The organism is Blautia sp. St.27G3 (genome assembly GCF_059728505.1).
Genome location: NZ_BAAGFO010000002.1, coordinates 288,358 through 346,028, shown reverse-complemented (window position 1 = coordinate 346,028; position 57,671 = coordinate 288,358). Strand labels below are relative to the sequence as shown.

At 48.2% G+C, this 57,671-nt stretch carries 59 protein-coding genes and 1 pseudogene (2 of these 60 only partly in view); 58 read left to right on the top strand and 2 right to left on the bottom strand.

Going from position 1 to position 57,671, the window contains the following annotated elements; translation table 11 throughout:
* From AC6I2O_RS11250 to AC6I2O_RS11235, 4 genes and pseudogenes are all read left to right on the top strand, one after another.
* Positions 1-876 carry the 3' portion of a PFL family protein gene (locus AC6I2O_RS11250; RefSeq protein ID WP_497742672.1) on the top strand. It extends 489 nt beyond the left edge of the window, so the window shows 876 of its 1,365 coding nt (coding positions 490-1,365); the start codon falls outside the window, past its left edge; its stop codon occupies positions 874-876.
* A 138-nt stretch (positions 877-1,014) separates the two neighbouring features.
* Complete coding sequence (locus AC6I2O_RS11245) at positions 1,015-2,730, top strand: ABC transporter ATP-binding protein (RefSeq protein WP_120392178.1); 1,716 nt, start codon at positions 1,015-1,017, stop codon at positions 2,728-2,730.
* Entirely contained in the window at positions 2,723-4,537 is a 1,815-nt protein-coding gene (locus AC6I2O_RS11240; protein WP_497742671.1) for an ABC transporter ATP-binding protein, read from the top strand. The genes AC6I2O_RS11245 and AC6I2O_RS11240 overlap by 8 nt, the downstream gene beginning before the upstream one ends.
* A gap of 197 nt (positions 4,538-4,734) precedes the next feature.
* Positions 4,735-5,109: pseudogene (locus AC6I2O_RS11235) on the top strand (SH3 domain-containing protein); the annotation flags it as partial.
* A gap of 251 nt (positions 5,110-5,360) precedes the next feature.
* Here AC6I2O_RS11235 and AC6I2O_RS11230 read toward each other — a convergent pair.
* Positions 5,361-5,864 (bottom strand): hypothetical protein, encoded by a 504-nt coding sequence (locus tag AC6I2O_RS11230; protein WP_497742975.1) that lies wholly within the window; start codon positions 5,862-5,864, stop codon positions 5,361-5,363.
* 13 nt (positions 5,865-5,877) lie between these two features.
* Between AC6I2O_RS11230 and AC6I2O_RS11225 the strand changes: the two genes are divergently transcribed.
* The 3 genes from AC6I2O_RS11225 to AC6I2O_RS11215 all read left to right on the top strand — a co-directional run bounded on the left by AC6I2O_RS11225 (position 5,878) and on the right by AC6I2O_RS11215 (position 8,466).
* Positions 5,878-6,204 carry a C40 family peptidase gene (locus tag AC6I2O_RS11225; RefSeq protein WP_497742974.1) on the top strand — a complete coding sequence of 109 codons (327 nt, stop codon included), beginning with the start codon at positions 5,878-5,880 and terminating at the stop codon, positions 6,202-6,204.
* Complete coding sequence (locus AC6I2O_RS11220; protein WP_147412281.1) at positions 6,185-6,451, top strand: hypothetical protein; 267 nt, start codon at positions 6,185-6,187, stop codon at positions 6,449-6,451. Before AC6I2O_RS11225 ends, AC6I2O_RS11220 begins: the two co-directional genes overlap by 20 nt.
* A 173-nt stretch (positions 6,452-6,624) precedes the next feature.
* Positions 6,625-8,466 carry a C69 family dipeptidase gene (locus AC6I2O_RS11215; RefSeq protein WP_120392176.1) on the top strand — a complete coding sequence of 614 codons (1,842 nt, stop codon included), beginning with the start codon at positions 6,625-6,627 and terminating at the stop codon, positions 8,464-8,466.
* A 36-nt stretch (positions 8,467-8,502) separates the two neighbouring features.
* On the opposite strand, the gene AC6I2O_RS11210 is transcribed toward AC6I2O_RS11215, so the two are convergent.
* Positions 8,503-9,762, bottom strand: a complete 1,260-nt coding sequence (locus AC6I2O_RS11210; protein ID WP_120392175.1) for a tRNA(Met) cytidine acetate ligase — start codon at positions 9,760-9,762, stop codon at positions 8,503-8,505.
* A gap of 204 nt (positions 9,763-9,966) precedes the next feature.
* On the opposite strand from AC6I2O_RS11210, the gene pta reads away from it, so the two are divergent.
* The 51 genes from pta to AC6I2O_RS10955 all read left to right on the top strand — a co-directional run.
* Positions 9,967-10,968, top strand: coding sequence for a phosphate acetyltransferase (gene pta / locus AC6I2O_RS11205; protein WP_120392174.1), 1,002 nt, complete (start codon positions 9,967-9,969; stop codon positions 10,966-10,968).
* Between the two features lie 47 nt (positions 10,969-11,015).
* Entirely contained in the window at positions 11,016-12,203 is a 1,188-nt protein-coding gene (locus AC6I2O_RS11200) for an acetate kinase (protein WP_497742670.1), read from the top strand.
* Between the two features lie 144 nt (positions 12,204-12,347).
* Positions 12,348-13,538 (top strand): peptidoglycan-binding protein, encoded by a 1,191-nt coding sequence (locus AC6I2O_RS11195; RefSeq protein WP_497742669.1) that lies wholly within the window; start codon positions 12,348-12,350, stop codon positions 13,536-13,538.
* Between the two features lie 440 nt (positions 13,539-13,978).
* On the top strand, positions 13,979-15,313 hold the full coding sequence (locus tag AC6I2O_RS11190) for an IS110 family RNA-guided transposase (protein WP_120393879.1): 1,335 nt from the start codon (positions 13,979-13,981) through the stop codon (positions 15,311-15,313).
* A gap of 426 nt (positions 15,314-15,739) precedes the next feature.
* Positions 15,740-15,886, top strand: coding sequence for a hypothetical protein (locus AC6I2O_RS11185; protein WP_497742668.1), 147 nt, complete (start codon positions 15,740-15,742; stop codon positions 15,884-15,886).
* A gap of 70 nt (positions 15,887-15,956) precedes the next feature.
* Positions 15,957-16,904 (top strand): L-lactate dehydrogenase, encoded by a 948-nt coding sequence (locus AC6I2O_RS11180; protein WP_120392171.1) that lies wholly within the window; start codon positions 15,957-15,959, stop codon positions 16,902-16,904.
* Positions 16,905-16,928: 24 nt separating this feature from the next.
* Positions 16,929-17,726, top strand: a complete 798-nt coding sequence (locus AC6I2O_RS11175) for a CoB--CoM heterodisulfide reductase iron-sulfur subunit B family protein (protein WP_120392170.1) — start codon at positions 16,929-16,931, stop codon at positions 17,724-17,726.
* The gene (locus AC6I2O_RS11170) at positions 17,723-18,112 is read left to right on the top strand and encodes a 4Fe-4S dicluster domain-containing protein (RefSeq protein WP_120392169.1); all 390 of its coding nucleotides are present in this window, start codon (positions 17,723-17,725) and stop codon (positions 18,110-18,112) included. The genes AC6I2O_RS11175 and AC6I2O_RS11170 overlap by 4 nt, the downstream gene beginning before the upstream one ends.
* Before the next feature lie 3 nt (positions 18,113-18,115).
* On the top strand, positions 18,116-20,104 hold the full coding sequence (locus AC6I2O_RS11165) for a CoB--CoM heterodisulfide reductase iron-sulfur subunit A family protein (protein ID WP_120392168.1): 1,989 nt from the start codon (positions 18,116-18,118) through the stop codon (positions 20,102-20,104).
* Complete coding sequence (locus AC6I2O_RS11160; RefSeq protein WP_120392167.1) at positions 20,095-20,538, top strand: hydrogenase iron-sulfur subunit; 444 nt, start codon at positions 20,095-20,097, stop codon at positions 20,536-20,538. The genes AC6I2O_RS11165 and AC6I2O_RS11160 overlap by 10 nt, the downstream gene beginning before the upstream one ends.
* A complete protein-coding gene (locus AC6I2O_RS11155; RefSeq protein ID WP_120392166.1) occupies positions 20,526-21,500 on the top strand; it encodes a 4Fe-4S dicluster domain-containing protein in 975 nt (324 codons plus the stop codon). The genes AC6I2O_RS11160 and AC6I2O_RS11155 overlap by 13 nt, the downstream gene beginning before the upstream one ends.
* 3 nt (positions 21,501-21,503) lie before the next feature.
* On the top strand, positions 21,504-22,547 hold the full coding sequence (locus AC6I2O_RS11150) for a 4Fe-4S dicluster domain-containing protein (RefSeq protein WP_497742667.1): 1,044 nt from the start codon (positions 21,504-21,506) through the stop codon (positions 22,545-22,547).
* Positions 22,544-23,398, top strand: coding sequence for an FAD/NAD(P)-binding protein (locus AC6I2O_RS11145; protein ID WP_120392164.1), 855 nt, complete (start codon positions 22,544-22,546; stop codon positions 23,396-23,398). Before AC6I2O_RS11150 ends, AC6I2O_RS11145 begins: the two co-directional genes overlap by 4 nt.
* 174 nt (positions 23,399-23,572) lie before the next feature.
* Positions 23,573-24,247 carry a 2Fe-2S iron-sulfur cluster-binding protein gene (locus AC6I2O_RS11140; RefSeq protein ID WP_120392163.1) on the top strand — a complete coding sequence of 225 codons (675 nt, stop codon included), beginning with the start codon at positions 23,573-23,575 and terminating at the stop codon, positions 24,245-24,247.
* A 12-nt stretch (positions 24,248-24,259) separates the two neighbouring features.
* Entirely contained in the window at positions 24,260-25,861 is a 1,602-nt protein-coding gene (locus AC6I2O_RS11135; protein ID WP_120392162.1) for an FAD-dependent oxidoreductase, read from the top strand.
* A gap of 81 nt (positions 25,862-25,942) precedes the next feature.
* Complete coding sequence (locus AC6I2O_RS11130) at positions 25,943-27,106, top strand: aspartate-alanine antiporter-like transporter (protein ID WP_497742666.1); 1,164 nt, start codon at positions 25,943-25,945, stop codon at positions 27,104-27,106.
* An 81-nt stretch (positions 27,107-27,187) separates the two neighbouring features.
* A complete protein-coding gene (locus AC6I2O_RS11125; RefSeq protein ID WP_120392161.1) occupies positions 27,188-28,030 on the top strand; it encodes a fumarate hydratase in 843 nt (280 codons plus the stop codon).
* A 1-nt stretch (position 28,031) separates the two neighbouring features.
* Entirely contained in the window at positions 28,032-28,592 is a 561-nt protein-coding gene (locus AC6I2O_RS11120) for a Fe-S-containing hydro-lyase (protein WP_497742665.1), read from the top strand.
* Between the two features lie 6 nt (positions 28,593-28,598).
* Positions 28,599-29,303: a YoaK family protein gene (locus AC6I2O_RS11115; protein ID WP_120392159.1), complete on the top strand. Its 705-nt coding sequence runs from the start codon at positions 28,599-28,601 to the stop codon at positions 29,301-29,303.
* 78 nt (positions 29,304-29,381) lie between these two features.
* Positions 29,382-30,890 carry a 4Fe-4S dicluster domain-containing protein gene (locus tag AC6I2O_RS11110; RefSeq protein ID WP_120392158.1) on the top strand — a complete coding sequence of 503 codons (1,509 nt, stop codon included), beginning with the start codon at positions 29,382-29,384 and terminating at the stop codon, positions 30,888-30,890.
* A 33-nt stretch (positions 30,891-30,923) separates the two neighbouring features.
* Positions 30,924-31,562 (top strand): ATP-binding cassette domain-containing protein, encoded by a 639-nt coding sequence (locus AC6I2O_RS11105; RefSeq protein WP_120392157.1) that lies wholly within the window; start codon positions 30,924-30,926, stop codon positions 31,560-31,562.
* 90 nt (positions 31,563-31,652) lie between these two features.
* Positions 31,653-32,144 carry a YceD family protein gene (locus AC6I2O_RS11100; protein WP_120392156.1) on the top strand — a complete coding sequence of 164 codons (492 nt, stop codon included), beginning with the start codon at positions 31,653-31,655 and terminating at the stop codon, positions 32,142-32,144.
* 3 nt (positions 32,145-32,147) lie between these two features.
* Positions 32,148-32,333, top strand: a complete 186-nt coding sequence (gene rpmF, locus AC6I2O_RS11095; RefSeq protein WP_120392155.1) for a 50S ribosomal protein L32 — start codon at positions 32,148-32,150, stop codon at positions 32,331-32,333.
* Positions 32,334-32,399: 66 nt separating this feature from the next.
* Positions 32,400-32,933 carry a methylated-DNA--[protein]-cysteine S-methyltransferase gene (locus tag AC6I2O_RS11090; RefSeq protein WP_120392154.1) on the top strand — a complete coding sequence of 178 codons (534 nt, stop codon included), beginning with the start codon at positions 32,400-32,402 and terminating at the stop codon, positions 32,931-32,933.
* Positions 32,934-33,048: 115 nt separating this feature from the next.
* Positions 33,049-33,741, top strand: coding sequence for a flavodoxin family protein (locus AC6I2O_RS11085; RefSeq protein WP_120392153.1), 693 nt, complete (start codon positions 33,049-33,051; stop codon positions 33,739-33,741).
* Between the two features lie 24 nt (positions 33,742-33,765).
* A complete protein-coding gene (locus AC6I2O_RS11080) occupies positions 33,766-34,278 on the top strand; it encodes a P-loop NTPase family protein (protein ID WP_497742664.1) in 513 nt (170 codons plus the stop codon).
* 360 nt (positions 34,279-34,638) lie between these two features.
* A complete protein-coding gene (gene plsX / locus AC6I2O_RS11075; RefSeq protein ID WP_120392151.1) occupies positions 34,639-35,667 on the top strand; it encodes a phosphate acyltransferase PlsX in 1,029 nt (342 codons plus the stop codon).
* 4 nt (positions 35,668-35,671) lie between these two features.
* Positions 35,672-35,902 carry an acyl carrier protein gene (acpP, locus tag AC6I2O_RS11070; protein WP_120392150.1) on the top strand — a complete coding sequence of 77 codons (231 nt, stop codon included), beginning with the start codon at positions 35,672-35,674 and terminating at the stop codon, positions 35,900-35,902.
* 50 nt (positions 35,903-35,952) lie between these two features.
* Positions 35,953-36,666, top strand: a complete 714-nt coding sequence (gene rnc / locus AC6I2O_RS11065; protein WP_120392149.1) for a ribonuclease III — start codon at positions 35,953-35,955, stop codon at positions 36,664-36,666.
* Positions 36,647-40,207: a chromosome segregation protein SMC gene (smc, locus tag AC6I2O_RS11060; RefSeq protein ID WP_497742663.1), complete on the top strand. Its 3,561-nt coding sequence runs from the start codon at positions 36,647-36,649 to the stop codon at positions 40,205-40,207. Before rnc ends, smc begins: the two co-directional genes overlap by 20 nt.
* Positions 40,208-40,227: 20 nt before the next feature.
* Entirely contained in the window at positions 40,228-41,157 is a 930-nt protein-coding gene (ftsY, locus tag AC6I2O_RS11055) for a signal recognition particle-docking protein FtsY (RefSeq protein WP_120392147.1), read from the top strand.
* A gap of 46 nt (positions 41,158-41,203) precedes the next feature.
* Positions 41,204-42,421 (top strand): threonine ammonia-lyase, encoded by a 1,218-nt coding sequence (gene ilvA / locus AC6I2O_RS11050; protein ID WP_120392146.1) that lies wholly within the window; start codon positions 41,204-41,206, stop codon positions 42,419-42,421.
* A gap of 265 nt (positions 42,422-42,686) precedes the next feature.
* Positions 42,687-43,031 carry a YlxM family DNA-binding protein gene (gene ylxM, locus AC6I2O_RS11045; protein ID WP_120392145.1) on the top strand — a complete coding sequence of 115 codons (345 nt, stop codon included), beginning with the start codon at positions 42,687-42,689 and terminating at the stop codon, positions 43,029-43,031.
* Positions 43,032-43,034: 3 nt separating this feature from the next.
* The gene (gene ffh / locus AC6I2O_RS11040) at positions 43,035-44,384 is read left to right on the top strand and encodes a signal recognition particle protein (RefSeq protein WP_497742661.1); all 1,350 of its coding nucleotides are present in this window, start codon (positions 43,035-43,037) and stop codon (positions 44,382-44,384) included.
* A 44-nt stretch (positions 44,385-44,428) separates the two neighbouring features.
* Positions 44,429-44,674, top strand: a complete 246-nt coding sequence (gene rpsP / locus AC6I2O_RS11035) for a 30S ribosomal protein S16 (RefSeq protein ID WP_120392143.1) — start codon at positions 44,429-44,431, stop codon at positions 44,672-44,674.
* A gap of 15 nt (positions 44,675-44,689) precedes the next feature.
* The gene (locus tag AC6I2O_RS11030) at positions 44,690-44,920 is read left to right on the top strand and encodes a KH domain-containing protein (protein ID WP_120392142.1); all 231 of its coding nucleotides are present in this window, start codon (positions 44,690-44,692) and stop codon (positions 44,918-44,920) included.
* A 112-nt stretch (positions 44,921-45,032) separates the two neighbouring features.
* Complete coding sequence (gene rimM, locus AC6I2O_RS11025) at positions 45,033-45,542, top strand: ribosome maturation factor RimM (protein WP_497742660.1); 510 nt, start codon at positions 45,033-45,035, stop codon at positions 45,540-45,542.
* Positions 45,539-46,330 (top strand): tRNA (guanosine(37)-N1)-methyltransferase TrmD, encoded by a 792-nt coding sequence (gene trmD, locus AC6I2O_RS11020; RefSeq protein ID WP_120392140.1) that lies wholly within the window; start codon positions 45,539-45,541, stop codon positions 46,328-46,330. Before rimM ends, trmD begins: the two co-directional genes overlap by 4 nt.
* A gap of 149 nt (positions 46,331-46,479) precedes the next feature.
* The gene (gene rplS / locus AC6I2O_RS11015; protein ID WP_120392139.1) at positions 46,480-46,827 is read left to right on the top strand and encodes a 50S ribosomal protein L19; all 348 of its coding nucleotides are present in this window, start codon (positions 46,480-46,482) and stop codon (positions 46,825-46,827) included.
* A gap of 78 nt (positions 46,828-46,905) precedes the next feature.
* A complete protein-coding gene (lepB, locus tag AC6I2O_RS11010) occupies positions 46,906-47,481 on the top strand; it encodes a signal peptidase I (RefSeq protein ID WP_120392138.1) in 576 nt (191 codons plus the stop codon).
* A gap of 10 nt (positions 47,482-47,491) precedes the next feature.
* Positions 47,492-48,370, top strand: coding sequence for a ribosome biogenesis GTPase YlqF (ylqF, locus tag AC6I2O_RS11005; protein ID WP_120392137.1), 879 nt, complete (start codon positions 47,492-47,494; stop codon positions 48,368-48,370).
* Positions 48,371-48,372: 2 nt separating this feature from the next.
* Positions 48,373-48,969, top strand: coding sequence for a signal peptidase I (gene lepB, locus AC6I2O_RS11000; protein WP_120392317.1), 597 nt, complete (start codon positions 48,373-48,375; stop codon positions 48,967-48,969).
* Positions 48,970-48,985: 16 nt separating this feature from the next.
* A complete protein-coding gene (gene lepB, locus AC6I2O_RS10995; RefSeq protein WP_120392136.1) occupies positions 48,986-49,537 on the top strand; it encodes a signal peptidase I in 552 nt (183 codons plus the stop codon).
* 28 nt (positions 49,538-49,565) lie between these two features.
* Positions 49,566-50,321, top strand: a complete 756-nt coding sequence (rnhB, locus tag AC6I2O_RS10990) for a ribonuclease HII (protein WP_497742659.1) — start codon at positions 49,566-49,568, stop codon at positions 50,319-50,321.
* A 51-nt stretch (positions 50,322-50,372) separates the two neighbouring features.
* Complete coding sequence (locus AC6I2O_RS10985) at positions 50,373-50,720, top strand: YraN family protein (RefSeq protein ID WP_120392134.1); 348 nt, start codon at positions 50,373-50,375, stop codon at positions 50,718-50,720.
* Positions 50,721-50,761: 41 nt separating this feature from the next.
* A complete protein-coding gene (pgeF, locus tag AC6I2O_RS10980) occupies positions 50,762-51,622 on the top strand; it encodes a peptidoglycan editing factor PgeF (RefSeq protein WP_497742657.1) in 861 nt (286 codons plus the stop codon).
* A 98-nt stretch (positions 51,623-51,720) separates the two neighbouring features.
* Entirely contained in the window at positions 51,721-52,560 is an 840-nt protein-coding gene (locus AC6I2O_RS10975) for a Cof-type HAD-IIB family hydrolase (RefSeq protein ID WP_497742656.1), read from the top strand.
* Positions 52,499-53,554, top strand: a complete 1,056-nt coding sequence (locus AC6I2O_RS10970) for a sugar ABC transporter substrate-binding protein (RefSeq protein WP_120392131.1) — start codon at positions 52,499-52,501, stop codon at positions 53,552-53,554. The genes AC6I2O_RS10975 and AC6I2O_RS10970 overlap by 62 nt, the downstream gene beginning before the upstream one ends.
* Complete coding sequence (locus tag AC6I2O_RS10965; RefSeq protein ID WP_497742655.1) at positions 53,551-55,110, top strand: sensor histidine kinase; 1,560 nt, start codon at positions 53,551-53,553, stop codon at positions 55,108-55,110. The genes AC6I2O_RS10970 and AC6I2O_RS10965 overlap by 4 nt, the downstream gene beginning before the upstream one ends.
* Complete coding sequence (locus AC6I2O_RS10960) at positions 55,085-56,650, top strand: response regulator transcription factor (RefSeq protein ID WP_497742654.1); 1,566 nt, start codon at positions 55,085-55,087, stop codon at positions 56,648-56,650. Before AC6I2O_RS10965 ends, AC6I2O_RS10960 begins: the two co-directional genes overlap by 26 nt.
* A 16-nt stretch (positions 56,651-56,666) precedes the next feature.
* On the top strand, positions 56,667-57,671 hold the start of the coding sequence (locus AC6I2O_RS10955) for a glycoside hydrolase family 3 protein (RefSeq protein ID WP_497742653.1). The gene runs 2,004 nt beyond the window's last position; 1,005 of the gene's 3,009 nt are visible here — the first part of the coding sequence; its start codon is at positions 56,667-56,669; the stop codon falls past the right edge of the window.

Genomic DNA, 57,671 nt, shown 5'->3' with positions numbered 1-57,671 from the left:
GTGCGGCTTCTTGGCGAGATGATTCTGGAAACAGCGCAGCTTACAAAGGAGCAGGATTCTCTGGGCTGTGCGAAGTTTGTTGTATTTTGCAATGCGCCGGATGATAATCCATTTATGGCAGGCGCGTTTCACGGGGTGACAGAGGCAGACACGATTATCAATGTAGGCGTCAGCGGGCCGGGCGTGGTAAAGCACGCGCTGTCGCATGTGCGGGGCGCAGATTTTGAGACGCTCTGCGAGACAATCAAGAAGACGGCTTTCAAGGTAACGCGTGTCGGGCAGCTTGTGGCACAGGAAGCGTCCAGAAGGCTTGGCATTCCGTTTGGCATTATTGATCTTTCTCTGGCGCCTACCCCGGCAATCGGAGACAGTGTGGCGGATATTCTCTGTGAGATTGGTCTTGAGTATGCCGGAGCGCCGGGTACGACGGCAGCGCTAGCTCTTTTGAATGATCAGGTGAAAAAAGGCGGCGTGATGGCGTCCTCGTATGTGGGAGGCTTAAGCGGTGCGTTTATTCCGGTCAGCGAGGACCAGGGGATGATTGACGCAGTGCAGGCAGGCGCGCTTTCGCTTGAAAAGTTGGAAGCCATGACGTGTGTCTGCTCCGTTGGACTGGATATGATCGCGATTCCGGGTGATACGAAGGCTTCCACGATTTCGGGAATCATTGCAGACGAAATGGCGATTGGTATGGTGAACCAGAAAACGACGGCGGTCCGTGTGATTCCGGTGATTGGAAAGGGTGTTGGAGAGATGGTAGAGTTTGGCGGTCTGCTCGGTTATGCACCGATCATGCCGGTAAATTCCTATTCCTGCGAAGCATTTGTGAACCGCCGGGGAAGGATTCCTGCGCCGATTCACAGTTTTAAGAATTAAGTTTGAACATACAGTGTGCAGTTTTTGACGTAAATTTGGCGGTCAGATGCTGCACGCTGTTTTTGTGTTTGCGGACGTGAATAATGACAGGCCGTCAGGTCATAAAATGCCGTAAGGCAAAAGAGAGGGGGAAAACGCATGAAACTGATTCTGGAATATATCAGAAAACATCTTGGTATTTTCTTGCTCTCCACTTTTTTTCTGGTGGTGGAAGCAATGGCAGATCTATTTCAGCCTGCGTTTATGTCTTTCATTGTAGACAAAGGAATCAAAAATGCCGATGTGTCCCAAATTCTTCTGTTTGGCATCTGTATGCTGGGAATTGCGTTGACCGGAGCTGTGTGCGCTGTGATGCGCAATCGTTTTGCCAGCCGTGTATCTCAGTCAATTGGCAGAGAACTGCGCCGCGATATGTACCACAATGTACAGCAGCTTTCCATGGAAAATATTGATCGTCTGCGCCCAGCTTCTATTATTACCCGCATTACAAACGATGTGGCGCAGATACAGGACTTTATCAATGGCATTATGCGGATTATGGTGAAGGCTCCCGTTACGTGTATCGGGGCCGTTTTGCTGATTATGATTCAAACGCCCGGTCAGGCTCCGGTTATGGTGGCAATTCTGTTTGTAGTAGCGCTTCTGGTCTGGGGGAATATGCGGATTGGGTATCCAAGGTTTGGAATCGTGCAGAAAAAACTGGACCGTCTGAACGGTGTGACCAGAGAATTTCTTTCTTCCGTGCGGGTCGTAAAGGCCTTTCATGCAGAAGAGGAGGAAATGGAGAAGTTTGAAGAGGTTTCACTCGAGCTGGCGCGTGCGAATACGTCTGCGCTCCGCACCATGGCGGTGTTTTCACCGTTTATCAACTTGACCGTTAATTTTGGCATTGTGCTTCTGCTTTGGATTTCCGGGAGTCGACAACGTGTGGAAATCGGCAGGCTGATGGCCTCGGTTAATTATATGACGCAGGTGCTGTTTGCCGTTACGATGATTTCCAATACGTTAAATACTGCGGTCAGAGCAGCAGCGTCTTCTGCCAGAATCAGAGAGGTTCTGGATGAAAAGCCGGCACAAAACATGCCGGAAAATCCGCTCAGGCCGGACATTAAGGGGAATATTCAGTTTGAACACGTATCGTTTACTTATGCGGGGGCGGGAAAGGAATCGCTTCATGCTATTGATGTGAACATTTATGCGGGGGAAACGGTTGGAATTATCGGTTCCACGGGTTCTGGAAAATCCACTTTTGTCAATCTGGTACCAAGGTTCTATGATGCTACCGAAGGAAAAATATGGGTAGACGGGTGTGATATCACACAGATATCCCCGATGTGTTTGCGCTCTGCTGTTGCGGTTGTACCGCAGAAGGCGTTACTTTTTTCAGGGACAATTCGCGAGAATCTGTGTTGGGGGCGTGCCGATGCAGAGGAGGATGAGCTGTTTGCGGCTGCGCAAACTGCGTGTGCAGATACGTTTATTGAACAAAGCGCACAGGGATATGACACGCAGCTTGGACAGGGCGGGATCAATCTTTCCGGTGGACAGAAACAGCGGCTTTGCCTTGCGCGGGCTCTGGTTCGAAAACCCCGTATTCTAATTCTGGATGACTGTACCAGTGCGCTGGATGCCCGAACAGAGGCAGAGGTACTGAGCGGTCTGCGAAAGTTGACGGGCAGCATGACCGTATTGCTGGTCAGTCAGCGGATATCTACAGTCATGCGTACAGACCGCATTTTGTGTCTGGATAACGGCTGTGTGGCGGGATTTGGAACGCATGAAGAGCTGATGGCTTCCTGCACAATTTATCAGGAAATTTATCGTTCCCAGATCGGAGGTGAGTATTGTGGCTAAAAAAAACGGAGGGGTACCCCCGGTAAACTTAAACGGAATATCACGGCCCGGACGCGGAGGGGTTGTGGTAAAACCTAAAAATATGAAGGGGACGCTGCGCAGGTTATGGACGCTCACAGAAGGCCAGAGAAAAGGCCTTGAGTGGATTCTTCTCTTATCTGTACTTGCATCGGCTGCATCCATCGTTTCCCCATATGTGACAGGACGTGCGGTAACTGCAATCAGCGGCGGAGATGCCGTTTTGTGGATTCTGGTTTTTCTTACGGGGTTATATTTTGTCGACTGGCTGGTGAAATTTTTGCAATCGTTTTTTATGGCGTCAATTGGACAGCGTGTGATCCACCACATACGGCGCACGCTGTTTGACTGGATTCGGACGCTTCCATTGTCTTTTTTTGATCGGAACAGGCATGGTGAACTGATGAGTCGGCTGACCAATGATGTTGACAATATCAGTACAACGATCTCGAACTCTCTGACGCTTCTCATGACCTATAGTTTTACGGTGACTGGCATTTTTTTAATGATGCTGTATCTGAGTCCGTTTTTAACACTGGTATCGGTTGTGGGCGTTGGAATGATCTTTCTGCTTACGAAAACGGTTACAAAATATACCAGGAAACTCTTTTTGCGGCAGCAGAAAAGTCTTGGTTTGCTGAATGGTCAGGTAGAAGAAAGTATTTCAGGTCTGCCGGTTGTCATGGCATTTTGCCGCCAGGAGGAGATGGAGCGGGAATTTGGCGAAAGGAATGACGAGCTTTGCCAAATATCTGTAAAAGCACTGATCTGCGCGGGATATCTGATGCCGCTAATGAATGTGATTAATAATCTTTTATATGTGGCAATATCCGTATTATGCGGAATTTTGTTTATCAACGGAAGCATTACAGAGCTTGGCCTGGTTACAAGTTTTCTTCTCTATGTGCGTCAGTTTACCCGGCCGTTTGTGGAGATTGCCAACATTTATAACAATTTTCAGACTGCAGTTGCCGGAGTGGAGCGCATGTTTGAGATTCTGGACGAACAGCCGGAGCCAGCTGACAGGGATCAAACGGTTAGCCTGGAGCACCCACGGGGAGATATTGAATTTCGTCATGTGGCATTTGGATATTTGCCGGAACATCCGGTACTGAGAGATATTTCTGTTAAAATACCCTCTGGTGCTAAGGCTGCCATTGTAGGGGCTACCGGTTCGGGAAAAACGACGATTATCAATCTGCTGACAAGATTTTATGATGTCTCGGAAGGCAGCATTCTTCTGGATGGCCATGATCTGCGGGATTATCGGATGGAGGATTTGAGAAAGGTTTTTGGCGTGGTTTTGCAGGATACGGCTTTGTTTGCAACCACTGTTCGAGAAAATATCTGTTATGGTCATCCAGAAGCTTCTATAGAAGAGATACGCGAGGCTGCGCGAATTGCAGGGGCAGACAGTTTTATCGGGCGACTTTCAAATGGATATGATACGGTTTTGGAACAGGGGGGAATGGAGCTGTCCCAAGGGGAACGGCAGCTTCTGACCATTGCACGGGCAGTGTTTGCCAATGCTCCGATTCTGATTCTGGATGAAGCTACCAGTTCGGTTGACACTGTGACTGAACAGAAAATACGGCGTGCCATGCTAAAACTTTGTGCAGACCGTACCTCTGTCATAATTGCGCACCGGCTTTCTACAATCCGTGACTCGGATTTGATTCTTCTGCTTGAAAACGGAGAAATTGCCGAGCAGGGAACCCATGAGGAACTGATGGAGCTTGGCGGACGCTATGCACAGATGTACCGGACACAGACGGAGCTCTGTTCTTAAGCGGGATCTTGCAATTCGTAGTCAGATTTTGGAAAATAGTTACATTTTTTTAATAAAAGCAAAAGAAAATTCACATTTCCCTCACAGGTCTTAAAAGAAAATGAAAAAAATGCTACGTTCATTGACAGAAATTGCCTTCGTTGTTAAAATCATTTTGTAACACGTGTTAACAACTGTGTAATAAAAAAGCAACAGATATGGAGGCGAGTATTGCAATGAAGAAAAGGGTTTTGAAGCTGTCCTTATGTTGCCTGGCATCAGGAATGCTGTGTATCGGGGCAGGTATTTGTTCCGCAGCAGCTGAGGTCGGGCAGGAGCAGGGGAGTGCCGTATCAACAGATACTGCGGCTTTGACAGATACTGCGGCGCCTGAAAATACGGAAGCACAGACCGAGCAGGATCTGACCGGACAGATGGCCTTCGCCAAATGCGAGGACTATATTAATATCCGAAGCGGAGCTGATACGGACAAAGAAATTGTGGCGAAGATTTATAATAATGGTTCTGTGACGGTTCTCGAGCAGACCGGAGACTGGTATAAAATTCAGTCGGGAAATGCGGTAGGATATGTAAAGGCCGAGTATTTTGCAATCGGACAGGAGGCTGAGGAAATTGCCCGGAAGGTGGCCTACAATGTGGCTGTTGTGCATCCGGATGAGTTGAATATCCGTATGAATCCTTCCGAGGATACGGAAGTTATTGATGTGGCGCACCATCAGGAGGAGCTGGAGGTTGTGGCGTACGATGGCGACTGGATGAAGGTTGCGCTTGGAAACGACGTTTACGGTTATGTAAACGCATACTATGTTGATTATAAAACGTATTACCCGCAGGCCGAGACACTGGAGGAAGAACAGGCCCGTCTGGCGGCAGAGCAGCAATGGCAGGAACATAACACCGCAGCAGAAGAGACTTGGGAAGCTTCGAATGAGACACAGTCTACGGAAACTGGCAGTGAGACAGAGGTGCTGCCGGAGGAAATCTGGACAGAACCGGAGACGACGTGGACAGAGCCGGAGACAACGTGGACGGAACCAGAGACAACGTGGACGGAACCAGAGACAACGTGGACGGAGCCAGAGACGACCTGGACAGAACCGGAGACGACGTGGACAGAGCCAGAGACAACGTGGACGGAACCGGAGACGACGTGGACGGAGCCAGAAACGACCTGGACAGAACCGGAGACGACGTGGACGGAGCCAGAAACGACGTGGACGGAGCCAGAAACAACGTGGACGGAACCGGAGACGACGTGGACAGAGCCAGAAACGACCTGGACAGAACCAGAGACAGAGGCTCCGACATCCGGAACAGGACAGCAGATTGCAGATTTTGCAGTGCAGTATGTCGGATATCCGTATGTGTGGGGTGGGACAAGCCTGACACAGGGAGCTGACTGTTCTGGTTTTGCGCAGAGTGTATTTGCACAGTTTGGTATCGGCCTTGCCCGTGTGGCAGCTGACCAGGCATATGGCGGTACAGATGTGAGCATGGACAGTATTTTGCCGGGAGACTTGCTGTTTTACAGCAGTGGCGGCTCGATCGATCATGTAGCGATCTACATCGGAGGAGGTTCGATTGTGCATGCTGCAAATGCCAGCAGTGGAATCATAATTTCATCTTACAACTATTCGACGCCAGTATGTGCGAGACGATACTGGTAAAAACGAAAACAGGAAAAAGACTGCGGCAGAGACTCTGTGTGCCGCAGTCTTTTTCCTGTGTGTCTGGAGATGTACGGAGGAATATCGGCTTTGCGTTGCGGCAAAGGCGAATCAGATCAGCGTTTCAGTCAATGGCGAACTGAAGTCTAAGTTTCAGGATGACGAGAATCCATACTTGCAAGGTGTGAGCGGACTTTCTGTGCAAAATGGAAGCCGGCTTAGTTGCCGATGGATAGAAATATCGTAAGAAATAACAGAAAATACTTAGTAACAGAGCGTCTGTTTGTTTAAAATTCTGCTAAAATGGAGAATAATAATTGAACAAGTTGTCATTTTATGTTAGACTACAACAGCGAGTGTGCAAACAAAGCATACTCGCTGTTGTACAAAAAGAACAAGGGTGTTTGAAGGAGGATTCGAATGAGAAAAAGACTTTCCTGTCTGCTTGCTTTGTTAGTAATGATTACCGGGACGTGCGTGGTTCCGGACGCGGTGTCCGCCGCGCAGGTGTTGGCCGATGAGCTGCCGCTGAATTGTATGACAATTGTCGTCGGAAAGGATGTTTCGGCTACGGGCCGTGTTATGGTCGGCCACAATGAAGATGATATTGGACGGTGCGTGGTCCGCCACGGGTATGTGGAGGCGGCAGAGTGGCCGGAGGGAACGGTGCTTCCGGCGGAAACAGGCAGGGCGGCCATACCGCAGGTGGAAAGTACCTTTGGTTATTACTGGTCTCAGGTGCGTGACGCCAACCGCGGTTTTTCCGGTGCCGATATTTTTTTGAATGAAAATGGTGTCTGCATTGTCAGCAACAACAATGCAGAATCAAAGGAAAACATTCTGGATGAAAGCCGTCTGACTGACGGAGGGATTGAATACAATGTGCGCCGTATTGTTGCAGAGCGGGCGACGAGCGCGCGCGATGCGCTGAATATTATCATAGAACTGGTGGAGGAATGGGGCTATGCGCCGTCGGGACGCGCGTATACTGTGGCGGACAGCGAAGAGGCTTTTATGATTCAGATTGCCAGTGGCCGCAGATACATTGCAGCGCGTATTCCGGACGATATGGTCGTAGCGATTCCGAATCATTACACGTTCCACGGGATCAACGACGTAGAAGAGATGTACTATTCAGAGGATTTGATCTCCCATGCAATTGAAATGAACTGGTATAAACCGGCTGTGGAGGGCGATTACAGTGATTTTGATTTTGCCCTGGCTTATCAGGATTCTGATTCGTATGGAACGCCGTACAATGTACTGCGCCAGAAATATGCAATGGAAATTCTGCTGGATCAGTCCTGGGATGTGGATACAATGGGGCTTCCGTATGCATTCAAACCGGAATCCACCATTTCTCTGGAGGATATGATCGAGGTGCTTTCCACGCATTATGAAGGCACGGAGCATGAGGATTCTTTCGGACCTGGCGCGTCGCCGCATGACACGTCCACACGAAAAATCTGTACAGGCTCCACGATTGAGGCGACGATTTTTGATCTGGCAGAGACACCGGTGCTGACGACTGCCTGGACTGCGTTTGGCCGTCCCTGTCAGCTGCCGTTTTTGCCGCTTCATCCGCTTGCCGGAACGGTAGACGAGATTGACCAGATGGAGAATCCCGCAAAAGAGATGGAGGAACATCTGACCTACCGCGATCAGGCAACGGTTTACAGTCAGAATGGCTGGCAGACGATGCGGGATTTCGAAAACCTGCATGAGATGTTGTATTCAGAAGAAATTGAGAAATTGACCGAGTTGAAGAATACGCTGCACGAGACTTATACAACGGACAATGCGGAATTGATTTCACAGGCGGAAGCGCTGATGGATGACGGTAAAGAGCAGGAAGCGTTGGATGCAATTGCGCAGGCAGACCGGGAAACCGTATCTTCCACTCTGGCAGCTCTCGAAAAGCATGCGGATGAGGAATTCCGACTGGTCGAAATCAGCGAAGTACTGCCATTTAGCCTGTCAATGCCGCCGATTCCTTATACAGTTACCTTCGCGTGTGACGCGAAGCCGGTGGAATCGGAGCTTCTGTTCGGTATGGGCTTTACGAATGTTCGGCTGAAATATGCGCCTGCATTGGCGGACACTTTGAAAGACTTCGGAAACGGGCTGTACAGTGTGGACTTTGATCCGTTTATCATGATGGACAGCGCTGCATACCCGGGCGAATTTGAATTTATCCTTGGAGGAAAGACGGAAGACGGCCAGGCCTTTGCTGGTATGGCAGTGATTCCTTTTACAGAGTAGGAAATAAAAATGCATGAGAGGATTGTAGTACTACATTTAGAGAACAACCGGACTCATTTCGTATTCGGTCTGAAATTCTGTGTGATACGTTCTGGATATCACACTGCGATAAAAATGTGACGCAGTAATATCCTGGTTCCACATTTGGAGTGAGGTCTCTGACAGCAGTTTTCCGGCATTTGCATTTTTGGAAATGAGCGGGAAGCTGCTGTTTTGTTTGATCTCATGCAAAAGAGGGGCTGCAGTTGTACGAAAACCAAGTAGCTTTGCATATGAAATCATTGGCTGGTCGGCAGGTCGTTCCACTGTATCCTGGCGGATATCGAGAATCAGGTGGAGAAGCGCACGGCGGATGCGGGCCTGCGTGATCTGCTTTGTTTTGAGCAGGGAAAGGATCTCTTCCCAGGATTTTCCGATGCATTCCGTGCGCCTGTTCAAGATGCGGTCAGACAGATCCGGGGTGATGTCGAGGATATGCGCAAACGTATCCTGCGCAAGAAGCTTCAGGTCAAGGTACGGCAGGAAGGCTTCCGGAAAACAGGCTGCCTTACATGCCCGGATAAAAAGAAAATGGCAGCTTTCCGGAATGTAATGCAGCATATTGGCAAGCGCGTTGCTGTTGGAAGAACCACGCATATCGATGTGTTTTTTTTCGTCTGCAATCTGACGGCGAAGCGCTGTTGCAGAGCAGTAGAGTCCATCCAGTTCTGAACTGTGATAACAATTTCCCTCCCGTTTCACGGGTACAGGAGTGATTACACTGCGGCGGCGAAGGAGCGCGCGGCAGTATTCGATTCCCAAAATGTTATTCGGGGAGGCAAGAAACAAATGGTAATTTTTGCTCAGATAAGTACATAGAGCCTCTGAACGGGCCTTCGGGAAGGTTGCGCCCTTTTTTAAAAGCTCCTGCAATGTCTGCGCGTACTGAGGCGGTTCTTCGAGCAGTGTGCGCGCTGTCTGCAAAAAGCACTCAAGATCATCCGATTCTCCTCCAAAACAGAGTGTGTCTATGACACCGAGCCCGTCGAGCAGGGAAACAGCACCTTCTGCAAAATACTCGGCACTTCCGGCAGCATAGCGAAGCGGTAGTTCCAGTACGACGTCAGCGCCGCCGAGCAGGGCCATTTTTGTACGCGTATATTTGTTAAATACAGCAGGTTCTCCGCGCTGCACAAAATCCGGACTCATAACAACCAGGGTAAAATCAGCCCCGGTTCTTTTTTTTGCCAGTTCCAGATGATGGGCGTGGCCGGTATGAAATGGATTGTATTCTGCAATAATCCCGACAGTGCGCATAGTTCCTCCTGATTTTTTGTTTTATTTTCAATACAATAAGAATAAACCCTATTTTACCAGACAAAACAGGCCTTCGCAACGCAAAATTGGACTTGTCCGATGTAAGATTTTGGAGTATAATTATGTTCAAAGTGCGGTTCGGGATGGCACAACATCTTGCAGGATCACGCTGACGTAAATACAAGTGAAAGGAGTCCATGAATCATGGCATTTATTGACATTCTGAAAGAGAAAGCAAAAGCAAACAAGAAGACCATCGTTCTGCCGGAGACAGAAGACAGAAGAACATACGAGGCAGCTGCAAAGATTCTTGCGGAAGGTATTGCAAATATCGTTCTGGTCGGCAGCGAGGAGGCTGTAAAGAAAGGCAGCGAGGGCCTGGATATTTCCGGAGCAATCATCGTTGATCCGGCTACTTATGAAAAGACACCGGCGTACATTGACAAACTTGTTGAGCTTCGTTCCAAAAAGGGTATGACTCCGGAACAGGCAAAAGAAATTCTTCTGAATCAGTATCTGTATTATGGCGTTATGATGGTAAAAATGGGCGATGCAGACGGTATGGTATCCGGCGCATGCCATTCCACAGCAGATACACTTCGTCCGTGTTTGCAGATTCTGAAGACAAAGCCGGGCACAAAGCTTGTATCAGCATTCTTCCTGATGGTAGTTCCGGACTGCGAGTATGGCGCAAACGGCGCATTTGTTTTTGCTGATTCCGGTCTTGTACAGGATCCGAATCCGGAAGAGCTGGCAGCGATCGCAGCATCCTCCGCAGAGTCCTTTGAGCTGCTTGTTGGCGAGGAGGCAAAGGTTGCCATGCTGTCCCATTCCACAATGGGAAGTGCAAAGCATGCACTGGTAGACAAGATGGTAGAAGCAACGAGAATCGCAAAAGAGCAGTATCCGGAGCTTAAGCTTGACGGCGAACTGCAGCTTGACGCGGCGATCGTTCCGAGCGTAGGCGCTTCCAAGGCTCCGAAGAGCGACGTTGCAGGCAAGGCAAACGTTCTGGTATTCCCGAACCTGGATGCAGGAAACATTGGTTACAAGCTTGTTCAGAGACTTGGCAAGGCAGAAGCTTACGGCCCGGTTACTCAGGGTATCGCAAAGCCGGTTAACGACCTCTCCAGAGGATGTTCTGCTGACGATATCGTAGGCGTTGTAGCGATCACAGCTGTTCAGTGCCAGGCAGAGGACAAATAGAACACTCCCGCACAGGCTGCGGTGATATAGTTTGGAGGATAGAAAGAATGAATGTTTTAGTTATTAACTGCGGAAGTTCTTCCCTGAAATATCAGCTGATCAACTCTGATTCCGAGGCAGTACTGGCAAAGGGGCTCTGCGAGCGTATCGGTATTGACGGAAGACTGACCTATCAGAAAGCAGGCTGCGACAAAGAAGTTACAGAAGCAGCAATGCCGACCCATAAAGAAGCAATCCAGATGGTTCTGGATGCTCTTGTAAATGACAAGACTGGCGCGATCAAAGATCTGGCAGAAGTAAGTGCAGTTGGTCACAGAGTCGTACACGGCGGCGAGAAGTTTGCAAGCTCTGTTGTGATTAACGACGAAGTGTTGAAGGCAATCGAAGAGTGCAATGACCTTGCACCGCTTCACAATCCGGCCAACCTGATCGGTATCAATGCCTGCATGGAGCTGATGCCGGGCGTACCGATGGTAGCAGTGTTTGATACGGCGTTCCATCAGACCATGCCGGAGAAGGCATATCTGTACGGACTTCCGTACGAGTACTATGAGAAATATAAAGTAAGACGTTACGGTTTCCACGGAACCAGCCACAGCTTTGTTTCCAAGCATGCGGCAGAATTCCTTGGCCTTGATCCGGAAAACAGCAAGATTATCGTTGCACATCTCGGAAACGGTGCTTCCATTTCCGCAGTATTAAACGGCAAATGTGTAGATACCTCCATGGGTCTTACCCCGCTTGAGGGTCTTGTGATGGGAACACGTTCCGGAGATATCGACCCGGCTATCATGGAGTTCATTGCAAAGAAAGAAAACCTGGATATCGCAGGCGTGATGAACGTTCTGAACAAGAAATCCGGTGTACAGGGAATCTCCAAACTGTCCAGTGACTTCCGTGACCTTGAGAACGGAATAGAAGAAGGCAACAAGCTCTGCCAGGCAGCAATGGAAGTATTCTGTTACCGTGTTGCAAAATACATCGGTTCTTACGTAGCAGCTATGAACGGCGTGGATGCAATTGCATTTACAGCAGGTATCGGAGAGAACGGCCCGCTGGTTCGCGAGCTGGTGCTCGGATATCTTGGATATCTCGGAATTGCACTCGATGCAGAGGCAAACAAAAAGCGCGGAGATGACTGTGTGATCTCCACAGCAGATTCCAAGGTGAAGGTTGCTGTTGTTCCGACAAACGAAGAGCTGGCAATCTGCCGCGAGACAGTAGCGCTTGTATAGATAAAATAACTGAACAGGCAGAAAGTGAGGAATTGTCTGGAAACAGACAGTTCTAAAACGGGGAGGCTATGGTTTGTTTTGAGTCATAGCCTCCCTGTACTTATATAAAATTATTCTAAAAAATATATTTACAAAGGAGAGAATATGAAAAAACGATTTAAACTTTGTGGAATTAAATGTGCGATGTGTTTTGCTGTTTGGATGCTTCCTTTAACAAGTATGGCAGAAGAGATAACTAATATTCAAACAGACGAAAGCAAATACAATGCAATTGCGTTTGGGGATAAGGGAGATCATGTTACAGAAGTTCAAATAAGGCTTAAAGAACTTGGATATTATAATAAGTTGCTTGATGGTGACTATGGAAATGGAATGAAAACTGCGGTTGCATCATTTCAAGCAAGAAATGGGCTGCCTGCGAACGGAGTAGCTGACGAAATAACTATCGAGATGATTTTTTCAGATAATGCAATTCATGCCCCAGAACTTCCAGATCTTTCTATTAGTAATGTGAGATTTGATTCATCTACAGCATATATGGACATTGTTAATAATACGGATGAGACAGTTGATACTATAAAAATGAAGGTGTTAACATATGATGTAGGCGGAAAAATATATGGGACTACAAAAAATTTGTCGAATACAGAGCTTGGCCTTACTGGAAGTTACACAATTGGAAATTTAGCTTTCAAACCGGGACAGAGCGGTGAAACTTTATTAAATATATATGATCTCCTGGACTACAACACAAAATATATCGGTGTATATATAGATGAGTATCATACAACTTCTGGGAACTACTATGCGTATTCCCCAGATCAAGTTTATGTTTATAAAAGTGATAGTTCAATAGAATTTCCTACGGATGAGTCTAAACCAGCAGTAATGAACGAAGAAAAATATTTGTATGCAAATACTGTAAAATTTGGATGTACTACAGGAAAAATAACTGACTGGTTGAGTCCTTTCTATTTATATCATTCCGGAGCATGGATTAGTGATATACGGGAAGGAAGTACATTTGATCTTGCAGGTTTTAAGGTAGATGATGTCATTATTGCATTTGATGATGTTGATGTTTTATCTGGATTTTCTTGGGAATACGTTAAATTGAAGATGCTAGAGGGTAAAAGCGTTAGTGTACATTACTGGCGAAATAATAAAGAATGTACGACTGAAATAGCACTAGATATGAACTTGCCACTTGAAAAAGAAACAGAGAGCTATAATTCACTTGCAGATGAGCTTGAACGTATAATTTCTTTATATGAAAAAGGCGCATTAACAGATGAAGAATATGCAATAGCAAAAGAAAAAATTTTAAGTCTATAGCATAATAGATATTTACTGGCAGGAGCATAGAGTTTCTTCTGTACGGAATTGAATCAACGTATTTGACATAATGTTTCCTCCTAGTATAATAATGATATAGCTACAAGAGCTATAGAGTTAATAAGTTACAAGGTCATATCTGATGAATAACAGAAGGAGAATTCCCTCTCCATCAGAAGTTATAAACATTTACCGTGTCTGAGGTTTCCTTAATGCACCAGACAAAATATAGAGGTATAATCACCGAGGCAGGATCATTGACGTTTCCTCCTTGGGAACCAGCAGAGCCTCTGCTGGCGAAACCTTAAGATAAGTCTGTCAGTCCATTCGGTGGTGATTTATGTTTTGGCTGGTTGGGAGGCCTCAGGCTATACCTGTATAAGCCGCTAGGTTGTGTATCCGCCTTTTGGAATTGGATGCCTGCCGGAAAGGATAAAAACATGCAATACCAAAAAGTACTTAAGATGCTTGAAAACACTCCCTATCTCTCAGTCGGGCTTGATGTCGGGGCAGACTTCACCTGGATGTCCATCATGCTCCCTAATAGCACGCTTACCGGGAAACCTTTCAAGATCGTTCATTCCGATCCCCAGTCCCGGGAGCTTGCCGTCACAAAAATAAAGGAAGCACAAAAGGCGTATTCTCTTGAAAGCCGCTGCTTCCTTGAGTCCACCGGGATCTACCACATCCCGCTCCTGTGCTTCCTTCGCGATAAGGGTTTTGACTGCTCGGTCATTAATCCTATCATTACTAAGAATAGCACAAACATGAACGTAAGAAAACTGCATAATGATAAATTTGATTCTAAAAAAGCTGCCAAAGTAGGGCTGGATGCTTCCCTGAAGACTTCCGTCATTCCGGATGATGAGGTCATTGACCTGCGCAACCTGGTACGGGACTATTATTACTTCAAGGACCTGCAGTCCGCTGTCATCCTGAAGCTCACGGCGGAACTGAAAGTATCTTTCCCCGCATACCGAAAGGTGTTCAGTAAGGTCACCACCCAGACTTCTTTAAAACTTCTGGATGCGTATCCCCTTGCACAGGAGCTTCTCGCCGCACCAAAGGAGACGGTGGTGGAAATGATCCGTTCCACAGCACGCTTCGGGGAAAAGTACGCCCTGGCAAAATATGACGCCCTGCATGACGCCGCAGAGGATGCAGCTGTTTTCGGGCGTGCCCTTCAAAGCAACGCCCTCCGGATCCGGCTATATATAAAACTCTACCGGGAATACCAGGAGCATCTGGACAGCATGCTCGAAGAACTGCATAAAGCTGTCGAAAGGCTGGAAGGAACGCCGGTCCGTGGCCGTATCTCCCTCCTCCAGACCCTGCCGGGTGTCGGTTTCCTGAGTGCGGTCGTCCTGATCGCGGAAATGGGCTCCTTTGACCTGTTTTCCTCACCCAAAAAACTTTATGCTTACTTTGGGATGGATCCCGGTGTAAATGATTCCGGCAAGTTCCACGGGGACAGGGTCCATATGTCCAAGCGGGGCTCCAGCCTTGCCAGGCGTATCCTGCATATGGCCGCCATCAACAACCTGAAAGTAGATAAAGCAGCAAATGCGCCCGTGAACCCTGTCATTTATGACTATTACATCCGCAAATGTGCCGGCAAGAAAAAGATCGTTGCCGTTGGGGCTGTCATGCACAAAATCTGTAACACCATTTTTGCCATGCTCCGGGATAATAAGCCTTTTGAACTCATTACACCAGAGGAACACTGCAAACGGTACGCAGCAGAACACTCAGGAACTATGAACGCCGCTGCATGATAGAAGTCGGAATCAACTTTAAAAAATCCCATAACAATTGGGTTTATTAAAGTTACCCTTTTTTAGATCAACTGCTCGAAAAAAAATTTTTAAACATTTTTCAATTTACCTATTGACATTTCTTAGCTGGACTTGATTTTAGTATTTTTATTGCAGCAACTTTCGATTGCAAATGCAATCATTTGATGACACTGTTTTGTCAGACAACGTAGTATCCGGACTATGATGACTGACAAAACGGAATCAGAAGAGACGATCTACAATAACGCATGATCAGGACAGCCCATAGAGGGAACCGATATCAAAGCAAACCCTGTGAAGCCGCCGGTACTTAGAGAGTTCGAGCCGGAGGCGATGAGCGAACTTAGTACCGCTGCGTGCTTGAACCGGAGCGGAAGCGGGTTTGCGGAGGGATCGGTTCCCTCTATGGGCGTACTGAAAATCCCTCATGCTAAAAGTTTCCACCCGGCTATTTTCCTAAAAAAGGCAGCCCGCCTGCATGGATTCAATACAAAATCACGATTCGTCAAAAAAATAACAAAAACAATTGACTTTAAGAAGGGGCAGGAATAAAATATTCCTAATGAAACATTGTTAAAAGTATAACTAATAAAGAGTAACGCACACAGGAAAGGAGAATTTTATGAGCAGTAAAATTACTATTATCGGTGCAGGTAGCGTAGGAGCAACGATCGCATATACACTTTCAAGCAAGGACATCGCTTCTGAGATCGTTTTGATTGATATCAACAAGGGCAAGGCAGAAGGCGAGGTTATGGATATCGAGCAGGGAACTTGCTTCCGCGACCCGATTTCCATTAAGGCCGGAGAGTATGCAGACGCAGCGGGATCTGATATCGTAATTATCACATCAGGCATTGCTAGAAAGCCAGGCCAGACGAGAATTGAACTGACGCAGACAAATGTAAATATTTTGAAGGAAATCACACCGCAGATTGTAAAAGCTGCTCCTGACGCGCTTTACATCATTGTAAGCAATCCGGTAGATATCCTGACGTATGTGTTCACAAAGATTTCAGGACTTCCGGAGCAGCAGATTATCGGTTCCGGTACCATTCTGGATACAGCGCGTCTGAAATGCGGACTTTCCGAGCATTTCCAGATCGCACAGAAGAACATTCACGCATACGTATTTGGTGAGCACGGTGATACGTCCTTTGTACCGTGGAGCGGCGCTTATATTTCCGGTGTCAGTGTGGATGAATACTATCAGCTGATGCAGAAGCAGGGAAGAGATATCGCAGAGCTTGACAAAACGGGCATGGAGGAGTACGTGCGCAAGTCAGGCGGAAAGGTAATTGCAAACAAGGGAGCTACGTTCTACGCGGTATCTACCGCTGTATGCAACCTGTGTGAGACGCTTCTCGCAGCTTCGGATTCGATCAAGACGGTTTCCACTATGATGCATGGAGAGTATGGAATCGAAGATGTCTGCCTGAGTACGCTGACGATTGTGGGACCGAAGGGCATCCAGGGCAAGGTGCCGATGCGCATGAATAAAACAGAGATTGAGCGGCTTCAGGCGAGTGCGGATGCGCTGAAGGCAGTCATTGCACAGATTGAACTGTAGGACGCAGGAAAGGATGAAGATACGATGAAGTACAGCTATTATCCGGGGTGCACCCTGAAAAACAAGGCGAAGGCTCTGGACGTGTATGCCAGGGCGTCGGCAAAAGCACTTGGGTTTGAACTGGAAGAAATCAAAGACTGGCAGTGCTGTGGTGGAGTTTATCCGCTTGGCAGTGATGAAATTGCCACGAAGCTTTCTTCCGTGCGTGCTTTGAACGATGCAAAAGAAAAACAGCAGGATCTGGTTACTCTGTGTTCAGCCTGTCATCACGTGATCAAACGCGTAAACGACGATATGAAGCATGTAGAAGATATCCGCACCAGAGCGAATAATTATATGAAGCTTGACGAGCCGTATGCGGGGGAGACGACAGTACTTCATTTCCTGGAAGTGCTCAGAGACCGTGTAGGGTTTGACAAAGTAAAAGAAAAGGTGAAAAATCCGCTGACCGGAAAGAAGATCGGCGCATATTATGGGTGTCTTCTTCTTCGGCCGGGGAAGATTCTTGAGTTTGACAATCCCGAAAATCCGAAGATTATGGAAGATTTTATTCGTGCGCTTGGCGCAGAGCCGGTAATCTATCCGTATCGCAACGAGTGCTGCGGCGGCTATATTTCCTTAAAAGAAAAAGAGATGTCCGGCAATATGTGCAATAAGATCATGGAGAGCGCGGAGGGCTTTGGTGCAGATCTGCTGATCACTGCCTGTCCGCTCTGTCTGTACAATCTGAATGCCAGCACGCAGGAAGGTCTTCCGGTTTACTATTTTACAGAACTTCTGGCTGAAGCACTGGGAGTAAAAGAGGAGGTGGAAGAGGCATGAGTAAGGAAAAAAAGCAGGCAGAGCTGATTCGGGAAATCAGCGGCGCAAATCCTTTGAAATGCATGAAATGCGGGAAATGTTCTGCAACGTGTCCGGCTTATGCTGAGATGGATATTAAGCCTCACCAGTTCGTATCCTATGTGGCGAATGAAGATATAGAAGCACTGGTACAGTCCAAATCCCTGTGGAAATGTCTCTCCTGTTTTGCCTGTGTGGAGCGTTGTCCGAGAGACGTACAGCCCGGAAAGCTGATTGATGCGGCCAGACAGGTGGTTGTACGCCAGCGGGGAGAAAATTACCTGAAAGCTGATGAAATTCCGGAGCTTTTGGACCCAGAGCTTCCGCAGCAGCTTTTAGTCAGTGCATTCAGAAGATACAGGAGGTAAGCGATGCAGAGAATAGGAGTATTTGTCTGTCATTGCGGGAGTAATATCGCAGCAACGGTAGACGTAAAAAAGGTAGCCGAGATGGCGCTCCTGGAGCCAGGGGTGGTTCATGCAGAAGATTACCAGTATATGTGCTCAGAAGCAGGCCAGGAGAAAATTATAGAGGCAATCCGTGAAAAGAATTTGACGGGTGTTGTCGTGTGTTCCTGCTCACCGCGTATGCATGAGACGACATTTCGCAAGGCAGCGGAAAAGGCCGGTCTGAATCCATATATGGTAGAGATCGCAAATATCCGCGAGCATTGTTCCTGGATTCACAAGGATATGGAGGAGGCAACGAAAAAGGCCGTTATCCTTACGCGGGCAGCGATCGCAAAAGTGAATTTGAACACACCGTTGAAGCCGGGCGAGAGCCGTGTGACGAAGCGTGCGCTGGTGATCGGAGGCGGAATTGCCGGGATTCAGACAGCGCTGGATATTGCGGATGCAGGGTATGAGGTGGATATTGTGGAGCGGGAGCCGAGTATCGGTGGCAGAATGTCGCAGCTTGACAAGACATTCCCGACGCTGGACTGTTCGGCCTGTATTCTGACGCCGAAGATGGTGGAAGCTTCTGCGCATGAAAAGATTAATATTTATACATATAGTGAAGTCGAAAAGGTAAGCGGTTTCGTGGGTGATTTCACCGTGGATATCCGCAAAAAGGCGCGGTACGTGGATATGGACAAATGTACAGGCTGTGGTGTCTGTCAGGAAAAATGTCCGTCCAAGAAAGCGCCGAGTGAGTTTAACCGCGGCCTGAATACAAGGAGCGCGATTTATACACCGTTTGCACAGGCAATTCCAAACGTGCCGGTGATTGATACGAACAGCTGCATCAAATTTAAGACCGGAAAATGCGGCGTATGTTCCAAAGTGTGCCAGGCAGGCGCGATTGATTATACGCAAAAGGACGAGATTGTATCGCAGAAATACGGCGCGATTGTTGTGGCTACGGGCTTTGATACGATTAAGCTGGACAATTATGACGAGTACGCGTACAGCCAGAGCAAGGATGTGATTACGTCGCTGGAGCTGGAGCGTATTATGAATGCAGCCGGTCCGACAAAGGGGCATCTGGAGCGTCTTTCGGACGGAAAAGCGCCGAAGGAAATGGTATTTATTCAGTGCGTGGGCAGCCGGTGCGCAGATGACAGAGGGAAGCCATACTGTTCCAAAATCTGCTGCATGTATACGGCAAAGCATGCAATGCTGATCCGCGATAAATATCCGGATGTCAATGTGACGGTATTTTATATTGATGTGCGTACGCCGGGCAAGAACTTCGACGAGTTTTACCGCAGGGCAGTTGAGCAGTACGGCGTGAACTACATCAAAGGCCAGGTCGGCAAGGTGATTCCGCAGCCAAATGGCAAGCTGCTTGTCCAGGGCTCTGATCTTCTGGACAACCGCCAGATTTTGAAGGAAGCGGATATGGTGGTTCTCGCCACAGCGATTGAGCCGAACGAAGGCGTGCGGAAGATCGCAACCATGCTGACGGCAAGTATTGATACGAACAATTTCCTGACAGAGGCGCATGCAAAACTGCGTCCGGTCGAGTCTCCGACAGCGGGAATTTTCCTGTCAGGCGTCTGCCAGGGGCCGAAGGACATTCCGGAGACGGTAGCGCAGGCAGGTGCGGCGGCGGTCAAGGCGATTGGGCTTCTGGCAAAGGATAAGCTGTTGACCAACCCGTGTACGGCACAGTCCGATGAGCTGCTGTGTAACGGCTGCTCGACCTGTGCGAATGTATGTCCGTACGGTGCGATCAGCTATGAAGAAAAAGAGATAAACGACCATGGAATCCGTGAGACGCGCCGCATAGCGGTAGTGAACAGCGCACTGTGTCAGGGATGCGGTGCATGTACCGTGACCTGCCCGTCCGGTGCTATGGACCTGCAGGGATTCTCGAACAGACAGATTCTGGCGGAGGTAGATGCAATATGTCGATAGAAGCAAAAGAAGAATTCAGACCAAAGATCGTGGCATTCTGCTGTAACTGGTGCAGCTACGCTGGCGCAGACCTGGCGGGAAGCAGCCGTCTCGGTTATCCGGCGGATGTGAAGATTATCCGTGTTCCGTGTTCCTGTCGTGTCAATCCGATGTTCATCCTGCGCGCATTTGAAAAGGGCGCGGACGGGGTAATCATGTGTGGTTGCCATCCGGGCGACTGCCATTACAGTACGGGAAATTATTATGCGAGAAGACGTATGACGTTGCTGTTCTCCATGCTGGATTATATCGGCGTGGAAAACGGACGTACGCGTGTGGAATGGGTATCTGCGGCAGAGGGTGTGAAATTCTCCACAACGATGAATGAGTTTGTTGAGAAAATCCATTCCCTTGGCAAAAATGTGAGATTGGGGGATTTGAGATGCAGGAACTAATCAAACGTGCAAAAGAACTGCTGGAAAACGGGACCGTCGCACGTGTGCTCGGCTGGAAGGCCGGAGATCTGCCGTACAATCCCGAACCGGCGTACTTTGATAGTACTGAGAGCCTTGCAGATTTCGTTTACAACGGATTCTGCGGAGCGAATTTAAGCAAATATATGATTGAGGCTTCCAAACTGGAGGGTAAAACTCTTGTCTGTCTGAAGCCATGTGATACATACAGCTTTAACCAGCTTTTAAAAGAACACCGCATTGACCGCGACAAAGCTTATGTGATCGGCGTGGGCTGCAAAGGAAAGCTGGATATTGAGCGAATCAGAAAGATGGGAATCAAGGGAATCGAGCAGATTTCCGGAGCAGAGATGGAGGATGAGGCCGATACTCTGACCGTTTCCACCATTTACGGGGAAAAGAGCTGCAAGTATGCGGACGCGATGCTGGAGCGCTGTCATGTATGCAAAGGAAAAGAGCATCAGGTGTATGATGAATTGATCGGAGAGTCAAAGGAAACAAAGGATGCGGACCGTTTTGCAGAGGTTGCGCGTATTGAGACAATGACTCCGGAAGAAAAGTTTGCATTTTTCCAGAAAGAATTGAGCAAATGTATTCGCTGCAATGCGTGCCGCAACGTCTGTCCGGCGTGCAGCTGCCGCAAATGTGTGTTTGACAGTAACAAGTTCGACAGCGCGCAGAAAGCAAATGTAGATTCTTTTGAGGAGAAAATGTTCCATATCATCCGTGCGTTCCATGTGGCGGGAAGGTGCACGGACTGCGGCGAATGCAGCAGAGTATGCCCTCAGGGCATTCCGCTTCATCTGTTCAACCGGAAATTCATCAAGGATATCGACGAGTTTTACGGGGAATATCAGGCCGGTATGGATATCAATGCGCAGTCGCCGCTGACGGATTTTACGTTTGACGATGTAGAACCCGGTATCGTGGGAGAAAGGGGATAATGGATGTATAAGATAGCAAAAGAAAATCTGACGGCATTATTCCGGTTGATTGCCGGGGCGCAGGAACTGTATCTGCCGGTAAAGACGGCTGAACAGGTGAATTTCGGCGTGTGGAGTGAGGATGCTGAGGTGAATCTGGATACCTTGAAGAGTGTCAAATCCCCGAAGGATGCGTTTTTCCCGCAGAGTGAAAATCTGTATACCTGCCGGAAGGACGGAAAAAAGATTTCGATAGAGCCGGAAGCATTAAAAGAACAGAATTTTGTCATTTTCGGTATGAAAGCGTGTGACGTCAGAGGCGTTGAGGTGTTGGATAAAGTATTTCTGGCAGATCCGATTGACACGTTTTATGCCGCAAGACGTGATCATGGCACGATCGTCGCAATGGCGTGTCATGAGCCGGAGGAAAGTTGCTTTTGTAAGGTGTTCGGGATTGACTGTGCAGAGCCGGTAGCGGATGTGGCAACATGGATGGTGTCGGATCAGCTGTACTGGAAGCCTTTGACGGAAAAGGGAGAAGCGCTGACAAAGACAGTAGAGAGTGTTCTGGAAGCTGCGGATGACGCAGATGAAAAGAAAGTGGAAGAGGAACAATCTGCGATTCGCGGTATTGTGGAAAAACTGCCGTATTCGAATCTCTCTTTGGAAGGATGGAACGGGGATGTTCTGACAGAAAAATTTGATTCCGCTCTCTGGGAAGAGCTTTATAAGCCATGTCTGGCGTGCGGAACGTGTACGTTTGTCTGTCCGACGTGTCAGTGTTATGACATCAAGGATTACGATACGGGACACGGTGTGCAGCGCTACCGTTGCTGGGATTCCTGCATGTATTCTGATTTCACGATGATGGCGCACGGCAATAACCGTACGAGTCAGATGCAGCGGTTCCGCCAGAGATTTATGCATAAGCTTGTGTATTTCCCGGCCAACAATGACGGCATGTATTCCTGCGTCGGCTGCGGCCGCTGCGTGGAGAAATGCCCGGCAGCCTTAAATATTGTAAAGGTGATCAAAGCCTTTGAGAAACAGGGAGGTGAAAAGGCATGAGTGAATGTACCTGTCATAAAAATTATACCTTAGATACCTTGATTCCGCAGGTAGGCGTGATTACCGATATCCGCCAGGAGACGCCGGACGTAAAGACTTTCCGTGTCAATGCGCCGGAAGGCGGCAAGCTTTTTGAACATATGCCCGGGCAGTGCGCGATGGTATGCGCTCCGGGCGTCAGCGAAGGTATGTTTTCGATTACCTCATCTCCGACCAATAAAGAGTACCAGGAATTTAGTATCAAGAAATGCGGTGTGCTGACGGATTATCTGCACAGCCTTCAGGTGGGGGATGAGATTACCGTCAGAGGGCCGTATGGCAACAATTTTCCGGTAGATACGGAATTAAAAGGAAAGAACCTGCTGTTTATCGCAGGAGGTATCGGTCTTGCGCCGCTTCGTTCCGTCATCAATTATGTGCTTGATAACCGGGCGGATTATGGCACCGTGGATATTCTGTACGGCTCCAGATCGGCAGATGATCTGGTTCAGTTAAAGGAAATCCAGGAAGTATGGATGAAGACGGAAGGGGTAAACGTTTATCTTACAATCGACCGCGAGCAGGAAGGATGGGACGGCCATGTGGGCTTTGTTCCGAACTATCTGAAGGAAGTAGGCTTTGATACAGACAAAACCGCTCTGGTATGCGGACCGCCGATCATGATCAAATTTGTGTTGGCTGCTCTGGAAGAAATGGGATTTTCCAAAGAGCAGGTCTATACAACGCTGGAGCTTCGCATGAAATGCGGAATCGGAAAATGTGGCCGCTGCAATATCGGCTCCAAGTACGTATGTAAGGACGGACCTGTATTCCGATGCGATGAGATTGACGAGTTGCCGAATGAGTATTGATATGCATGAGCAGTGCAGCGGACGATAGAAACTTCAGACGGATGCTTGCATACGGATGAAAGTTTGTATCGTCCGCTATAGGGCGAAGCCCTCAAGCGAAATGGAGCGAAGCGGAATAGAGCTTGGCACTGCGGAGTAAAGTGGATAGTTATAGAAAGGACTGGTACCTGAAAAATGGAAAAAATGGTAAATGTATTTTTTTTCGGTAAGAAGTACAGCGTGCCCGCAGATTTGACGATCATGACAGCGATGGAGTATGCCGGTTATACCTTGAAAAGAGGCTGCGGCTGCCGTCATGGATTTTGTGGGGCATGTGCTACGATTTACAGAATTAAAGGGAAGAATGAGCTAAAAACCTGCCTTGCCTGTCAGACGCAGGTGGAAGAGGGGATGTATGTGGCAAGCATTCCGTTTTTCCCAACCGATAAGAGAACGTATGAGATCGAGGAAATCCGTCCGGATCAGCGTATTATGATGGAGCTGTACCCGGAGATTTACAGCTGTATCGGCTGCAATGCCTGTACCAAAGCGTGTACGCAGGACTTAAATGTTATGCAGTATATTGCATACGCACAGCGCGGAGAATTCGAGAAATGTGCGGAGGAATCCTTTGACTGCGTGAGCTGTGGCTGCTGTTCCGTGCGCTGCCCTGCTGAGATTTCTCATCCGATGGTTGGCCTTCTGGCAAGACGTCTGACCGGAAAATATCTTGCTCCGGAATCAAAGCATTTGAGTCATCGTGTGGAAGAAATCCATGAGGGCGCTTACGATGGACTGATTGAGCAGATTATGCAGAAACCGATCGAAGAAATGCAGGAACTTTATAATACAAGAGAGATTGAGAAATAAGGAGGGATGAACATGTTTACACCGGAAATGCTCGAATCCGTAAAAAAGGTGGAGGCGACGCGTGACGCGCGTATGGGCATGGAGCCAAGACGTATGACCGCCGAGGAGAAGGACACCCTCCTGAAAAAATATCATCCGGATTATCGCCAGGAAGGCTTTACGGAGATCAAGATCGGGCCGAATAAGGGACAGAAGGTACCGGCAGAGCTTGGTCATCTGCTTCATTCCAATAGCCGGATTCTCCATGAAAAAATTGACTTGGATAAGGTAGACTATGATGTGGACGTGCTTGTCATCGGAGGCGGAGGCGCAGGTTCTTCTGCTGCAATCGAGGCCCATGAGGCAGGGGCAAACGTTATGATCGTGACGAAGCTGCGTATCGGCGATGCGAACACGATGATGGCGGAGGGCGGTATTCAGGCTGCTGACAAGGAAAATGACTCGCCGGTGCAGCATTACCTGGATGCCTTTGGAGGCGGTCATTTTGCCGCAAGACCGGAGCTTCTGCGCAGACTCGTTATGGAAGCGCCGGATGCCATTCAGTGGCTGAACAAGCTGGGGGTCATGTTTGACAAGGACGAAGAGGGAAATATGGTGACGACGCACGGCGGCGGAACCTCCCGAAAGAGAATGCATGCGTGCAAGGACTATTCCGGTGCGGAGATTATGCGTACGCTGCGTGATGAAGTGCTGAACCGTCAGATTCCGGTTGTGGAATTTACTTCAGCCGTAGAACTGATCAAGGACGACAAGGGCCAGGTAGCAGGCGCTGTTTTGCTGAACATGGAGACCGGAGACTATATGGTTGCGCGGGCAAAGACCGTGATTATCGCAACAGGAGGAGCCGGACGTCTGCATTATCAGAATTTCCCGACCTCCAATCACTACGGTGCAACGGCAGACGGACTGATTCTGGGCTACCGTGCAGGGGCTCCGCTTCTGTACCAGGATACGATTCAGTACCACCCGACTGGAGTGGCATATCCGTCTCAGATTTACGGCGCGCTGGTGACTGAAAAGGTGCGTTCCCTGGGCGCTATGCTGGTAAATGTAGACGGAGAGGCATTCATGCATCCGTTGGAGACACGTGATGTTGCGGCGGCTTCCATTATTCGGGAGTGCTCGGATCATGGCAAAGGTGTGACGACACCGCTTGGAAGCGGCGTATGGCTGGATACTCCGATGATTGAGCGAATCGGCGGAGAGGGAACGATTGAGAAAAGAATTCCGGCAATGCTTCGTATGTACATGAATTATGGAATCGACATGAGAAAGCTTCCGATTCTCATTTATCCGACGCTTCATTACCAGAACGGCGGTCTGGAAATTGGCGGCGAAGGCTTCACAAAAGCGATTGACAACCTTCTTGTTGCCGGTGAGGCAGTGGGCGGAATCCACGGCAGAAACCGTCTGATGGGCAATTCTCTGCTGGATATCATTGTATTCGGAAGAAATGCCGGAAAAGCGGCAGCGGCAAAAGCGAAGGACACAGAACTTGGCAAAATGAACCTTGACCATCTTGAGGCATATTCAAAAGAGCTGGAAGAGGCAGGTATTGCATCCGATGATATTTCACCGCTTCTGCTTCCGAAATATGCTCGGCACGAACGCTGATCAGCTGTCTTACCAGGACAGGCAAAGCTTGTCTGAGGTAAGCGGAGCCGTATAAAGCAGGCTTTTTTCAAGGAGGGAGAAATGGTAATTGTGGAGTGGTTCCGGGAAAATATAATGAGCAATACACTAATGATGGTGTTTTTGATTGCCGTGATCGGGTATCTGGTGGGAAGTATCCGGATTAAGGGACTGGAGCTTGGAACTGCAGGTATTCTGTTGGTAGCTCTGGTATTCGGGCATTTTGGGGTGGAAATTCCATCCCTGGTGCGTGAGCTTGGCCTGATCTGTTTTGTGACTTCCGTCGGTTTTATTGCGGGACCAAAGTTTTTCCGGAATTTTAAAGTAAATGCGAAATCTTATATTTTATTAGGTATTATCATTATTGCGTCCGGTGCGTTAACGTGTGCAATGATCATTAAGGTGTTTGGAATTCCGACCGACATCAGTACAGGAATGATGGCAGGAGCGCTGACGAGTACGCCGGGACTCGCAGCAGCACTGGAGGCGACCGGCTCGGATGCCGCTTCTGTTGGTTACGGCATCGCCTATCCGTTTGGCGTTGTGGGTGTCGTACTTTTTGTACAGCTGATTCCGAAGCTTCTGAACACAGATATGGCTGCGGAGCGGGCAAGCTTTGAGGCGGCAGCCAATGTGCAGGTAGAGGACTATCACAAGACGAAAAAGGAAGAGCTGTTTTATGCGGACAGTATGGGATTTTTCCCGTTTTCTCTTGCGATTGCGCTTGGCATAGTGCTGGCAAAGATCGAGATTCAGCTTCCGGGCGGCGGTGTGTTTGCCCTTGGAACATCAGGCGGTCCGCTGATTGCAGGATTGATTCTGGGACACTTCGGGCATATCGGAAAGCTGAGTGTGAAGGTGGAAAAGCATATCCTGGAATGTCTGCGGGAATTCGGGCTTGCGCTGTTTCTGCTTGGCGCGGGTGCACAGGCAGGTGCAGGGTTCCTTGACATCCTGAAGGAGCATGGAGCGCTGCTGTTTGTCTATGGCGCACTTATGACACTGATTCCTATGCTGCTTGGTTATGTCTTTGCCGTAAAAGTTCTGAAGCTGAGTCTCTTTAATGCACTTGGCTCGATCTGCGGCGGCATGACAAGTACTCCTGCGCTCGGCACGCTGATTCGTGTGACGGAGACGGATGACGTGGCCTCCGCTTATGCGGCTACGTATCCGGTTGCTTTGGTTATGGTAGTGCTGGGGTGTCAGTTTATCGGGATATTTCTGTAGTTTATAGAAGGAGATCGTGCGGTTGCTATCCGAAGATCATTGTGTTATAGTAAGGAAAAGGGATTCAGGAGGTAATATACCATGCGTGAGATTCAGGCACAGCAGATTACAGATGTTGTGGAAAAATTATGCATTGAGGCAAATCAGTATCTTCCTGCCGATGTACAGGGCGCGATTCGCAAATGCCGTGCATGTGAGGACTGGGAAATTGCTCAGGGAGTGCTGGACAAGATTATTACGAATTTTGAAATAGCAGAAAATGAGAGCGTTCCGATCTGTCAGGATACCGGAATGGCATGTGTTTTCCTTGAGATCGGTCAGGACGTGCACATTGTGGGAGGAAATCTGGCGGAAGCGGTAGATGAAGGAGTGCGCCGCGGATATGCAAACGGATATCTTCGTAAATCAGTGGTAAAAGATCCAGTGCGCCGTGGGAATACCGGTGACAATACGCCGGCTATGCTTTATACGGAAATTGTTCCGGGCGAGGAGATAAAGGTAACGGTTGGTCCGAAGGGCTTTGGCAGCGAAAATATGAGTATGATCCGTATGTTCAAACCATCGGCAGGACTTCAGGGGATCAAGGATTTCATTCTGGAGGTAGTGGAGAGCGCAGGGCCGAATCCGTGTCCGCCAATGGTGGTAGGTGTTGGCATCGGCGGTACATTCGACAAATGTGCGTTGCTTGCAAAAAAAGCGCTGATGCGGCCGGTCGACTCTTCTAATCCCGATCCCTATTATGCAGATCTTGAGAAGGAAATGTTGGAAAAAATTAATGAGCTTGGTATTGGACCGCAGGGTTTTGGCGGAAAGACGACAGCCATCGGATTGAATATTGAGACGATGCCGACGCATATAGCAGGAATGCCCTGTGCTGTAAATATCAACTGTCATGTGACGCGTCACAAAACGGAGGTGATCTGAGATGGAAAAACATATACAGCTGCCATTGACACCGGAGATTGCAAAATCGCTTCATGCCGGTGACAGTGTCTATCTGACCGGCACGATCTATACTTCCAGAGACGCAGGCCACAAACGGATGTGTGAGGCGCTGGCAAGAGGAGAGGAGCTTCCGTTTGATCCGAAGGATGCTACCATCTATTATGTGGGCCCCACGCCCGCAAAACCGGGACAGGTGATTGGTTCTGCAGGTCCGACCACAAGCGGACGTATGGATGCGTATGCGCCTACCATGATGTCTGTCGGTGCACGTGGAATGATCGGGAAGGGTGCAAGACTTCCGGAGGTGGTCGACGCAATGAAAAAGTACAGCGGTGTTTATTTTGGCGCAATCGGCGGAGCGGGAGCTCTTCTGGCAAAATGTATCAAAAAAGCAGAGCTGATTGCATACGAGGATCTGGGAGCAGAAGCGCTCCGGAAGCTGTACGTGGAGGATATGCCTCTGGTCGTGATTATCGACAGTGAAGGAAATAATCTTTATGAAGAGGGAAAAGCAGCGTATCTTTCAGCAAAAAAGCAGTAGAAAGCAATGCGGTTTTTAAAGGAACAGGCATCGGAATCCTATCTTGTGGGTGTGCTGCTTGCCATAGCAGGAGGATATCTTGATGTATATACATATGTGTGCCGGGGCGGTATCTTTGCAAATGCACAGACCGGAAATATCGTGCTGCTTGGGATCAGTGTGGCAGATCGGAACTGGTCCAAGATCGGTGGGTATATTTACCCGATTCTGGCATTTATGGCGGGAATTCTGGTTGCGGAGCTTGTAAAACGAGGATTTCGTAACCGGGCTGTGATTCACTGGCGTCAGGTAGTACTAGTTCTTGAGATCGCAGTCCTGTGGACGATTGCATTCATACCGTCCGGTGTACATGATTCCGCGGTTAATGTTGCGGTGTCGTTTGTATGTTCCATGCAGGTGGAGGGGTTTCGGACCTTCCATGGGAACAGTACCTACGCGACTACCATGTGTACCGGCAATCTTCGCAGCGCGACAGAGCAGCTTTTCCGGTATAACGTAAGCAGAGACAAACGTGCCATTCGAAAAAGCCTGGAATATTATGGAATTATTCTGTTTTTTATTGCAGGAGCCATAATTGGAACTTTAATTACCAGGAGGTTTCTGGAACGATCGGCGCTGGTGGTCTGTGTGCTGCTGCTGGTGGTGTTTACAATTATGCTGCTGCCGGCAAAGAACCAGCAAAATGAGGAAAAAATGCGCCGTGAGGGATAAAAGTCCCGTGCGGCGTTTTTGTTGAATGATCCTGAACCCTTTGTCGGGTGCAGTATCATTCCTGCAGGAGGGAAGCATATGAGAGGTTTATATTCATCCAAGACGAAAATTCGTCATCAGATTTTTACAGAAATTGCCCGTATGGCGTACGGGGAAGAGCCGCCTTCTGTGATTGAGGAACTGCCTTATAAAATCATTCCGGGGGAGATTGCCTCTTATCGGGAAAGCATTTTTCTGGAACGGGCGGTGGTCGGGGAGCGCCTTCGCGTGGCAATGGGAATGTCCCTGCGCAGGATTTCGGAACACGCACCGATCTCACAGGGGGTGGAATCCAGTGCGATTCAGGAAAAGTTTTATGAGCCGCCACTCATTGATGTGATTAAATTTGCATGTAATTCCTGTCCGGAAAAGGCCGTTCTGGTGACAGAGGGCTGTCAGGGCTGTCTGGAACATCCGTGTATGGAGGTCTGCCCGAAAGGCGCTATTTCCATGAAAAACGGAAAATCCTGTATAGATAAAGAAAAATGTGTAAAATGCGGAAAATGTGCCGATGCCTGTCCATATAATGCGATTATCAAGCAGGAGCGTCCATGCTCCAAGGCATGTGGTATGGGAGCAATAGGCTCAGACGAGTATGGCCGCGCCGAGATTGATCAGGAAAAATGCGTATCGTGCGGCATGTGCCTTGTGAGCTGTCCGTTCAGCGCGATTGTGGATAAGGGACAGATTTATCAGACGATTATGGCTCTGAAAAGTGAAACGCCTGTGTATGCGATTGTGGCTCCGGCTATCGCAGGGCAGTTTGAAGGACTGAAGAATACGCAGATCCGTGCTGCTTTTCAGGCGCTTGGATTTACAGATATCCGCGAGGTGGCGACAGGAGCCGACCTTTGTACCATTCAGGAAGCAAAGGATTTTATGGAAGAAGTGCCGGAGAAGCTTCCGTTTATGGCGACATCGTGCTGCCCGGCATGGTCCATGATGGCGAAGAAGGCATTCCCGCAGCAGGCAAACTGCATTTCCATGGCATTGACGCCGATGGTATTGACAGCCCGTCTGTTGAAGCAGGAGGAGCCGGAATGTAAGATTGTATTTGTGGGACCGTGTGCAGCAAAGAAGCTCGAAGCAAGCAGACGTACCGTGAGAAGCTACGTTGATTTTGTTCTGACCTTTGAAGAGACAGCCGGAATGTTTGCGGCAAAGGAGATTGATTTTGCGGCGCTTCCGGAGGGTGAGCCATTGAACGGTGCAAGTGCAGACGGGCGCGGTTTTGCGGCTAGCGGAGGCGTAGCGGCCGCAGTTGTAAAAGCAATCAAACGTCTGGAACCGAACCGGGAAGTAAAGGTAGTTAGCGCAGACGGACTTCAGAACTGTAAACGAATGCTTCAGCTTGCGAAGGCTGGAAAGTACAATGGCTATCTTCTGGAAGGAATGGCATGTCCGGGAGGTTGTATTGCAGGCGCCGGCACAATTTTGCCTATTAAAAAGTCCGCGGCTTCTCTGGAGAAAATGAAGCAGGAGGCTCTTTTTGAGGATGCACTGGATACGCAGTATGAGAGCTGTCTTCATGAACTGGAAAAACTCTGAAAATAACAGGAAAGTGAGAAGGGAAGGGGTAAGATGCGGATTGAAAATCTGTGTAAACGCTATGATGGCCGGAGTATACTTGACGGTCTTACCCTGGATTTGCCAGACGGCGGCATTTATAGTATAATGGGTGCTTCCGGAGTTGGAAAAACGACGCTTTTGCAAATCCTTCTTGGACTTGTTGAGCCAGAGGAAGGCCAGATTTTCGGACTTTCTGGTAAAAGATTTTCCGCAGTTTTTCAGGAGGACAGGCTGTGTGATTTTTTAACGGCTGCAGAGAATATCATCGCCGTGTGTCCGGGGAGGCACATCCGAAATCATATGGCAATTTCACAGCTCAATGATCGGCTTGCAGAATTATTGCCGGAAGAATCCCTGAGGCAGCCTGTTTCCACTTACAGCAAAGGAATGAAAAGACGGGCAGCCATCGCAAGGGCTGTTTTAACAGATTCGGATATTTTGGTTATGGATGAGCCGTTTTCCGGACTTGATGCAAAGACGAAAAGACAGACGGTAGATTTTTTGCTGCGATACAGACAGGAGCGTACACTGATTTTGACAACACATGATGCCGAAGATGCAGAGCTTCTGGGAGCGGTTAGGATTTGGCTCGGATCGGATGGAGCAGAGGCAGATTTGGAGGAAGCCGCATTGTGTTTTGAACATTTTTGATGCGAAAACAGACGAAAATATGCAAAAAACTGGTTGACAAATCAATATATGGTAGGTATAATTTATGAAGTGTGTTAGGAGGAATCTGCCTTGATAGACCTTACGGAAGTGATTTTATCGGAAGGAAAGGTAATACATCGCGAAGCCGAACTGGGATTGGACGTGTTGTCCTATCGGTTTGGTGATTTTAAGATTGTAGAGAAGTCCCCGGTATCTGTTACAGTAGAGAATATCGGTGACCGGAAGCTGATCTTAAAGGGGGATGTGACGATCAGACTCAGAATTCCCTGTGCACGTTGTCTGAAGCCTGTGGTTTCAGAGATCACAGTTCCGTTTGATATGGAAACGGGTTTGGATGAAAAAGATTATATTGATGGATATAACCTGGATGTGGATCAGCTTGTTCATGATGAGGCGCTTTTATATTGGCCGGAGCGGACGCTCTGCCGTGAAGCATGTAAAGGCATTTGCCCCACCTGTGGACAAAATCTGAATGATGGCTCATGCAATTGCACGCGTACAGATTTGGATCCAAGAATGGCCAAGATCCTTGATATTTTCAGTAATTTTAAGGAGGTGTAATTCATGTCTATCTGTCCAAAAAACAAAACTTCCAAGGCCAGAAGAGACAAGAGAAGAGCAAACTGGAAAATGAGCGCTCCGACTCTTGTAAAGTGCAGTAAATGTGGCGAGCTGATGCTTCCGCATAGAGTCTGCAAGGCTTGTGGAACGTATAATAAGAAAGAAATCATTAAAATGGATGTTGAGTAAAGAATCATAAAATGGGAACTGTCGGAGATCTTCCGGAGTTCCCATTTTGATTTTAAGGAGACTGTTATGCAGTATGTTGGCACCTATCTGGCACCAATTGGAAAAATTTTACTTGCCTGTGATGAAGCAGGACTGACCGGGCTTTGGTTTGAGGGAGCAAAGTATTATGGCCGTGGCCTTGAGCCGACGCGGCAAGAGCTGGAGCATCCGCACATAAAGGCAGCAAGAAAGTGGCTGGACCTCTATTTTTCAGGACAGAGACCGGACCCTGTACCGCCGGTTCACATGCTTGGCACTGTGTTTCGAAGAGAGGTCTGGGAAATACTGTGTGGGATTCCATATGGAGAGGTCATAACGTATGGAGAGATTGCCCGGCTTGTTGCCCGTAAACGGGGAGCAGAGCGGATGTCCGCACAGGCGGTTGGAGGAGCAGTTGGGCATAATCCGATTTCAATTATCATTCCGTGTCACAGAGTTGTGGGGACAAATGGAAGTCTGACAGGCTATGCCGGCGGAATCGACAAAAAGGTATGGCTTTTGAACCATGAAAAAGTTGACATGGGAAAATATTTTATCCCCCAAAAAGGGACTGCTCTGTAAAATCAGATATAGAAAAAGGGTAACTGGCATATAGAAAACTATGGCAAGAAATTTTTATAGAAATTTAATAGAAATAAGGAATGAAAAATCTGATAATTTCTGAGAGGGAGACTGCATGAAGATTACGATAATATATGGACAGAACCACAAAGGTTCTACCTATCACATCGCACGTAAACTAGCAGAGAAATTAAATGGCGAGATCACAGAGTTTTTTCTTCCCCGGGATTTTGACGCATTCTGTCTCGGATGTACGTCTTGTTTTGAAAAATCTGAAACGAGGTGTCCGCACTATGAAAGGCTTCAACCGATTACGGAGGCAATGGATAAATCGGACCTAATCATACTTGCAAGTCCTGTTTATGTGTATCATGCAACGGGAGCAATGAAAGCATTTCTGGACCATTATGGATGGCGCTGGATGGTGCACCGCCCGGAAGAACGGATGTTTTCCAAACAGGCGGTTTGTATTTCTACTGCCGCAGGCGCGGGGATGAAGAGCACCAATAAAGATATGGCGGACAGTCTGTTCTGGTGGGGCATTGCCCGAATTTATACGTATGGAGTTGCAGTGCGGGCAGTCTCCTGGGAACAGGTGGATGGGAAAAAGAAACGGGATATTGAAAAGAAACTTGACGCTCTGGCACAGAAAATCGAGGGAAGACAGGGGAAAATCAGGTCTTCCGTTAAGACGAGAGTCATTTTTAACGTAATGCGTCAAATACAGAAACATGACTGGAATGAAGCTGATGTACAGTACTGGCAGAACAAAGGGTGGACAGGGAAGAAGCGTCCCTGGAAGCATTGAGATTGAGAGAGGACACGTAGCGTTATGCAAAAAGTTATTGTGATTGGAAGTCCTGGCGCCGGAAAAAGTACGTTTGCGCGGAAATTAAGAGATGTTTCTGGGCTTCCGCTGTACTATCTGGATCTGATCTGGCACAGACCGGACCAAACGAATATTTCCAGAGATGAATTTGACATACAGCTTCAAACAATTCTCAGAAAAGAATGCTGGATTGTGGATGGAAATTATCTGCGGACACTCGAAATGCGGCTGAAGGTGTGCGATACCGTTTTTTTGCTTGATTTTCCAGTAGAGGTCTGTCTTTTGGGAGCACAGTCACGTATAGGGTGCAAGAGAGAAGATTTACCGTGGCTTGAGACTGTGTTTGATGAAGAATTCAGACAGTGGATACTTTCCTTTCCTGCGGAACAATTGCCATACATCTATGAACTGTTAAAAAAATACAGGAAAAATAAGCAGATTGTTGTTTTTAAGTCAAGAAAAGAGGCGGATGAATACCTGCAAAACATTGAGAATAAGCAGATAATTTCCTGTTGATTTTTACCAGCAGTTCTAGTATGATATATCAAAAGCTTGCGAAGCAAGCTTTGCAGGTTTCGCGAAGCGAAAGATGCAGAGCTCCGTAAGGAGCGGATATATCAACGAGGAAAAATGAGGAGCATTTTTTCGAGTCTGCTGTGGAGGAGAGAGATGCAGTAGATGAAAGCTTGCGAAGCAAGCTTTGCAGGTTTCGCGAAGCGAAAGATGCAGAGCTCCGTAAGGAGCGGATATATCAACGAGGAAAAATGAGGAGCATTTTTTCGAGTCTGCTGTGGAGGAGAGAGATGCAGTAGATGAAAGCTTGCGAAGCAAGCTTTGCAGGTTTCGCGAAGCGAAAGAGAAACAGGAGGCTACAGCATGGGTGAGACAGTAAAGGTCGTTGTTGACGCTATGGGTGGAGACAATGCACCGGGAGAAATCGTAAAAGGCGCGGTTCAGGCAGTGACCAGCCATAAAAATATCCACGTGATCCTGACTGGACAGGAGGATGTGGTGAAAAAGGAGCTTACAAAGTACACGTATCCGGCGGAGCGCGTTGAGATCGTGCATACTTCTCAGGTGATTGAGACAGCAGAGCCGCCGGTGGCTGCGATTCGCTCTAAAAAGGATTCATCCATTGTGGTAGGACTATCAAAAGTCCGGCGAGGTGAAGCAGATGCATTTGTATCAGCAGGAAGTTCAGGCGCAGTTCTGGTAGGAGGTCAGGCTATTGTAGGCCGGATTAAGGGAATCGAACGTCCGGCGCTTGCGCCGTTAATCCCAACCAAGAACGGTGTAGCGCTTCTGATTGACTGTGGAGCGAATGTCGATGCCAGAGCTTCGCATCTTGTTCAATTTGCCAGGATGGGCTCCATCTATATGGAAGATGTTCTTGGTATTTCTCGCCCACGTGTGGGTATTGTAAATATTGGTGCGGAAGAAGAAAAGGGAAATGCACTTGTAAAAGAGACCTTTCCGCTTCTGAAACAGTGCAGCGATCTGAATTTTATCGGCAGTGTGGAAGCCAGGGATATTCCGGATGGCGTCTGTGATGTGATTGTCTGTGAAGCTTTTGTAGGAAATGTGATCCTCAAGCTTTATGAAGGCGTGGCAGGAACCCTGATTCAGAAGATAAAAGGCTGTATGATGCAGAGTTTAAAAACAAAAGTAGGGGCATTACTGGTAAAGCCGGCATTAAAAGGAATGATGAAGTCCTTTGATGCAAGTGAATACGGGGGAGCACCGCTACTGGGACTGAAAGGACTTGTGGTTAAAACGCACGGAAGTTCCAAGGCAAAGGAAGTGGAGCATTCCATTTATCAGTGCGTGCAGTTTACCGAGCAACGCATTAATGAGAAAATCAAAGAACATATCTCAATAGAAGAAACAGAAAAAGGAGAGAGCTAGTATTATGGAATTTGAAAAGTTACAGAGTATTATCGCAGAGGTATTGAATGTGGATGCCGATGAGATCACACCGGAAACAACGTTTGTGGATGATCTTGGGGCGGATTCCCTGGACGTTTTCCAGATCATTATGGGCATCGAAGAGGAATTCGATATTGAGATCCCAAATGAAAAGGCAGAAAAGATTGTTTCAGTTGGCGATGCGGCTGAGGCGATCAGAAACGCGATCGGATAGAACAGGGAGGCTTTGAAAGCCTCCTTTTTACAAGGACAGAAAGGTTCAGGATGGCAGAAATAAGTTTAAAGGAATTGGAAAAAAAGATTGGATATATGTTTCACGATATCAGAATGCTGCGCCAGGCAATGTGCCACAGCTCCTATGCAAATGAACACAGGGAGACGCAGCATGATAACGAGCGGCTGGAGTTTCTGGGAGACGCGGTTCTGGAGTTGACCAGCAGCGACGTTTTGTTTCATCAGTATCAGGAGATGCCGGAAGGCCAGCTGACCAAGCTTCGGGCAAGCATTGTGTGCGAACCGACGCTTGCTTTGTGTGCAAGGGAAATTGGCCTGGAAAAATACATTCTTCTTGGAAAGGGCGAAGAGCACACGGGAGGCAGATATCGCAACTCTATTATTTCAGATGCAATGGAGGCGCTGATCGGCGCAATTTATCTGGATGGTGGTTTTGCTAATGCAAAAGAGTTTGTAGAGAAATTTATTCTGACCGATATCGAGCATAAAAAACTCTTTTATGATAGCAAGACTATATTGCAGGAGATTGTTCAGCGCGATTATAAAGATGAAGAGATCCGGTATGTCATCACAGGAGAAGAGGGGCCGGATCACGCCAAACAGTTCCTTGTGGAAGTAATGATTGGTAAAAATGCCATGGGTAGCGGCCGCGGAAGTACAAAAAAAAGTGCCGAGCAGGAAGCTGCCTATCGCGCAATCATCGGATTGAAAGGGAAGACAGAAGATGTATCTGAAAAGCATTGAAGTGCATGGATTTAAGTCTTTTGCAAATAAGATCATATTTCAGTTCCACAACGGAATTACAGCGATTGTAGGACCGAACGGGAGTGGCAAAAGCAATGTGGCGGATGCTGTTCGTTGGGTACTTGGGGAGCAAAGCGCAAAACAGCTTCGCGGCGCCAGTATGCAGGATGTAATTTTTGCAGGTACAGAGACGAGGAAACCGTTAGGGTATGCATCGGTATCAATTACACTGGATAATGCGGATCATCGCCTTCCGGTATCCTATGATGAGGTGACAGTTACAAGGCGGGTTTACCGTTCCGGAGAAAGTGAGTATTTGTTAAATGGCACGCAGGTGCGGTTAAAAGATATCAATGAGATGTTCTATGATACGGGTATCGGCAAAGAGGGGTATTCCATCATCGGACAGGGGCAGATTGATAAGATTCTGAGCGGAAAGCCGGAGGAACGCCGGGAACTTTTTGATGAGGCGGCAGGAATCGTGAAGTTCAAGCGCCGCAAAAACACAGCTCAGAAAAAACTGGAGGCAGAGCGTCAGAACCTGGTGCGTGTAAACGATATTCTTTCTGAATTGACGCGTCAGCTTGGACCGCTTGAAAAACAGGCTGAAACAGCGAAAATATACCTTCAAAAGAGAGATGAATTAAAAAAATATGACGTCAATCTGTTTTTACTGGAGTTTGAGCGGCTGCGCAGGGAACTTCAGGAGGTGGAAGAGAAAAAAAATCAGGCTGAGGAACAGATTGGCGATACGAAGGCAGCATATGAAAAAGCAAAGGAAGAATATGAGCTGCTGGAGGCAGAGCTTGAAAAGCTGGATGTTATTTTACAGGAAAAGCGGGAGTCTATTTCTCAGGGGCAGCTGCGGAGGCAGCAGTTTGAAAATCAGATTGAACTTCTCGGCGAGCAGATTAATACGGCAAGGACGAGTGACGAACATCTGAAATCGCGTGTGCAGGCTATTGGGCAGCAGATCGCTGAGCATGAAGAGGATGAAAAGAAAGCCGCGGAAGAATTGGAGGAGCTTCGTCATCAAAAAGAGGAGGTCTCCCGGAGGGAAGCAGAGGCGGCTTCGCAGGCGGCTGCAGTGAGGAATGACATCGCACAACTGGAGGATACCATTGAAAGCGGCAAGAGCAGTATTATCACGCTTCTGAATCAGAGAGCCACGCTGAAGGGAAAGATGCAGCGATACGGCGCAATGCTCGAACAGGCGCAGATTCGCAAGGCTCAGCTTTCGCAGGAGGCGTTAAAGCTTAAAAGTGAAAAAGCGGAGCATGAAGCGGCGGGTGCGGAGATTCAAAAAGAGTACGACGCGATAAGCGGACGCATTGCAGAACTCACCTCCAAAAGCGAGGGATTGAATGAGGAACTTGCCGATACACAGCAGGAACTTTCAGAATTTAATCGCTGCATGGAGAGCGAGCAGACGGAATATCACAGAGAAGCATCGCGTCTGGAATCGCTGAAAAATATTGCAGAACGGTATGACGGCTATGGAAACAGCATTCGCCGTGTGATGGAGCAAAAGGAGCGAAATCCCGGTATTCTTGGTGTAGTAGCCGATATTATCAAAGTAGAAAAAGCGTATGAGGTAGCGATTGAGACTGCGCTTGGGGGCAGCATTCAGAACATTGTAACAGACACAGAAGAGACTGCCAAACATCAGATAGAATTTTTAAAACGCAATAAATTTGGCCGTGCGACATTTCTGCCGTTGTCCGGAATCAGTGGAAAAGGCGGTTTTTCAACGCCGCAGGCATTAAAAGAACCGGGCGTGATCGGCCTGGCGAGCGGTCTTGTAACAGCAGGAGAAAAATATAAGGAGCTGATACAGTTCCTTCTCGGGAAAACGGTGGTTGTAGACCAGGTGGATCAGGCAATTGCGCTGGCGCGCAAATACCGTCATTCCCTGCGGATTGTAACGACCGACGGGGAGCTTTTGAGTCCGGGCGGTTCCATGAGCGGAGGTGCTTTCCGCAATTCGAGTAATCTTCTTGGACGTCGCCGGGAAATTGAAGATCTGGAGAAACAGGTACAGAAAAGAAAAGAAGGGCTGCTAGAATTGCAGCAGCAGATTGATACGTGCCGTTTGAGCCGCAATCGCATGCGGGATGACCTGGTACGGCTGAAGGATGAACTCCAAAAAGAATATCTGGCACAAAATACTGCCAGATTAAGACTGGAAGAGCTGAACGAAAAAACCGGAAGCACAGATCAGGGGTATCGCAGAATTCATACGGAATCCGGTGAAATTGAGCAGCAGATTCGGGAAATCAAGGAGAATCAGGCCAGAGAGCAGGAGGAACTTTCCTGCTCACAGCAAACGGAGCAGGAAACGCAGGCGCGAATTTTTGACGCACAAAAAGAATTGGAAGTGAAACGGGAAGAAGAAGCCCGCGTGCTTTCCGGTACGGAAAAAATTCATCTGGAACTGTCTGCGCTTACACAGAAAACGGAATTTATCCGACAGAATATTGCCAGGATTGGACAGGAGAAAGAGCAGCTATTGTCCGACCGCTGTCAGTTTGAAGCGGAAATCGGGAATGCGGCAGGGAGTGTTGCGGAAAAAGAGGCGCAGATCGCGGCAATCCGAGAGACCCTTTCCCAGTCAGGAGAGCTGGAACAGAAACTTTCGGAGGAGATTGCAGCTTTTACGAAAGAAAAAGAAGAGAAGAACGCAGTGCATAAAAAGTTTTTCGCAAACCGTGAAGAGCTTTCAGAGCGCATGAGCCTTTTGGATAAAGAGCATTTTCGTTTAAATGCACAGCTTGAAAAGATGGGGGAACAAAAGGATCACCTGGTAAATTACATGTGGGAGGAATATGGACTCACGTTCAGCTCTGCAGCAGAGCTTCGTGATGAAGAAGCAGGAAATGCAGCCTCCCTCAAAAAAAGTATATCTGTTTTGAAAAGCGAAATCAAAAGCCTTGGCAGCGTCAATGTCAACGCGATTGAGGATTATAAAGAGCTGTCTGAGCGTCATACGTTTTTAGCAGCACAGCATGAAGATCTGCAAAAAGCAGAAGACGCGCTTTTGAAGATTATTGAAGAGCTGGATAACGGAATGCGGATTCAGTTCCGGGAGCAGTTTGCACGCATTCAGACAGAGTTTGACAAGGCGTTCAAGCAGCTTTTTGGCGGAGGAAAAGGCGAACTGGAGCTTGTGGAGGATGAGGATATCCTGGACGCAGGCATTCGCATCATTGCACAGCCGCCCGGAAAAAAGCTTCAGAATATGATGCAGATGTCAGGAGGAGAAAAATCGCTGACTGCGATCGCACTTTTGTTTGCGATTCAGAACTTGAAGCCGTCGCCGTTCTGTCTGCTCGATGAGATCGAGGCTGCTCTGGATGAAAGCAACGTAGACCGGTATGCCGGCTACCTGCATAAGTTGACAAAAAATACACAGTTTATTATTATTACACATAGAAGAGGTACGATGTCAGCAGCCGACCGCCTGTATGGAATTACAATGCAGGAAAAAGGTGTGTCTGCTCTGGTATCTGTAAATCTTATAGAAAATGATCTTGATGAATAACCCGAATGGAGTGTGATGAGATGGAAGAAAAGAAAGGGTTTTTTAAACGTCTCGTAGCAGGACTGGCAAAGACAAGAGACAATATCGTTTCGGGAATTGATGCGATTTTTAACGGTTTTTCCAGTATTGACGACGATTTTTATGATGAGATCGAAGAAATTCTTGTAATGGGTGATATCGGAATCAATGCCACGACATCCATTATCGAGGATTTAAAGGCGCAGGTGAAGGCGCAAAACATTAAGGAGCCGTCAGAATGCAAGCAGCTCCTGATTAACAGTATCAAGAACCAGATGGATGTCGGAGAGACTGCTTACGAGTTTGAAAACCGCAGATCTGTGGTCCTGGTGATTGGAGTAAACGGTGTCGGAAAGACGACGAGCGTCGGAAAACTGGCAGGTAAACTGAAAGATCAGGGCAAAAAGGTAGTTCTGGCTGCTGCTGATACATTTCGTGCAGCAGCAGGAGAGCAGCTGACCGAATGGGCGCACCGTGCAAATGTGGATATCATCAGCGGACAGGAAGGGTCTGACCCTGCCTCCGTTGTTTATGATGCGATTGCATCGGCCAAAGCAAGAAACGCTGATGTTTTGCTTTGCGATACGGCAGGCCGCCTTCACAATAAAAAGAATCTGATGAATGAGCTTGGAAAGATCAACCGCATTATTGAGCGGGAATATCCGGAAGCATTTCGCGAGACGCTGGTTGTTCTGGATGGAACGACAGGACAGAATGCTCTGGCCCAGGCGAGAGAGTTTAAAGAAGTGGCGGATATCACAGGCATTATTCTGACGAAGCTGGATGGGACGGCCAAGGGCGGTATTGCCGTGGCAATTCACGCGGAACTCGGAATTCCGGTAAAATATATCGGCGTCGGCGAAACGATTGACGATCTGCAGAAATTTGATGCAGATCAGTTTGTGAACGCGTTATTTGATGTAAAAGAATAAAATATTTTGTGATTTGTGCCTGCAAAGGGACGGGAAGGAAAAAGAGATGGAGATGCTGACGTTGGAGGCGTTTGAGGAAGCCTCCGAATGTGTAAAAAAAGTGGCACAGGAAACAAAACTGATTTACAGTGAATATTTCAGTGTACAGACAGGAAATAAAGTATTCCTGAAAGCAGAAAATATGCAGGTGACAGGCGCCTACAAAATCCGCGGAGCGTACTATAAGATCAGTACGCTGTCAGAAGAGGAACGGGCAAAGGGCCTGATTACCGCTTCTGCGGGAAACCATGCGCAGGGTGTGGCATATGCGGCGAAGGCATACGGCTGCAAGGCGGTAATCGTGATGCCGGAGACAACTCCGCTGATCAAGGTAAACCGAACAAAAGGATACGGTGCAGAAGTAGTTCTTCACGGAGATGTGTATGATGAGGCGTGCGAGTATGCTTACAAGCTGGCAGAGGAAAATGGCTATACCTTTATTCATCCGTTTGACGATCCGGCTGTAGCGACCGGACAGGGAACGATTGCGATGGAGATCGTAAAGGAGCTTCCGCTTGTTGATTATATTCTGGTGCCAATCGGGGGAGGTGGCCTTGCCACCGGCGTATCGACGCTGGCAAAACTTCTGAATCCAAAGATTAAAGTGATTGGTGTGGAGCCGGAAGGGGCGGCCTGTATGAGAGAGTCCCTGGCAGCTGGTCAGGTTGTGACGCTTCCGAGTGCTAACACAATCGCTGACGGTACTGCTGTTAAGACTCCGGGAACCAATATCTTCCCGTATATTCAGAAAAATATCGATGATATTATTACGATCAGCGACGATGAGCTGATTGTTTCCTTCCTTGACATGGTGGAAAATCACAAAATGATCGTAGAAAATTCCGGCCTGCTTACAGTAGCGGCGCTGAAACATCTGAACGTCAGGAACAAAAAGATCGTTTCTGTTTTAAGTGGTGGAAATATGGACGTGATTACGATGTCTTCTGTCGTACAGCATGGACTGATTCAGAGAGACAGGATTTTCACCGTGTCCGTTCTGCTTCCCGATCGTCCCGGCGAGCTTGTACGCGTAGCTTCTATCATTGCAGAGCAGCAGGGAAATGTCATCCGACTTGACCACAACCAGTTTGTGAGCACCAACCGAAACGCCGCAGTAGAGCTGACGATCACGATGGAAGCGTTCGGAACAGAACACAAAAACAAGATCATCAAAACCCTAGAAGAACACGGCTACACCCCGGTATTCAAAACGGCGAGCCTGTAATCTTTTGATGTTTTAACAGATAGAATATAGATATTCTGATGATCATAATTCGAACAAAAGTTTGTAAAGAAAAAATACTTGACACCCGCCTGCATTTCGTTTATGATAACAACCAGGCAGTTACGAAACTATTTCAAAGTCAGCTCCTGTAGAAGATACAAAATAAGGGGTGACTTGTTTGCCGGAACCCCGTTTTTGTATCTTCTACAGGGGCGTCCGCCATACACTGTTTCGCAAATACCCGCCCCAACAAAGGTGACAGACAATGGATCAGCTTTTAAAACAATCTCTGCTCTATGATTTTTACGGTGAGCTTCTGACCGAGCATCAGCGTCGCGTATATGAAGAGGTCGTACAGAATGATCTGTCGTACTCGGAGGCCGCAGAATCGTTTGGCGTGAGCCGCCAGGGGATTCACGAATTGATCAAGCGTTGCAACAAGATGCTTGAGAGTTATGAAGAACGGCTTCATCTTGTGGAGCGTTTTCTGAGAATCCGGAGCAGTGTACAGGAGATACAGGTATTGTCTGCACAGCATGAAACAATAGAAAAGCAGGCGCTTGCCGAAAAGGTGCTTGCGATTTCACAACAGATTTTAGAGGAGTTATAATATATGGCTTTTGAAAGCTTATCGGAGAAGCTGCAGAATGTATTCAAGAATCTGCGCAGCAAGGGACGATTGACCGAGGCGGACGTCAAAGCAGCGCTTCGCGAGGTAAAGATGGCTCTTCTGGAGGCAGATGTCAGTTTTAAGGTAGTAAAGCAGTTTATCAAGTCTGTACAGGAAAAGGCGATCGGGCAGGATGTCATGAATGGTCTGAATCCCGGACAGATGGTTATAAAGATTGTAAACGACGAGCTGGTAGCGCTCATGGGCTCTGAGACGACAGAGATTATTCTGAAGTCAGGCGCTGAGATTACTGTCATTATGATGGCAGGTCTTCAGGGTGCCGGAAAAACGACGACAGCCGCCAAGCTGGCGGGCAAGTTTAAGTCCAAGGGCCGCAGACCTTTGCTGGTTGCCTGTGATGTTTACCGGCCGGCTGCGATTAAGCAGCTTCAGGTAAATGGAGAGAAGCAGGGGGTAGAGGTATTTACACTTGGTGACAAGGTAAGCCCTGTGCAGATTGCACGCGAGGCGATTGCATACGCAAAGCAGCAGGGATATAACACCGTAATGCTCGATACGGCGGGGCGGCTTCATATTGATGAAGATATGATGCGTGAGCTGCAGGAGATTAAGCGGACCGTAGAAGTAGATCAGACTGTGCTGGTTGTGGATGCCATGACCGGACAGGATGCGGTAAATGTAGCCTCCATGTTTGAGGAAAAGATCGGAATTGACGGTGTGATCGTTACAAAGCTTGACGGAGATACAAGAGGCGGAGCAGCGCTTTCGATCAAGGCGACCTGTGGAAAGCCAATTCTGTATGTCGGTATGGGCGAAAAACTTTCCGATCTGGAACAGTTTTACCCGGATCGTATGGCTTCGAGAATCCTCGGTATGGGCGATGTAGTTTCTCTGATTGAGAAGGCGCAGGAGACAATTGATGAGGAAAAAGCCAGATCCATGGAGCAGCGGCTTCGAAAAGCGCAGTTTGGTTTTGACGATTATCTGGAAAGCATGAATCAGATGAAAAATATGGGAGGGCTTTCCAGCATTCTGAGTATGATGCCTGGTATTGGCGGCGCTCAGATGAAACAGCTTGAAGATGCCGTAGACGAGAAAAAGATGAATCAGGTTGAAGCGATCATTCTGTCTATGACTCCGAAAGAGCGTTCCAATCCGGACATTCTCAATCCATCCAGAAAGCGGAGGATTGCAGACGGAGCCGGCGTTGACATCAGTGAGGTCAACAAGCTTGTCAAGCAGTTTGAGCAGAGCAGAAAAATGATGAAGCAGTACTCCGGGCTGTTCGGAGGTAAAGCAGGTAAAAGAGGTAAGTTTAAACTTCCCTTTTAACATAATTCAACATAACTCTTATTAAATCTAAGGAGGTGAAAAAAATGGCAGTAAAGATCAGACTTAGAAGAATGGGTCAGAAAAAGGCTCCTTTCTATAGAATCGTTGTTGCTGATTCCAGATCCCCGAGAGATGGAAGATGTATCGAAGAAATCGGTACTTACAATCCGAACACAGATCCGAGCGAGTTCAAGATTAACGAGGAGCTGGCTAAGAAGTGGCTTGCAAATGGAGCTCAGCCGACAGAGGTTGTAAGCAAACTCTTCAAAGTAGCTGGCATCGAGAAGTAAGATAGAGGTGACTGAATGAAAGATTTAGTTGAAGTAATTGCAAAGTCTCTAGTCGAAAATCCGGATGAAGTAGTGGTTACTGAGAAGGAAAGCGGAAAAGCCCTTGTGCTGGAGCTGAAGGTTGCGCCATCTGACATGGGAAAGGTAATCGGAAAACAGGGAAGGATTGCAAAGGCCATCCGTTCTGTGGTAAAAGCAGCAGCATCAAAGGAAGATAAGCGTGTGATTGTGGATATTCTGCAATAACATAAAGCAGTGACGAACTGAGAAACAGCTTGGGCAGGGAGACTTGTTACAAGCTGTTTTCATATCACTGTTTTGCTTTTTTGCTGGGTACGAGAATACAATGGAGGGAATCATGCAGGATATATTACAGGTAGGAGCAGTGACTACCACGCACGGGATTGCGGGGGAGGTCAAGGTATTTCCGACAACGGACGACCCTGCCCGGTTCAAAAAGTTGAAACATGTGTTGGTCGATGTCAGGGATGGGAAAAAAGAACTGGAGATTATTGGGGTAAAGTTTTTTAAAAATCTGGTGATCCTGAAATTCAAGGATCATAATAAAATTGAGGATGTCATGCCGTACAAGGGCAAAGCTCTGTACGTGACCAGAGAACATGCAGTAAAGCTGAAGAAGAACGAATATTTTATTGCAGACCTGATCGGCATGGAGGTGTCCACAGAGGATGGCGCATATCTTGGCGTGCTGAAAGAGGTAATTCAGACCGGAGCCAACGATGTGTATGAGGTAGAGATGGAACATGGGAAAAGCGTGCTGATACCGGCCATTCGTCAGTGCATTTTGCATGTGGATACCGAAAATAATAAGATGACAGTACATTTGCTGGAGGGATTGCTGGAATGAATTTTTATGTAATGACGCTGTTTCCGGAAATGATCGAAAACGGGATGAACACCAGCATTACAGGCAGGGCCATTGCAAAAGGGCTTTTATCGCTCACGACAGTGAATATCAGAGATTATTCCGTCACGGGCAATGGACGGATTGATGATTATCCATACGGCGGAGGGGCCGGAATGGTGATGCAGGCGGAGCCGGTGTACCGTGCATATCAAGCTTTGGTGGAAAACAGAAAGAGCAGTCCGCGTCTTGTTTATCTGACGCCGCAGGGAAAGGTATTTGATCAGGCGATGGCAGAAGAGCTTGCCAGAGAAGAAGATCTGATCTTTTTGTGCGGCCATTACGAAGGAATAGATGAACGTGTTCTGGAAGAGATCGCAACAGATTTTGTCTCCATCGGCGATTATGTGCTGACGGGTGGGGAGCTTCCTGCAATGGTAATGATGGATTCTATTGCGCGGATGGTTCCCGGCGTTCTGAGCAACCAGGAGTCCGGACAGTTCGAAAGCTTTCAGGGAAGTCTTCTGGAATATCCGCAGTACAGCCGTCCGGAAGAATGGCGGGGAAAGAAAGTACCGCCGGTTCTATTATCCGGGCATCACGGCAATGTGGACCGGTGGAGGCGCGATCAGTCGATTTTACGGACGCTGCGAAACAGGCCGGAACTGTTGTCCGGTGCGGAGTTTGACAAGAAAGATCGCAAATACCTCAGGGCGCTTTTGCAGGATGAGCAGGAGGAGCGGCTTACGGAAGAAGAAAAGGGATTTTTGGCAAAACTTCTTGCATTTTAGAAAAAAGCATGTTAGTATTAAAACGTTGTGAGAAGGAGATGGTCCTCTGTTACACAGCTTTTGCATCGGTTCGATGAAGGCTGTATTGTCGGCAGGCAGTGTTCCTGTGGACATGTATTAAGAACATCCAGAATAGAAGGAGGCACACAATGAACGAAATTATCAAAAACATCGAAGCTGCCCAGCTTAAGGCAGAAGTACCGCAGTTTTGCGTAGGCGATACCGTTAAGGTATACGGAAAGATCAAAGAGGGAAACCGTGAGAGAATTCAGGTTTTCGAAGGAATCGTGATCAAGAAGCAGGGCGGAAGCGTCAGAGCAACATTTACGGTTCGTAAGAATTCAAATGGTGTTGGCGTTGAAAAGACCTGGCCGTTGCATTCTCCGAGCGTTGAAAAGGTAGAAGTAATCAGACACGGAAAAGTAAGACGTGCAAAACTGACCTACTTAAGAGGACGCGTTGGAAAGAGAGCCAAAGTAAAAGAACTGGTGAAATAAGAAAGCATTCCGGGGACAATTTCATATATGAATTGTCCCCATTTGCGTTTCCGTTTGAGATATAAAGGAGTTTTTTAAGTGCGAAAGGAAAAGAAAGCGCTCCCTGTTCCGGGGAAAAAACATTCTATTATCCGCAATATTCTACTCTGGACCTTTGAGATTCTTGTAATAATCCTTTTTGCTTACGTTGTGGTGTATTTTTTTGGACAGTCCCGCACAAACATAGGTCAGTCCATGGATGTCACATTGTCCGGCGGTGATACGGTGCTTCTGAACTCTCTGGTTTATCAGGTTGGTTCACCGAAGCGCGGCGATGTTATATCCTTTAAGCCAAATGGCAGCACAACGGGACATTCCAGTATTAAAAGGATTATCGGCCTTCCAAGAGAGACAGTTCAGATAAAAGATGGCATGATTTATATAAATGATGTTGTATATCTTGAAAAAAAGAGTTATCCTGTAATTACGAATCCGGGGCTTGCCGGCAACCCGATCACGCTTGGCGATAAAGAGTACTTCGTACTTGGCGATAACCGCAACAACAGCGAGGACAGTCGTTTTGCGGATGTCGGTGTGGTAAAAAGCGAATATATCGAGGGTAAGGTCTGGTTTGTGCTTTCCCCATCTTCGCACCGTGGATTTCTGAAGAATTGAGAGGTGGCGCATGAATTATCAATGGTATCCTGGTCATATGACAAAGGCAAAGCGTATGATGCAGGAAGATATCCGGCTGATTGATCTTGTGATCGAGCTGACCGATGCGCGGGTTCCGCTTGCAAGCCGAAACCCGGATATAGATGAACTCGGGAAAAACAAGGCAAGGCTGATTTTGCTGAATAAGGCTGACCTGGCTGATGAACAGCAGAATGAGGCCTGGGCGGCGTATTTCAGGGAACAAGGATATTTTACTGCCAGAATCAATGCACGCAGCGGTGCAGGGATGAAACAGATTCAGGAGATCATTCGTACCGCATGCCAGGAAAAGCTGGAACGTGACCGGAAGCGGGGGATTTTGAACCGGCCTGTGCGGGCCATGGTTGTGGGAATACCGAATGTCGGAAAGTCTACCTTTATCAATACGTTTGCCGGAAAGGCATGTGCAAAGACGGGTAACAAACCGGGGGTCACAAAGGGAAAACAGTGGATTCGGCTCAACAAAAATGTGGAGCTCCTCGATACCCCGGGGATTCTCTGGCCCAAGTTCGAGGATCAGCAAGTCGGACAGAAGCTGGCTGTAGTTGGCTCGATCAAAGATGAGCTGTTGCAGACAGAAGAACTCGCGCTGTGGATTCTTTCTTTTGTAAGACAGTATTATCCAGGATGTCTGGCCAGAAGGTACCAGCTTCCGGAGGCGGGGACTGATACCGATCTCCTGGAGCAGATTGCTTTTGCAAGGGGATGCCGGATGAAAGGCGGGCAGCCGGATGTACAGAAAGCAGCGGCTCTGATTGTAGATGATCTGCGTAGTGGAAGGCTCGGGAGGATTACACTGGAATTTCCGCAGATGCCGGAACCAGAAGAACAAAAAGAAAGTGGTGAATGATTATGAGCAATGAAACTGTTTCACAAGAAAACAGCAATAAGCAGGAGGAAGGCGCAAAGAAAACGGATCTGAAAAAAGAAGTTTTAAGCTGGATTTTTTATATTCTGTTTGTGATTGCGCTGACTTATCTGATTATCACGTTTGTAGGACAGAGGACCATGGTAGATGGCCGTTCTATGAATGCCACACTGAACGATGGCGACAATCTGATTGTCGAGAAGCTTTCCTATCGGTTTGGCGATCCGGAACGGTTTGATATTATTGTGTTCCCGCCGCAGGAATCTCCGAAGGAGCATTACATCAAGAGAATTATCGGCCTTCCGGGAGAGACGGTTCAGATTGATGCAGAAGGCAAAATCTATATTAATGGAGAAGTTCTGGAAGAAAACTATGGCCTTGAGACTATCCGCAATGCGGGACGCGCAGCGGAGCCAATTACACTTGGGGACGATGAGTACTTTGTTCTGGGGGATAATCGCAATAACAGCAAAGACAGCCGTTCGGATGCGGTTGGCAATGTAAAGCGCAGCTCAATTACAGGTCGTGCATGGCTGCGAATCTGGCCGTTATCAGATATTGGCTTTTTAAAACATCAGTAAACGGTGGTGAAAAAGATTGCGTCAGAATAAGAAAAAAAGAAAAGGCATAGTGAGAGAGCTTCTGAGCTGGATTTTGTATCTGGTCTTCTTTTTTGGCGCGGTTTATCTCATTGTGCAGTATGTCGGGGAACGCACCGTAGTGAGCGGTGAGTCCATGTATCCGACTCTGAATGACGGGGACAGTTTGATTGTTGATAAGATATCATACCGGTTCGTGGAACCGGATCGGTATGATATTGTCGTATTTCCGTTCCGTTATCAGGAGGATACTTTTTATATCAAACGTGTGATCGGTCTTCCAGGTGAGACGGTGCAGATCACAGATGGCAGAGTGTACATCAATGGGAAAGTGCTGGAAGATTCGTATGGATATGAAGCGATTCGAAATCCGGGGCTGGCAGCTGCCGGGGTTACACTTGGCAGAGACGAGTATTTTGTTCTGGGAGACAACCGGAATAACAGTGCAGACAGCCGTGAGCCGAGCGTTGGTATGATAAAGAGAGAGAGTATTATCGGGCGGGCCGTTTTGCGGATTTGGCCGATGAACAAGATGAATTTTTTGTGGTAAATTTAAAAATACAGGGTGTTTGAAGCAGATGAAAAAGATTGCAGAGATAAAACAGGAGTTTTTGCAGGCTGATGACGCTGCGCTTTCCCGTTTGTTTGCGCTTTATGCAGACGATGGGAGAGCCGGTGTTGTCAGCCTGCTTGCAAAATACAGGAAAAAACAGGAACGGCTTGCCGCAGAGTATGCAAGGCTGGACGGCATGCTGGAATATGAACGTACTTATGCCCACAATGGTCTGATCTGCGGGATTGATGAGGCCGGCCGCGGACCACTGGCCGGACCGGTGGTAGCGGGGGCAGTGATCTTGCCTGAGAATTGTCGTATTTTATATCTGAATGATTCCAAACAGCTTACCGAGAAACGTCGGGAGGAGCTATTTGAGGAGATTCAGGACAAGGCAGTAGCATGGGGAATCGGTATGGCGTCACCGGCACGTATTGATGAGATCAATATCCTGCAAGCGACTTATGAGGCGATGCGCGAAGCCGTGCTGCAGCTGCAAGTACAGCCGCAGCTTTTGCTGAATGATGCGGTTCGCATCCCTCAGATGGATATTCCACAGATACCGATTATCAAAGGAGATGCAAAGAGTCTGTCAATCGCAGCGGCCAGCGTATTGGCGAAGGTGACAAGGGATCGGCTCATGCGCGAATACGACAAAATCATGCCGGAATATGGCTTTGCTTCCAACAAAGGCTATGGCTCCGCGGCGCACATTGCGGCGCTGAAACAATACGGTCCATCGCCGATTCATAGAAATTCGTTTATCGGAAATTTTGTCTGATCGTATGATTTGAAGTTATGCATGCAAAGGGGAGAGACCGGCGATTCATACATGAATAAAAGAGAAACAGGAACAAAGTATGAGCAAAAAGCGGCAGAGTATCTCGAAGCCTGCGGATATCGTATTCTGGAAGCTAACTATCGCTGCCGTGCAGGAGAGATTGATCTGATTGCAGCGGAGGACGGGTATCTCGTGTTTGTCGAGGTAAAATACCGTGGCAGCATGTATAAGGGCAGCGGACTGGATGCTGTGAACAGGCGCAAGCAGCGAAAAATTTTGCAGGCCGCCCAGTGGTATGTCATGGAACAGGGCATCAGCACAGAGATGCCGCAGCGGTTTGATGTGCTTGCATTTCTGGAAGAAGAGATTACGCTGATTCAGGATGCATTTCAAGGTTGAGACAGAGGAGATAAGGATATTGAACAGAAAGGGGGATCTGTTTGAAACGAAAAGAAGGAAAACAGACTTTGACGGAGAATCATAAAAATGGGGTGTTGTATTTTACGTTTTCATCGCTCTGTGCACAGACAGATTTTGTGCACGGTTTTTCGAGCCGCATCGGAGGCGTAAGCGAGGGGGAGTTTTCAACAATGAATCTCAGCTTTTCAAGGGGAGACGATCCGGAGCGCGTGAGGGAAAATTATAAAAGACTGGCCGCTGCGATTGGATTTGATGATACGAAGATTGTCTGTTCTGATCAGACGCACACGAACCATGTGCGTCAGGTGACAGAAGCGGACTGCGGGAAAGGATATTTAAGAAAACGAGATTATACGGATGTAGATGGCCTGATTACGAATGTGCCGGGCGTTGTTCTGGCTACATTTTACGCGGACTGTGTGCCTCTGTATTTTGTGGACCCGGTACACCGGGCAGTCGGGCTGTCACATTCCGGATGGCGAGGAACCGTCAGCGATATTGCGGCAGAGACAGTTCAGGCAATGCAAAAGCATTATGGGAGCGAACCAGCAGAGATTCTGGCAGCGATCGGTCCTTCGATCTGCCAGGACTGCTATGAGGTCAGCGAGGATGTTATAGAGCAATTTCGGGCACATTATGCGCAGGAGCTCTGGCCGCAGCTATTTTATCAGAAGACAGACCATTCTCATCCGTTGGGAGCTAAGTATCAGCTGAATCTCTGGGAGGCCTGCCGCCAGAATATGCTGCGCGCTGGTATTTTACCGGAGCATATTGAGGTGACAGACGTATGCACCTGCTGTAATCCCGAGATTCTGTTTTCTCACCGGGCATCAAAGGGACGCAGAGGAAATCTGGGTGCTTTTCTTGGAATCCGGGAGTAAAGAATGGGTCGGAAACCAGATAAAACCGGGGTGTTAGGAAACTAATATCCCGGCTTTTCAAATCCTGTGAATACAAATTAGAAAAAAGAGGGAACGTAATGAAAATTTCATGTATTGCACTTGATCTGGACCGGACAACGCTTGACAGCAACGGACGTCTCAGTGCAGATAACAGAAAAGCCATTGAGGCTGCGATTGAACAGGGCATTCACGTTGTAATTGCGAGCGGCAGGGCGCTTACGTCGCTGCCATCGGATGTACTTGCCATGCCAGGAATACGGTATGCGATCACATCGAACGGAGCAGCCGTCTATGATCTACATACAGGGGAATGTCTGAAGCAATACAAACTCACGGCAGAATCAGCGGAACATATTTTAAAACTGACAGGCGGCAGGGAAGTGGCATACGAGGCGTTTATTGACGGGCACCCATACGCGCAGAAGGAATACGTAGCGGACCCGGTACGGTTTGGCGCACTGCCTAAGGCAATCCCTTATATCCAAAGTACGCGCCGCCCGGTGGAGGATATGCAGTTGTTTTTGAAGGAGCACATCAAAGAACTGGACTGCCTTGACCTCGTGGTGAAAAACGAAGAAATAAAATGTCAAATCAGGAATGAACTGGAACAAAAGGTCTCCGATATTTATGTGACATCTTCCGTGGAACAGCTGCTGGAGATTTCTTATAAGGACTGCGGAAAGCATTCCGGTGCAAAGGTGATTCTGGAACATCTTGGGCTGGAACGGGAGCAGCTGGCTGCGTTTGGGGATGCGGATAATGATGCGGATCTGCTTGCGTTTGCCGGGCTCGGAATTGCAATGGCAAATGCATCAAAAAAATGCCGGGAGGCGGCAGACTGGGTGACGTTTTCGAATGATGAGAATGGCGTGGCGTACGGAATCCGGCATCGCATTTTGTCTGACACCAGTGTGTAAAGTGATTGACTGGGATACGGAGAAAACAATGAAAAAGATAGTTTTATTGATCGTGGTGATGCTTTTTCTGATGGTTGGCGTACAGTTTTACTGGGAGTCTCCCATGGAGCAGGGGGAACCGCTTGCTTACCGGTTTACGTTTGTGTGTCCTTCGGTCGGAAAAGGGCTGACAGCCGGCATTGCGGCGGCAGATGAGGCATTGGGAACGGATACGAAACGGATAGAATTTGAAAATTTTAATGAAGAAGAGCTTGCATATGCGGTATTGAAGGCAGTGTATGCCAATGTGGACGGAATTATCATGGTTGGCAGAAGTACGTCTGACGCGCTGCCAGAGGCGATTGAGCAGGCAGAAAAAGAAGAGATTCCTGTTATTTTGGTGGATTCAGATCTGCCGGATTCAGGACGAGACTGTTACATCGGAGCGGATAATCAGGAAGCCGGGGCGCAGGCAGGCCGTGTTCTTTTGGAATCCACAGAAGGACAGGCGCATATCGCTGTGGTAGCTTCGAGCCTGTCCGATGCGAATCAGAAGGAGCGGCTTGACGGATTTCTGAAGGTGATAAAAGAGGCGCCGCAAATGAAAGTGGATCAGGTGATTGAGAGTCAGTCCGATGGAATGCGCGTCCGGAAGATTGCGCAGAGGATGCTTGATGAGTATCCGGAACTCGATGCTATTTTCTGCACAGATGAAATTACATCGGATTTATTGGGCGAGGTTCTGGCTGAGGAAGCGTATCAAAGCCGTGAAATCCGAACCGTATGTTTTGGAATGTCAGAGCAGATCTACGGTTATTTGCAGGATGGGGTATACGATGCTTCCATCGTGCAGCAGTCCTTTGAGCAGGGTTACCGCGCTGTGGAATGGCTGCGCCAGTATCTGAACGGACAGGCAGAAAGCGGAGAAATGATCCATCTGGAAACGCTCGTTGCAGGACAGGACTTTGATTTCGAGAACTGGAAGCAAAGAAGCGAGAGCGGAGAAACATTATGAAAAGAAGAGACAAGGTCAGTTCTATCAAAGACCGGCTGATGGGAGTAATGACGGAAACCGTTGTGATATCACTGCTCACGGTGCTGTTGTGTGTCGGTATGTATTTAATGACTTATACTGTGTACGGAAGCAGTACGAAACAGATGATGACGCTCAAAAATTTTTATGCAAATCTCGAGACCGTGAACCGGGATGTTTATACATATACGCTTGAGGGCGACGAGACGGTGTACGACCGGATCACTGCTGCCTGTATCGAAGGGCGCAGGATGCTGCGGGAGCTGACAGAGGCGAAGGCGGGCGTACAGTTTTACCGGGATGTCAGGGATATGCAGGAGATGTTTTATTCCTATACGCTTGGCATTAACAAAATATACGATCACAGTTATCTGTGCGACAGTCTGGCGATTGGGAGCAAAGGCGTGATTAATAAGTATTACAACCAGACGCAGGAGGTTTACAATGCGATGGTATCTGAGTTTCAGAAGCTGGACGGACAGCTTCTTGAGGCACTGGATAAATGGCAGATTCAGCAAAGAAAAAAGAACCTTTTCTATTTGGTCGAATTGTTTGTTGTTGTTGTGGTTGTACTGGTGCATCAACGACGGGGGCTGCGTACGGAAGCGGGAAAGGTCATACGTCCGGTACAGCTTCTGACGGAGCATGCGCGGGCGATTGGTCATAAGAGTCTGGAACAGGTGGAATGCGTAGAGCAGGAACCGGATGCGGACGAAGAGATGCGACTGCTGATTGCGGTGTACAATTCCATGATCGGACGTATCCAGGCACAGATTTTGACGATTCAAGAGAATGCGAGCGCCAAAGAGCGGCTGCAGGTGCAGGAGCTTGAAAACTTAAAAATCCGGAACATGCTCAAAGAAAGTGAAATGAAGGCGTTGCAGATGCAGATCAATCCACATTTTCTGTTTAATACACTGAACATGATTTCACAAACCGCATTTCTGGAACACGCTGAGCAGACGATACAGCTTCTGGATAATACGGCAAAGCTGCTGCGTTACACGCTCGACAATACGGACAAATCAGTGACACTGGCAAAAGAGGTAGAAATCGTAGGAAGCTACGTGGAACTGCAGGAGTATCGGTTTGGCGACCGGATTCAGTTTGAGTTTGAACTGGACGAGGAGTTTCACAGGGTGCAGGTGCCGAGCATGATTTTGCAGCCGCTGGTGGAAAACGCGCTGACACACGGCGTCGGCATGAAAATCAAAGATGCAAGGGTTGTGATCCGGACCATTTATGACACGGCAAATGGCCTCGGCATTGTAGAGGTAGAGGATAACGGAGAGGGAATGTCGCAGGAAAAACTGTCTCTGGTTCGGGCCGAAATGAAAAAAAATCAGTGGAACGGCAAAAAAATTGGACTTGCCAATATTTATATGCGGTTGCAGATTTTCTTTGGAAATGGGGCTGACGTGGAGCTTTCGAGTGTACCGGGCGAGTCCACGTGTGTTCGACTCTTGTTTCCGGTTGAAAAAGAGACAGAAAGCAAAGAGGAGGTGACACCAGATGTATCGGATAATCATTGCAGATGACGAGGCGGTGGAGTGCCGCGCACTGGAAATGATGATTCAAAGTGATTTTGAGAAGCTGGAGGTGCTGCCGTGTGCATCAAACGGAATCGAACTGATCGCAAATGTAGAAAAGTACAGGCCGGATATCGCGATCGTGGATATCAATATGCCGGGTATGAACGGACTGGATGCGCTGGAAGTAATCCGTGGAAGAAATCGCCGGATGAAGATTGTAATCAGCTCAGCGTACAGTGAATTCCAATATGCAAAACGGGCGATGGAGCTTGGAGCTGTGGACTATATTCTAAAACCACTTAACCGAAGTGTATTTCGGGAAGCACTGGAGAAGGTGATCTTGCGGCTTGAACAGGAACGGAAAATACTTGCCGATCAGAAAGCGGCCGAGGTGCAGACGCATGAGATGAATGCAGTGCTCGCAGATGAATTTTTATCCTCTCTGATGCTCGGGGAGCCGAATGAAACGACATTCCGGATGCTGCTCCGTTCCTTTGAGCAGGATTACAATGGATGTGTGCTCGTGACAGTGAAAGGATTGTCTGACCGCGTGGCAGATACAAGGCGCATCCGGGAGCTGCAGCATGAAATAACGGAAGAGATGAACCAGTTCTGCCGCTGCATCGGGAAATCCTATAAGGGAGAGCTCTGCTTCCTGATTTTTTTAAGCAGCAATGTGACGGGGAAAGAACGGAAAAAGTGGTTTTCTGATGTCGTGGGAATCCTGCGCTCGGCAGCGGCACGCCGGGGATTTGATAAGCTGGTCTTTGGTGTGAGCAGCTGGCAGATGGATGCGGCGGAGATGGCGGCCGGTCTGGCAGAGAGCCGGATGGTGGCGCGCAGCCAGGGAAAACCCGGGATTTATTTTTATGCTGCAAAAGAAAAGAGCGACAGGCCACAGGACTGGAGCCAGCTAACGGAATTATGTGTGCAGGCAGTACGGGAGGGCAAATTGGAAGAATGCGAAGCCGCAGTGCATAAAAGTCTGGAAAGCCGTGCTCCTTCTGTGGAGGATATGGATGAAGTATGCATTGCGGTTATGGAGGCGCTGTTTCCGGTTTGTGAGTCCCTTATGGAGGAGCAGGATTATATTCTGCGTTACGTGAAAACGTATCAGATTGACTGGAGTACGCTGATGGAATGCCAGGACGCTTTGGAACTTGAACAGTGGATTCTGGAAACACTGAAACGGTTGTCACACCGGGCGGAGGTGCGGGCAGGAAAAGGAAGAGGCTATATTGAGCGGGCGATTATTTTTATGGAGCACCATTATACGGAAGATATCTCGCTGGAACAGACTGCTTCGGATGTCGGCATCAGTTCATTTTATCTGAGCCGTCTTTTAAAACAGGCGCTGAACCAAAATTTCGTGGAAATTCTCACGGCAATTCGGATGCGGCGGGCCCTGGCCCTTGTCTGGGAAGGAAAGAGTACGGTAAAGGAAATAGCAGTGCAGTCCGGATATGGAAACATCACTTATTTTTATAAAGTATTCCGGAAATATACGGGCAAGGGAATCGGTGAGATGCGGGAATATCTGGAATAAGGAGCGGAGGATGGACATGGACAGATGCAGAAAATGCGTGAAAAGAAAACTAGCCGTTCTGGTTGCCGCCGGTCTTTGCTTTGCGGCAACAGAGTCAGCTACGGCGTCTGCAAAAAGGGATATGTCGGAGCGTGAAATGCGAAATGCTCGGCTTTCCATGGAAGCCGCAACGCAGGGAATGGTACTTCTTGAAAATCATGATCAGGCGCTTCCGCTTGCATCCGGCGGCAAAGTGGCGCTGTTTGGGGGAGGCGCAGCCAGGACCGTAAAAGGAGGGACCGGTTCGGGCGATGTGAACCAGCGTTATACGGTTTCTGTCTGGGAGGGATTGAAAGCGGCAGGCTATGAGGTGACGACCGGCGACTGGCTGAATGCTTATGAGGAGGCATGTGAAAAATCGGAGGCAGAATATACGAATGACCTGGAGGCAAATATCGGTTTTACGGAAGCGGAAGTAACGCGGGCTGATATTGCAGCGGCTTCTGAGGGAGGGGTTGATACCGCGATTTATGTGATTTCGAGAATCTCGGGTGAAAGCTCTGACCGTACGGTAACGGAAGGCGATTATTATCTGAGTGAAACGGAGCAAAAGAATCTGGAGCGGGTCGCAGATGCTTTTGAGCGGGTGGTTGTGATATTAAATGTGGGCGGCGTCATGGATACGGGATTCTTTGACGAGATAGACGGGCTCGACGCGTTGCTGTTGATGTCACAGGCAGGCATGGAGGGCGGAACCGCGCTTGCGCAGGTGCTGGACGGAACGGTCACTCCATCGGGCAAATTGACGGACACGTGGCCCAAAGAGTATCTGGATTATCCGTCCGCGGAACATTTCGGGGCGAACGACGGGGATACGCGCACCGAGGTATACAAAGAGGGCATTTACGTTGGGTATCGGTATTTTGATACGTTTCACGTGAACCCGGCGTATGAATTCGGATACGGGCTATCTTATACGGATTTTGATATCCAGGTGGATGAGGTACAGGCAGATGCGCAGGAGCTTGCCGTGACTGTCACA

Coding starts and splice junctions, on each gene's coding strand:
- AC6I2O_RS11245 (WP_120392178.1), top strand. CDS start 1,015: ATGAAACTGATTCTGGAATATATCAGAAAACATCTTGGTATTTTCTTG.
- AC6I2O_RS11215 (WP_120392176.1), top strand. CDS start 6,625: ATGAGAAAAAGACTTTCCTGTCTGCTTGCTTTGTTAGTAATGATTACC.
- AC6I2O_RS11210 (WP_120392175.1), bottom strand. CDS start 9,762: ATGCGCACTGTCGGGATTATTGCAGAATACAATCCATTTCATACCGGC.
- pta (WP_120392174.1), top strand. CDS start 9,967: ATGGCATTTATTGACATTCTGAAAGAGAAAGCAAAAGCAAACAAGAAG.
- AC6I2O_RS11200 (WP_497742670.1), top strand. CDS start 11,016: ATGAATGTTTTAGTTATTAACTGCGGAAGTTCTTCCCTGAAATATCAG.
- AC6I2O_RS11195 (WP_497742669.1), top strand. CDS start 12,348: ATGAAAAAACGATTTAAACTTTGTGGAATTAAATGTGCGATGTGTTTT.
- AC6I2O_RS11190 (WP_120393879.1), top strand. CDS start 13,979: ATGCAATACCAAAAAGTACTTAAGATGCTTGAAAACACTCCCTATCTC.
- AC6I2O_RS11185 (WP_497742668.1), top strand. CDS start 15,740: ATGGGCGTACTGAAAATCCCTCATGCTAAAAGTTTCCACCCGGCTATT.
- AC6I2O_RS11180 (WP_120392171.1), top strand. CDS start 15,957: ATGAGCAGTAAAATTACTATTATCGGTGCAGGTAGCGTAGGAGCAACG.
- AC6I2O_RS11175 (WP_120392170.1), top strand. CDS start 16,929: ATGAAGTACAGCTATTATCCGGGGTGCACCCTGAAAAACAAGGCGAAG.
- AC6I2O_RS11170 (WP_120392169.1), top strand. CDS start 17,723: ATGAGTAAGGAAAAAAAGCAGGCAGAGCTGATTCGGGAAATCAGCGGC.
- AC6I2O_RS11165 (WP_120392168.1), top strand. CDS start 18,116: ATGCAGAGAATAGGAGTATTTGTCTGTCATTGCGGGAGTAATATCGCA.
- AC6I2O_RS11160 (WP_120392167.1), top strand. CDS start 20,095: ATGTCGATAGAAGCAAAAGAAGAATTCAGACCAAAGATCGTGGCATTC.
- AC6I2O_RS11155 (WP_120392166.1), top strand. CDS start 20,526: ATGCAGGAACTAATCAAACGTGCAAAAGAACTGCTGGAAAACGGGACC.
- AC6I2O_RS11150 (WP_497742667.1), top strand. CDS start 21,504: ATGTATAAGATAGCAAAAGAAAATCTGACGGCATTATTCCGGTTGATT.
- AC6I2O_RS11145 (WP_120392164.1), top strand. CDS start 22,544: ATGAGTGAATGTACCTGTCATAAAAATTATACCTTAGATACCTTGATT.
- AC6I2O_RS11140 (WP_120392163.1), top strand. CDS start 23,573: ATGGAAAAAATGGTAAATGTATTTTTTTTCGGTAAGAAGTACAGCGTG.
- AC6I2O_RS11135 (WP_120392162.1), top strand. CDS start 24,260: ATGTTTACACCGGAAATGCTCGAATCCGTAAAAAAGGTGGAGGCGACG.
- AC6I2O_RS11130 (WP_497742666.1), top strand. CDS start 25,943: ATGGTAATTGTGGAGTGGTTCCGGGAAAATATAATGAGCAATACACTA.
- AC6I2O_RS11125 (WP_120392161.1), top strand. CDS start 27,188: ATGCGTGAGATTCAGGCACAGCAGATTACAGATGTTGTGGAAAAATTA.
- AC6I2O_RS11120 (WP_497742665.1), top strand. CDS start 28,032: ATGGAAAAACATATACAGCTGCCATTGACACCGGAGATTGCAAAATCG.
- AC6I2O_RS11115 (WP_120392159.1), top strand. CDS start 28,599: ATGCGGTTTTTAAAGGAACAGGCATCGGAATCCTATCTTGTGGGTGTG.
- AC6I2O_RS11110 (WP_120392158.1), top strand. CDS start 29,382: ATGAGAGGTTTATATTCATCCAAGACGAAAATTCGTCATCAGATTTTT.
- AC6I2O_RS11105 (WP_120392157.1), top strand. CDS start 30,924: ATGCGGATTGAAAATCTGTGTAAACGCTATGATGGCCGGAGTATACTT.
- rpmF (WP_120392155.1), top strand. CDS start 32,148: ATGTCTATCTGTCCAAAAAACAAAACTTCCAAGGCCAGAAGAGACAAG.
- AC6I2O_RS11090 (WP_120392154.1), top strand. CDS start 32,400: ATGCAGTATGTTGGCACCTATCTGGCACCAATTGGAAAAATTTTACTT.
- AC6I2O_RS11085 (WP_120392153.1), top strand. CDS start 33,049: ATGAAGATTACGATAATATATGGACAGAACCACAAAGGTTCTACCTAT.
- AC6I2O_RS11080 (WP_497742664.1), top strand. CDS start 33,766: ATGCAAAAAGTTATTGTGATTGGAAGTCCTGGCGCCGGAAAAAGTACG.
- plsX (WP_120392151.1), top strand. CDS start 34,639: ATGGGTGAGACAGTAAAGGTCGTTGTTGACGCTATGGGTGGAGACAAT.
- acpP (WP_120392150.1), top strand. CDS start 35,672: ATGGAATTTGAAAAGTTACAGAGTATTATCGCAGAGGTATTGAATGTG.
- rnc (WP_120392149.1), top strand. CDS start 35,953: ATGGCAGAAATAAGTTTAAAGGAATTGGAAAAAAAGATTGGATATATG.
- smc (WP_497742663.1), top strand. CDS start 36,647: ATGTATCTGAAAAGCATTGAAGTGCATGGATTTAAGTCTTTTGCAAAT.
- ftsY (WP_120392147.1), top strand. CDS start 40,228: ATGGAAGAAAAGAAAGGGTTTTTTAAACGTCTCGTAGCAGGACTGGCA.
- ilvA (WP_120392146.1), top strand. CDS start 41,204: ATGGAGATGCTGACGTTGGAGGCGTTTGAGGAAGCCTCCGAATGTGTA.
- ylxM (WP_120392145.1), top strand. CDS start 42,687: ATGGATCAGCTTTTAAAACAATCTCTGCTCTATGATTTTTACGGTGAG.
- ffh (WP_497742661.1), top strand. CDS start 43,035: ATGGCTTTTGAAAGCTTATCGGAGAAGCTGCAGAATGTATTCAAGAAT.
- rpsP (WP_120392143.1), top strand. CDS start 44,429: ATGGCAGTAAAGATCAGACTTAGAAGAATGGGTCAGAAAAAGGCTCCT.
- AC6I2O_RS11030 (WP_120392142.1), top strand. CDS start 44,690: ATGAAAGATTTAGTTGAAGTAATTGCAAAGTCTCTAGTCGAAAATCCG.
- rimM (WP_497742660.1), top strand. CDS start 45,033: ATGCAGGATATATTACAGGTAGGAGCAGTGACTACCACGCACGGGATT.
- trmD (WP_120392140.1), top strand. CDS start 45,539: ATGAATTTTTATGTAATGACGCTGTTTCCGGAAATGATCGAAAACGGG.
- rplS (WP_120392139.1), top strand. CDS start 46,480: ATGAACGAAATTATCAAAAACATCGAAGCTGCCCAGCTTAAGGCAGAA.
- ylqF (WP_120392137.1), top strand. CDS start 47,492: ATGAATTATCAATGGTATCCTGGTCATATGACAAAGGCAAAGCGTATG.
- lepB (WP_120392317.1), top strand. CDS start 48,373: ATGAGCAATGAAACTGTTTCACAAGAAAACAGCAATAAGCAGGAGGAA.
- rnhB (WP_497742659.1), top strand. CDS start 49,566: ATGAAAAAGATTGCAGAGATAAAACAGGAGTTTTTGCAGGCTGATGAC.
- AC6I2O_RS10985 (WP_120392134.1), top strand. CDS start 50,373: ATGAATAAAAGAGAAACAGGAACAAAGTATGAGCAAAAAGCGGCAGAG.
- AC6I2O_RS10975 (WP_497742656.1), top strand. CDS start 51,721: ATGAAAATTTCATGTATTGCACTTGATCTGGACCGGACAACGCTTGAC.
- AC6I2O_RS10970 (WP_120392131.1), top strand. CDS start 52,499: ATGATGAGAATGGCGTGGCGTACGGAATCCGGCATCGCATTTTGTCTG.
- AC6I2O_RS10965 (WP_497742655.1), top strand. CDS start 53,551: ATGAAAAGAAGAGACAAGGTCAGTTCTATCAAAGACCGGCTGATGGGA.
- AC6I2O_RS10960 (WP_497742654.1), top strand. CDS start 55,085: ATGTATCGGATAATCATTGCAGATGACGAGGCGGTGGAGTGCCGCGCA.